Origin of the sequence: Sphingobium sp. B11D3B (genome assembly GCF_025961735.1) — a bacterium.
GTDB lineage: Bacteria > Pseudomonadota > Alphaproteobacteria > Sphingomonadales > Sphingomonadaceae > Sphingobium.
The window spans coordinates 3,297,501-3,354,603 of record NZ_JAOQOF010000001.1 but is presented as its reverse complement, the minus strand read 5'-3'; the positions used below and the strand labels follow the sequence as shown (position 1 = coordinate 3,354,603).

The window sequence follows — 57,103 nt, the reverse complement described above, 5'->3', positions numbered from 1 at the left end:
CGCTGGGCGCCAGCCTTTATGCGTGGATCTATGGCGCGAGCGGCCTTGCCTGGCTGATGGCCATCCTGATCGCGATGACGGTGCTGAGCTGCGTCACCTTCGCCATGCTGCGCATCGGTGAAGTGGCTGACACGCCCGCCTCCAATGAGGACGACCTCATCCCGGTGATCAACTAACCGCCCACGGGCGTGCCGGCCAGATCGTCAGCCCGCCTCGTAAAATGTCCGGTAAGTATGCAGCACATGCACGCCGGTAACGATGCCAAAGCGGTTCATATACTCCTCCGCCTCGCGCGCCGCCTCGCGGAAATCATAGGTCGCGCCGATGGGCTTGGTGTGACGGAGCGCCGTGCCATCGACGACCCCGGTCTTCCAGCCTTCCTTCTCGGCAAGCACCGGCCACACCGGGTCCAACCCCCAGCCGTACTTCAGGGAGGGGAAGGGAAAGACGATGTCGAACACCTCCCGGCGAAAGGCGACCAAAGGGCCGACCTCCGTAAAGTTCGTCTCGCGCACCAGCACGCCCTTGCGCCGCCGCATGATGTCCCAGCCCCAATAAGAGTAGGCGCGTTGCGCGGGGCCACAGATCTTCAGCTCGGCATATTCGGCGAGCGCAAGGAAGGTGTCCATGAACTGGTCGGGCAGTTCGACATCATCGTCGGTCATCACCACCCAGTCGAATTCGCTAAGGTCATGCCGCGCCAGAAGGACGTTGGTGTTGTCCAGCTTGCCGAGATTATCGACGCCCTTGCTGTCGAAGGTGATGCGGTGACGGTCGCTCTGCATCCGGCCATAGATTTCGCCCAGCGATTGCGGCGAGCGGTTCGATTGAACGCCAACCACGAGAACCCGCAAGCTCGGCATCGACTGGAAGTGCTGGGAAGCCCGAAAGCGGGCAATTTTGGGATCGATGGAGCGATCGTGGAAAACGTCCACAACCCGGCCTGAGAGATTCCTCGCGGTTCGACTCGCCCGACCCTTGATCCTCTTCAAAATTGCCATGAACGCACTCCCGCAAACCGTCACTCGCCCTACGACATGGGAGTTGACGTTTTATTCACGGCAAAACGCACAGGACCGTCAGCCCGCCTCGTAAAATGTCCGGTAGGTATGCAGCACATGCACGCCGGTGACGATGCCGAAGCGGTTCATATACTCCTCCGCCTCCCGCGCCGCTTCGCGGAAATCATAGGTCGCGCCGATGGGCTTGGTGTGTCGGAGCGCGGTGCCGTCGACAACCCCGGTCTTCCAGCCTTCCTTCTCCGCAAGCACCGGCCAGACGGTGTTGACGCCCCAACCATATTTCAGCGAGGGGAAGGGAAAGACGATGTCGAACACTTCGCGGCGAAAGGCGACCAGCGGGCCGACCTCTGCAAAGTTCGTTTCGCGCACCAGCACGCCTTGGCGGCGCCGCATGATCTCCCGGCTCCAATAGGAATAGCCGCGCTGCGCGGGGCCGCAGATCTTCAGCTCGGCATATTCGGCAAGCGCCAGGAAGGTGTCCATGAACTGGTCTGGCAGTTCGACATCGTCATCGGTCATCACCACCCAGTCGAACGCGTTGAGGTCATGCCGCGCGAGGAGAACATTGGTGTTGTCCAGCTTGCCGAGATTATCGACGCCCTTGCTGTCAAAGGTGATGCGGTGGCGGTCGCTTTGCATCCGGCCATAGATTTCGCCGAGCGATTGCGGCGAGCGGTTCGATTGAACGCCGACCACGAGAACCCGCAGGCTCGGCATGGACTGGAAGTGCTCGGAGGCCCGAAAGCGGGCGATTTTGGGATCGATCGCCCGATCATGGAAAACATCCACCACCCGACCTGAAAGGTTCATTGCGATTCGATTCGCCCGACCCTTGATCCTTTTCAAAATTGCCATGGACGCACTCCGCAAGCCGCCACTCACCTCTAAGCCATGGGAGTTGACGTTTTGTTTCACGGTAGGGCCCGCGGCCCTTACGCGATGGCCATCTCCGCGCCTTCCGTTTCCGCGATCCAGCCGCCGCCGAGCACCCGGTCTCCATCGTAGAGCACTGCCGCCTGACCCGGCGCCACGCCAAATTCTTCGCTCTCGAAGATCAGCCGGTCGCCATTCAGCCGGGCGGGAACGGGACGGGCCATGGACCGCACCTTGGCGCTCAAGCTTCCACGGAACGTCCCGCCGAGCCAGTTGATCTCGTCAAGGCGCGCGGCGCGCACGGCCAGTGCCGCCTTCGGCCCGACGATCACCCGGCGCTGCGCTGCATCAAGCCGCACGACATAGAGCGGTTCTGCGAGGCCGCCGATCTCCAGCCCACGCCGCTGGCCGACTGTATAATGGATCAGGCCCTTGTGCGGCCCCAGCACGCGGCCATCGATATGGACGATCTCCCCCGCATCATCGGCTTCGGGCCGGATTTTCCGCACCACGCCGGCATAGTCGCCATCCGGCACGAAGCAGATGTCCTGACTGTCCGGTTTGAGCGCAACCCCAAGCCCCAGTTCTGCCGCGATCTGCCGGACGACCGGCTTTTCCATGCCGCCGAGCGGAAAGCGCAGATAATCGAGCTGATCCTGCGTCGTTGCGAACAGAAAATAGCTCTGGTCCCGCGCGGGATCGACAGCGCGATGCAGCTCGGCGCCGGCCGGGCCTGCCACGCGCCGGACATAATGGCCGGTGGCCAGGCAATCGGCACCCAGATCGCGGGCCAGCGCGAACAGGTCGGTGAACTTGACGCCCATATTGCAGCGGACACACGGAATCGGCGTGCGGCCGGCCAGATACTCATCGGCGAAGCGGTCCATCACGCTTTCGCGGAAGCGGCTTTCATAATCGAAGACATAATGCGCGATGCCGAGCTTGTCTGCGACCGCCCGCGCATCGCGAATATCCTGCCCGGCGCAGCAGCTTCCCGTCCGCCCCACGGCGGCGCCATGATCGTAAAGCTGCAGCGTGACGCCGATCGTTTCCGCGCCCGACCGTGCGGCCAGCGCCGCGACCACGCTGGAATCCACGCCGCCGGACATGGCAACGACGATGCGCTTGCCCTGCAAAGGGGTTGGAAGCTGAAAAAGTCCGTCCATTGGCGCCATATAAGCGCATTGGGGCGCAGCGACCAGCACCCGCAACCGATGACCAGCGAGTAAAGACCGTCCGTCGCGGTCTATGCACCGGTAATCTCACCTAACAACCTGTCACCACGGCCTTTACGAGCGCTTATCTTTTGGCTGCTAGCAGGGTGGCCATGGACATAAGTGCCAACCTCGATGATCAGGCCCTGCCTGTCGCCCTGGCAAGCGGACGCAGCCCCCGTATTCCGGATCTGCGCCTGCTGCTCACGGTTCACGCCGCGCGCCAGGATACGACACCGACGGCCCGGGCCATTCGTGAAGCCGATCTTCCGGTCGTGCTTGCGGATGAGCCGTCACGGCTGAGCCTGATCTTTGCATCGGACACACCGAGCCCCGCAACGCTGCGACGCGCGGCGGGATCGTTCAATGCATCCGTGGCGGCATTCATGGCGGTGGGGACCAATGGTGAAGGCGCCGTTCACTCTGGCGGTTAGCCGGAGTGAAAAGCTTTGGGGTCAACATCATGAGCAAGAAGACCGTGTCAGACCGATCCCCGTCGGTGAATGAGGAAAGAATGATCGAGAACCAGAAGATTCGCCCTGCTCAAGTCGTCGGCCCTCTCGGTGAGCCGCTGACGCTTGACTCGCTGCCGCCGCCATCGACCACGCGTTGGGTCGTTCGGCGCAAGGCGGAAGTCGTGGCGGCCGTCAATGGCGGCCTGCTGACAGTGGACGAAGCCTGTGCGCGTTACGATCTGACGCTCGAGGAATTCGCCAGCTGGCAGCGCGCGGTGGACCGGTCCGGCATGCCGGGGCTGCGGGTCACGCGGATCCAGCATTACAAGTCGCTTTACGAGCGCCAACAGCGCTTCTGAGGCGGCGCGGCGCCTAGCGCCCGCGCTCAAAGAAACAGGCCCGCCCGAGCCATCGGCGCGGGCCTTTCTTTATGGGCGTTTGATGGAGGCCCCAACTTCCTGTCTCCGCCAGCGGCGCCAAAGCCACGCGGCGGTCATCATAGCCAGCCCGGGCAGCCAGATCAGCAGCAGTTCGGAGTAGACCGTCTCCAGCCCGCGCGCCGAGAAGAAGCGCGCGCCGATCGGGGAGACGCGGATCGGCTGCCAGTCGAGGAACAGCCGCTGATGGTCGAACGGCCATAACAGCATCACGCCCTGCCCGCCGTCGGTCAGCATATCGAGCAGAGGATGGGACACTACGCAGGCGAACAGAAAGGCAAAGGCCGCTGGATGCCGCGCGCGCGGCCAGACCAGCGCGACCAGGCCGACCACGCCGAGCGCAAACGCCAGCGAATGGGTAAAGCCTCGATGCCCCCATTGGCTGGCATAGCCGATGCCGAGGGGAAAGCCGATCACATCGAGGTCCGGCAGGGCAGCGAGCGCACCACCGATAATGACAAGGGCTGGCGCAATCCGGCGCCGGCCCAGCGCACCGCCGGCGAACAGGGAAATGGCGGCATGGCTGAAGATGGTCGGCATGTCGTCTCTCTGCGCGACTTTCGGCTGTCAGCCAACCGCCATCGTCGACGCTCAGTAGCCGACCGTCAGCCCCACGGACACATAACGGTCCCCGACATTGCCCTTCACGGCAACGCGGGGCAGCAGGGGCATGGCGACGGTGCCATAGACGCGCGGCTCTTCGCCGCTGATCCGCGCGCCGATGCCGATGCGCAGGGACATAGGGATCTGATAAGCCGCTTCCACCCGGCCATAGGCTGCCGTGCCGCCATCGCGCAGATACACCCCGGCGCCCGGCGTGAGGCTGAAGCCTGCAAAGTCCACCGCATAACCAGCGCCCAGTTCGGCACCCCAGCGCCCATTGGCACGGGCATAATTGCCCTCCGCCCCCAGCCCTTCTGCCTGCGCGGGGACAGCAAGACCCGCCAGCGCAAGCGCTGTGCAGGATATCAGGACGGTGCGAACGGTCATCATCTTGAAAACTCCGGAAACTGGGCTCGCGTTGGCTAGGCGTGCGGTTCCGCAGCAGCAACGTTGCGGGGACGAACCGAGTCGCCGGCGCGACGGACAGACTCCTGCGCCCCGCGAGCCATCGCGCATAGAACCGCGCGAAAAGTGGGAAGGCTCCGGGCACGCTTTTGCGTTGCAACCGTAATGATAGCCGTTACGCCTCAGGGTTCCGATGGCGATTGAAACGGGGAAAGCATGATCGAAGCAGGCCGCCTACAGCCCCACCCTCGCGGACACGTCGAGGCGGGGGTCGCGGGGAGCGCGTCGGCATGAAGGGCAATTATTGGCGGGCTGCCAAGGCCGCGAAAGCCTGCGTGATCGTCGACGCGGAGGATTATTTCCGGTTCGCGCGGCAGGCCATGATCCGCGCCCGCAAGCGCATCATGCTGGTCGGCTGGGACTTCGACGCGCGGATCGAACTCGCACACCAGGAAGAGGGGCAACCCGATGGACCGGAACCGACCACCATCGGGGATCTCATCTACTGGCTGGTCGAGACCAATCCCGAGCTCGAAGTCTATCTGCTGCGCTGGGATCTCGGGGCCATTGGGTCGCTGTTCCGGGGCAAGACCATCTTCACCGTGGCCAAATGGGCCATCCATCCGCGCATCCATGTGAAGCTGGACGCTCATCACCCCACCGGCGGGTCGCATCATCAGAAGATCGTCGTGATCGACGATTGCTTCGCCTTTTGCGGCGGGATCGACATGACCGGGGACCGGTGGGACACGCGCGCGCATCGCGATGAGGAACCCGAGCGGCATCGCCCCGGCAAAGGGCCGGCCTACATGCCCTGGCACGATGCGACGACCGCTCTGCAGGGGCCGGCAGCGGCGGCGCTGGGCGAGCATTCGCGCGACCGCTGGAAGCGGGCGACCGGGCAGACCATTGCCGGCATCCGCAGCAAGCATGACGTCTGGCCGGAAGCGCTGCCGGTGCAATTCGAGGATGTTGAGGTTCTCATCGCCCGCACGGCACCCAAAATGCCGGACCAGCGCGAGGTGACCGAGATTGAGCAGCTCTATATCGAGCAGATCGGGCGGGCGAAGCGGTGGATCTATGCCGAAAGCCAGTATTTCGCCTCCCGGCGGATCGCCGAAGCCATGGCCCGGCGACTGGACGAGCCGGACGGGCCAGAGATCGTGATCGTCAATCCCGAGGCCGCGCAGGGCTGGCTCGAACCGCTGGCGATGGATACCGCGCGCGCCCGACTAGTGGCCGCCCTGCGGCGGCGGGACAAGCATGGCCGGTTCCGGCTCTACCACCCCGTCACCCGCGATCAGGAGCCGATCTACGTCCACGCCAAGGTGATGATCGTGGATGATATGATCCTGCGCGTCGGCTCATCCAACATGAATGCCCGCTCCTTGCGGCTCGATACGGAATGCGACGTGGCCGTGGACTGCTCGCGGCCGAGCAATTCTGGATGCAGCGCCGCCATCGCGGAGGTTCGCAACGATCTGCTGGCCGAGCATCTCGATGCCAGCATCGCACAGGTCGAGAAAAAGCTAGCCGCCAGCGGATCGCTGATCGAGACGATCGAGGCGCTCCGCTTCAAGGGCCGGAAAAATGCAAAGAGCCGCCGGCGCACGCTGGTGCCCTATGAGATTCCCGACCTCACAGGCGTCGAGGCTTGGCTGGCGGACAACCAGATCCTCGACCCCGAAGGGCCGGACGACATGTTCGAAGCCCTCAGCAACCGCGGCCTGCTGCGCCGCCTCTCCGGCTGGCGCCGTAGCAGGGGTTGATCCTCCCCAACGATCAAGCGGGTAGCGCGGCACAGCCCGATTGTGGGCCTCACCCGGCTTGCTTCCGCGCGCGAAGGGCCTAAACCTGTAATCGATTGCGAAGACCTTAGGGCAAGGAGAGGAACATGACAGGTTCGCGTGGAGAGGGCGCAAGTCGTCGGGCGCTTCTGCAAGGGCTTGTCGCCACCGGTGCCTTAGCCAGCGGGGCGCGACCGGCGCAGGCGAGTCCCGGAGCCATCGGCGGGCGAGGTCCCATTCTTACCGGCACAGGCATGGCGGATGTCGAGACCGCCAGCGGCCGGGTGCGCGGCTTCATGCGGGGCGGGATCACCATGTTTCGCGGTATCCCCTATGCCGACACGACCGGCGGCGCCAATCGCTTCCTCCCGCCCAAGCCAGCCAAGCCCTGGACCGGCGTGCGCAGCAGCCTCGCCTATGGGCCGATCTGCCCGCAGGACAAGGGCACAGGCCGCCAGAATGACGAAGAGGCCTTCATTTTCCAGTGGAATGACAGCTTCGACGGCGAGGATTGTCTGCGCATCAATATCTGGACGCCCGGCACGGACAATGCCCGACGACCGGTGATGGTCTGGCTCCACGGCGGCGGGTTTGTCGCCGGCTCGGGGCACGACGTCCCCGCCTTTGAGGGCTATAATCTCGCCCAGCGGGGCGACGTGGTGGTCGTCACGCTCAATCAACGTCTCAACCTGCTCGGTTTTCTCGACCTCTCCTCCGTGGACCCGGCCTATGCGCAGTCCGGCAATGTCGGCATGCTGGATATCGTCGCGGCGCTGCAATGGGTGAAGCGCAATATCGAGGTCTTTGGCGGCGATCCTGGTCGGGTCACGATCTTCGGCCAGTCCGGGGGCGGCGCCAAGGTTTCGACGTTGATGGCCATGCCCGCCGCGCGCGGCCTGTTTCACCGTGCGATTGTTCAGAGCGGGTCCTTTGCAAAGGCCACGCCCCACGCCCAGGCCCGTAAGCTGGGGGAACTCATGCTGGCGGAGTTGGGCATCGGCAAAACCGATCTGCGCGCCTTGCACTCCTTACCCTATGATCGCTTGCTGGCGGCGAGCTCGGCCATCTTCCGCCGGGAGAATCCGCCACTGCCCGAAGGCGGCTCCATGGAGGCTCGGACCCGCGGCCGCTACGGCTTTACCCCGGTAGTGGATGGCGCGGTGCTGCCCGCCAATCCCGACGCCCCGCAGTCCCTTGCGCTGTCGGCTGATGTGCCGCTGATCGTCGGCACGACCCTCAACGAGTTCACCGCCGGGATCAACCAGCCCGACTTTTTCACGATGAGCGAGGCGGAGCTGCTGAACCGGGCTGATCGATACACGGGAGGGCGCGGCGCGGCGGTGGTGGCCGCGTTCCGCCGGACGACGCCGGAGGCCCTGCCCTGCGACATCTGGTCACGCATCGCCACCGCACCGATCCGCCAGACCGCCATCGATCAGGCGAGCGGGAAGGCCGCGCTGCGTCGCGCCCCGGCATGGCTTTACAGCTTTGATCGGAGCACGCCCGTGCTGGACGGGCGTCCGCGCGCATTCCACTGCGCGGAAATCCCCTATGTCTTCGCCAATGCCGAACGATGCGCCACCATGACCGGTGGCGATGCCGGGGCCCTCAAGCTGGAGGCCGAGATGGCCGATGCCTGGATTGCTTTCGCGCGGACGGGCGATCCCAATCATGGCGGGCTGGCGCAATGGGACGCTGTGGAGGGCCATGGCGCGCAAACCATGCGGTTTGACACCGTCTCGGCCATGCGAACTGGTTGGGACGAAGCCGAGCTCGGCGCGATGAAAGGCTGAAGATCCGCGTCCCAGCCATCGGATAGCAAAAGGGGGCGATCCTGTGATCGCCCCCTCTGTGCTCTCCGGCCCGTGAGGGCCGGAAGACGTAGATCAAGCTATGGCTTATTTCTCTGGCGTCGCCAGAGCGCGGCGCAGGGCTTCGATGCGGGCCTTGTTGAATTGCTTGGCCTGCGGCGAGTCCGGGGCCATCGCGTCGAAGCCGTGATAGGCGGAGGGGACGACGAGCAACTCGGTCGGCACCCCTGCCTCGGTCAGGCGGCGCGCATAATCGATATCCTCGCTCACGAAGAGGTCGACCCCGCCGACGGCGATGAAGGCAGGCGGTAGACCCTTGAGAGAGGCGGCGCGGGCCGGCACGGCGGCGGCGGGCACCTTGTTCGTGCCCGGCTGCTGGCCAAGGAACGACTTCCAGCCGAGCTGGTTCTGCTGCGCATCCCAGCCGACCGTGGCGATGTGCGGGGGCACCTTCACTACGCCACCGGTGCGATCATCCAGCATCGGGTAAATGAGCACCTGGAAGGCGACCGGAATTTCGCCGCGGTCGCGCGCGGTCAGCGCCAGCAGCGCCGCATGGCCACCACCGGCGCTCTCGCCCATCACGGCGATCCGCTTGGGATCGAGGCCGAGCTTGGCGGCATTGTCATGCATCCAGCGCAGGCCGGCATAATTGTCTTCGATGGACCCGGCATAGGTCGTTTCCGGCGCGAGGCGATATTCGACGGAGACGATGACCACGTTCAGTTCCTTGGCCATCTCCTGCAGGCGACGCACGTCCGTGGCGGCCGTGCCCAGGATGTAGCCGCCGCCATGCGTGTGCAGGATGCCGCCGCGCCAGGCGCCTTCCTGCGCATTGATCACATACAGCTTCACCTGCGGCGCGCCGGCGGCACCGGGAATCATCTGCTCGACGACCGGAACGTCGCGGTGATGCGGCGGCGGGGGCGGCCCCATGCGGCCCGACGTGCGCGAGGCGCGCACGCTTTCCTCGTTCATCGGCCCCATCAGGGTCGAATAATAGAGCGCCATGCGGGCGGCGCCGTGCAGTTCCGGCGCGATGGGGGCGAGCTTGGCAGCGTCCTCTGCGCTCAGCGGCGCTGCCGCGACGGCAGCGGGATCGGGCAGCGGCTGGGCGCTGGCCATGTGGGCCGGGCCGGTCGTGGCGAGCAGCGTCGCCACCAGCCAGGCCGAGGATCGGTTCAGAAACTTCATGAATGCGTCTCCTGTCGCATGAGTCAGATCAATGATCGCTGGCGCCGGCGGCGCCGATGCCGGTCTCGGACCGGATGCGCTGGGCAGTGTAGCCCGCGCGGTCCACCTGCGCCCGCGCGCTGCGGTCGAGCGTCGAGATCAGCCAGATGGTGAAGAACGCCAGCGGCATCGACACCAAAGTGGGCGAGGCGAGCGGGAAGATGGGGTGCGCGGCGCCAAGCTGGCCGACCCAGATCACCGGCGATAGGATGGTCAGTGCCAGCGCAGTCAGCGTGCCGATGGCCGAGCCCCAGGCAACGCCGCGCGTTGTGCAATCCTTCCACAGGATGGAGAGCAAGAGGGCGGGGAAGTTGCCCGAAGCAGCCACGGCGAAGGCCAGGCTCACCATGAACGCCACATTCTGCTTTTCAAACGCGATCCCCAACCCCACCGCGATCAGGGCCAGCACCAGCACGGTGATCCGCGACAGGCGCAGCTCGGTCGCCTGGTCGACATTGCCCTTGCGGATGACCGAGGCGTAGAGATCATGCGCGATCGTCGAGGCGCCGGAAAGGGTGAGCCCGGCCACCACTGCCAATATGGTGGCGAAGGCGACCGCCGAGACGAAGCCCATGAACACCTCGCCGCCCACCGCGTCCGCGAGATGGACGGCAGCCATGTTGCTGCCGCCACGTAGCCCGCCGCTCAAGGCATCGAGATAGGCCGGGTTGCTGCCGACGAACACGATCGCGCCAAAGCCGATGATGAAGGTGAGCACATAGAAATAGCCGATCCAGCCCGTCGCCCACAGCACGGAGGCGCGCGCGGTGCGGGCATCGCGCACCGTGAAGAAGCGCATGAGGATATGCGGCAGGCCAGCGGTGCCGAACATCAGCGCCATGCCGAGCGAAATCGCGGACAGCGGGTCCTTGATGAAGCCGCCGGGTGCGAGAATGCCCCGCGCGCTCGCCGCCGCTGCATCGGCGCTGGCGCCTGCGGCCAGCGCAATCGCCTGCTTGGCGGCGACGGCCTGCTCGAACAGCGTGTCCAGCGAAAAGCCGACGCGATACAGCACGGCGAGCGACATGAAGGTGGCGCAACCGAGCAGCATGACCGCCTTGATGATCTGCACCCAGGTCGTCGCGATCATCCCGCCAAACAGCACATAAGCAGTGATCGCGAGGCCGATGATCCCGACCGCATAAGGATAGGGAATGCCGAACAGCAGCTGGATGAGCTGCCCCGCACCGACCATCTGCGCGATCAGATAGAACAGCACCACAGTCAGCGAACTGAAGGCGGAAGAAATCCGCACCGGCGTCTGCGCGAAGCGGAACGCGACGGCATCGACAAAAGTGTAGCGCCCCAGATTGCGCAACCGCTCGGCGAGCAGGAACAGGATGATCGGCCAGCCGACCAGAAAACCTGTGGAGTAGATCAGCCCATCATAGCCATCAGCATAAATCTGCGCGGAAATCCCGAGGAACGAGGCGGCGGACATATAGTCACCGGCGATGGCCAGACCGTTCTGCCGACCGCTGATGCCGCCACCAGCCGTATAGAAATCGCTCGTCGTGCGCGTCCGCCGTGCAGCCCAGGCCGTGACGCCCAATGTGACGATGATGAACAGGCCGAAGGTGACCACGGCCGGCATGTTGGGGCCGGCATTGCCCGGCGTGGCCGCGCGGGCGATGCCGGGCATCAACGCGCCGATGGTCACCATGAGGGCGAGCGCCGCCCAGCGCGAACCGCTCACAGGCGATGCTCCGCCCGCAACGCATCCAGCTCGGCATCGAACCGGCGGTTGGCAATCCACACATATAGGCCGGTCAGCGCGATGCCCGAGAGGATCACCGCCATGCCCAAAGGCACGCCAATGGTCGTCGTCATGCCCGGCAGCGGTTGGCCAAGGATGGTCCGCCCGAACGCCACCAGCAGGATGAAGCCGAAGAAGATCGCCATCATCACGCCGCTCAGAATCCAGCCGAGGCGGCCACGGGCCTTGACGAGAGCCTGATAGTGCGGATCGCGACTGATGGCCGCAAGTTCATGATCGCCATCCAGATCCATCAGCCACTCCCCTCGCCCGCCACATTTATGTGTGACAGGCTATTGTCCATCGATTGCAAGTCAATCCCTCATCCGGCGGCTGGGGACTTTATCCACATCGGTCGCCCAACTCTGCCCGGCCAGGTGTGCAGGATGGCCGGGCAGAGGGTTCGGGCGGCCCGAACTCGTAGGCCCGAAAGCAATTTTGCAATCGATTGCCATTCAATACACGGGAGGTTCGGCTGTGACAAGCGTGGGTTGAAATCGGCGATGGGGCGAATTTTTATAGGAAGGTTGGCGATACGTTCGCCGGGCGATATGAGCCTCCGCTTCATCAACCGCCCTCTTTCAGGCTGATGAACCCATCTGCCCCAGAATTTCGACGGTGCGTTCGTCAGGGCTGTCAAACCAGCGCTCGATCGCGGCACGGAAAATCGGCCTGTCCTCAGCGCTGTTAAACAGCGTCAGCGATGACCTGAGCTTGATCGCGTCGATGGCTCCGAAGACTTGCTCAGCGCTGGAGCCATCCAGCTCCTGTAATGCGATGACGCATTCCTCATAGCGCGGGCCGAGGACCGGGTGCGCCAGATAGGCTTTGGCTTCGGCGCGCGAGCGGATCGCGAAGTGCTGCACCGTGGGGCTGGTCCCCAGGCCCGCAATCTGCGGAAAGATGAACCACATCCAGTGCGTTCGTTTTGCACCGCTGCGGATTTCCGCCAGGGCCTGCGCGTAGCGTCCCTGCTGGGCGTCGACAAATCGGTTCAGATCGAATGGATCACTGGTCATCCCGCAACATTGGCAGTGGGAGCCTGTAAAGCCAACCTGTCCCGAGCGGTGCTGAACAGGCCGGGCAGTGCCGCGCCTGTCCGCCACTCACGATAATTTGGAAGCCAATTCGCAGCTGCTGCGTTCGGCCAGCATGGGATTATCCAATCAGCAGGTGCGAAGGACGACGATGCCATGGATCGATCGGAGGAGTGGCACGTCTCTCGACGCGGCGTGCTGGTTGGCGGCTCGGCCACGGCGGCGACCATGAGCCTCAACAACGCCGATGCTCGGCAGCCCTTGCCGCAGCCCGCCCACGCGATGGTCGAGGTTACCCTGAGCGTAAATGGTCAGCCGCACAGGTTCAAAACCGATACGCGTACCACCTTGCTCGATGCGCTGCGCGAAGCGCTCAAACTCACCGGCACGAAGAAAGGCTGCGACCATGGCCAGTGCGGCGCCTGCACGGTGCTGGTCGACGGTGTCCGGATCAACAGCTGCCTGACGCTCGCGGTGATGCATGATGGCGACAAGGTCACCACCATCGAAGGGCTGGGCACGCCGGATCAGCTGCACTCCATGCAGCGCGCCTTCGTCAAGCATGATGGCTATCAATGCGGCTATTGCACGCCGGGCCAGATCTGCTCTGCGGTGGCCATGCTGGATGAGATTGCCGCGGGCGTGCCGAGCCATGTCACCGATGATCTGTCGGCCCAACCGCAACTCAGCAACGCGGAACTGCGCGAGCGGATGAGCGGCAATATCTGCCGCTGCGGCGCCTATTCCAACATTGCCGAGGCGATTACCGAAGTCGCGGAGGCCAAGGCATGAGGCCGTTCACTTATGAGCGCGCGACCTCGCCCGCTCAGGCCGCGACGGCCGTCTTGAGCCAGCAGGGCGCCCGCTTCATTGCCGGCGGCACGAACCTGCTGGACCTCATGAAGCTGCAGATCGAAACGCCGACCCATCTGGTCGATGTCCAGGATCTGAAGCTCGATCAGATCACGCAAGAGCCCGATGGCGGCCTGCGAATCGGCGCGCTCGTCACCAATACGGCGCTGGCGGCGGATCGGCGCGTGCGCAGCGATTATGCTGTCCTGAGCCGGGCCATTCTCGCCGGCGCATCCGGGCAACTGCGCAACAAGGCCACTACCGGCGGCAATCTGTTGCAGCGAACCCGCTGTCCCTATTTCTACGATACCAACCAGCCTTGCAACAAACGTCAGCCCGGAACCGGTTGCGCGGCCATCGAGGGGGCCTCCCGCCAGTTGGCGGTGATTGGTGGCAGCGCTGCCTGTATTGCGACAAACCCGAGCGACATGGCGGTCGCGATGCGGCTGCTGGATGCGCGCGTGGAGACGGTCGATGCACAAGGCAATGTCCGGTCGATCGACATTGCCGACTTTCACAAATTGCCCGGTGAGACGCCGCATGTGGAAACCGCGCTGGCGCCTGGCGAACTGATCACGGCCGTACTGCTGCCCAAGCCTATTGGCGGCCAGCATGTCTACCACAAGGTGCGTGACCGGGCCTCCTATGCCTTTGCGCTCGTGTCGGTGGCAGCGATCCTCCAGCCGGATGGCTCTGGCCGCGTTGCGGTGGGCGGGATCGCGCCCAAGCCCTGGCGCACAGACGCCGCGGATGCCGCGCTCCCGCAAGGGGCGGAGGCAGTGGCCCGGCACCTCCTCGCCGGCGCCGCGCCGACCAGAGACAATGCATTCAAGATCGAGCTGGTCGAGCGGACGCTCACCGGCATCTTGCACGACGCGAAGGGTTGATGCCGTGAAGTTCGATGCCCCCGCTACCCCGAACCCGATCGACCAGCTCAAGGTCGTCGGCAAGTCCACCGATCGCATCGACGGGCCGCTCAAGACAACGGGGCGCGCACCCTATGCCTATGAGCGGCATGATGTCGCCGCGAACCAGGCCTATGGTTTCGTCGTCGGCGCGGCCATCGCCAAGGGAACCATCCGGTCGTTCGATCTGGTCGACGCCAAGGCCGCGCCTGGCGTGCTCTCGATCATCACCACTTTGGACCATAAGCCGCTGCCGCTCGGCGGCCAGAACACCGCCAATCTGTTCGGCGGAGCCGAAATCCAGCATTATCATCAGGCGATTGCGCTCGTGGTCGCCGAGACCTTTGAGCAGGCCCGCGCGGCCGCGTCGCTGATCCGGGTCGATTATGTCCGGCAGGCCGGCAAATTCGATCTCGAGCGTGAGGCGTCCCGGGCCGAGCCCGTTCCGGACGAGGACGAGACCAACAAAGCCGGCGATTTTGCGGCCAGCTACGCCAAGGCTGAGGTCAAGCTCGACCAGCGCTACAGCACGCCGGACGAAAGCCATGCGATGATGGAGCCGCACGCCACCATCGCCGCGTGGGAGGGCGAGAAGCTCACGGTCTGGACGTCGAACCAGATGATTGCCTGGGGCAAGCGCGATCTTGCCAAGGCCCTATCGCTCAAGCCCGAGCAGGTGCGGCTCGATTCCCCCTATGTCGGGGGCGGCTTTGGCGGAAAATTGTTTCTGCGCTCCGATGTCGTCCTTGCGGCGCTGGGGGCCAAGACGGTCGGGCGGCCGGTGAAAGTCGCGCTCACGCGTCCGCTCATCATCAATAACACGACCCATCGGCCCGCGACGCTGCAGCATATCCGGATCGGCGCGAACAAGGATGGGCGCATTCTCGCGATCTCGCATGAGAGCATTTCGGGAAACCTGCCGGACGGCGAGCCGGAGACCGCCGTCCAGCAAACCAAGCTTTTCTACGCGGGGGAAAGCCGGGAAGTCGCCATGAAACTGGCGCAGCTCGATCTCCCGGAAGGCAATGCGATGCGCGCGCCTGGCGAAGCGCCGGGGCTGATGGCGCTGGAGATCGCCATGGATGAAATGGCCGAGACGCTGGGAATGGACCCGGTGGAATTTCGCATCCTGAACGATACGCAGGTCGACCCGATGAAGCCCGAGCGTCCCTTTTCAGCGCGTCATTTCGTCGAATGCCTCAGGACCGGCGCGGAGCGCTTCGGATGGCACAAGCGCAAGGCGACCCCCGGCTCCGTGCGTGAGGGCCGCTGGCTCATCGGCATGGGCGTGGCAGGGGGCTTTCGGAACAACCAGCTGACCAAATCCGCGGCACGGGTCCGGCTCTCGGGCGACGGCAAAGTCACCGTCGAGACCGACATGACCGATATCGGCACCGGCACCTACACGATCATCGCCCAAACCGCCGCCGAGATGATGGGCGTGGACCTGGGCGACGTCATCGTGAAATTGGGCGACTCTGATTTCCCCGCCGCGGCGGGCTCCGGCGGCCAATGGGGCGCTGCCAACTCGACGGCTGGCGTCTATGCCGCGTGCATCAAGATGCGCGACCAAGTGGCGGCGCGCCTGGGGCTGAACAATGCGGATGTGACGTTCGCCGATGGCGAAGTCCGCTCGGGCGATCGCGCCGTGCCCTTGCGCGACGCCGCGCGCGATGGGGAGCTCGTCGCCGAGGATGGCATCGACTATGCCGACGACTTCGCCGACCGGGCGCAGCAATCCACCTTCGCTGGTCATTTCGTTGAGGTCGGGGTCGACGCCTTTACGGGCGAAACCCGCATCCGGCGGATGCTCGCCGTGTGTGACGCCGGGCGCATCCTCAACCCCAAGTCAGCGCGAAGCCAGGTGATCGGCGCCATGACCATGGGCGCAGGCGCGGCCCTGATGGAAGAACTCGTCGTCGACAAGCGGTTCGGCTTCTTCGTCAATCATGACCTCGCGGGTTACGAAGTTCCGGTCCATGCCGATATTCCGCATCAGGATGTCATCTTCCTCGATACCACCGATCCCTGGTCCACGCCGATGAAGGCGAAAGGCGTTGGGGAACTTGGGATTTGTGGCGTGGGAGCCGCAGTCGCCAACGCCATCTACAATGCCACCGGCGTGCGGCTGCGCGATTATCCGATGACCTTGGACAAGCATCTCTCGCGCTTACCGAAGGCGGTTTAGGCGGACGCGAATGAGGTTTAGTGGAGCAGCGCTGGACGGCCTGAGTTGAGCGCGACGAAGAAATGTCGCGGCGGCCAAGTCATGGTTGCGAGGCGTGCTATCCCCTGTTTTCATCGAGGTCCTGCTCTGCTCCCTCTGATGTTGGACGAAGGGGCTCAATCGTCGCCCGAGATGACTATTCGGCGTTCTTACGAAGAAACATGCGCGTGGCTCCTGAGGTTGGGTCCGCTAATGACGCATGTTGGTGGTTTCTCCGGCCGGCTGACTATGGGATTTAGCAAAACCGTTGAAATAGGCTTTCAAATTTGCGTCGGTGACAGGTTCAAGCAAGCTTGCCACCTGCTCTTCAAGGGTCGAGCCCTCGTTGACGTCGCCACCCCGCTGAAATCCCATCTCCCAACGCGCGAACGACCGTGCCGCGATCGTCTTGTTATTCAGTTGGACCACGGCATAGTGACGCTGATCCTTTGAAATGCGCGCGAACGTCGAGTTGACGGCATCTTCCGGGCCTTCGAGAACCTGGAGGAAGCGCCGATTCCCTACCACGAGCAAGCCCGTTATATCAGCGAGCCGGTTATTCCGTCGGGACGCAACCAAAATTTCCTCGAGCTCCGCATCCGAAAGCGTTCGACGGACAGTGCTGATATATAAAATGCGATGCATGGCAGGCTCCTTAGCGACCGGGCTACGGATGCGATGTTAATCAAATACTTCCAGCGCGGTGAGCCGACTGCGCGAGCCGAAATCGACGAGGATTTGACTTTAAGTCATCAAATCCGCGCTCCGTTGCACCGGGGCGGATTTCCCTGTGCGCCCCTCATTTCACAGCCATCCATAGCGCAGGCGGACTTCTCAGGACGTACCCGGCCGCTTTCGGCCTGGAGCGGATCAACCGCTTCGAACGAAGAGGGATCGGGCTCTCTCGACTTCTGACCAGCAGCGTCGCCGACATGGCGACTGGCCCAGTAACACCAAACAAGCGCTGCTTGACCGATAAAACATGTAAACATATGTTTATAGTGGTGAGTGCGCGCAGGTCGAATTGGCCTATGTGTGAAATGTGAGCCGCGAGAAGACTTCTGGCCTGACGGCAAGAGAGGATGCAGATATGAAGATGCGGTTGCTGGTTGGCCTTGGTCTTGTCACTGCCTCGGTGGCTGCCGGTTCCGCTCCCGCCGCTCCATCGATCGCAAGCCAGGCCGAAGCCCCCAACACCCAGGTTCGGGTGGAGCGACGGTTGGTGCACTCACAAGCCATTGCCGGCAATCTTCTGGGGACCTCCGCCGAGCGCGAGGTCTTTGTCGTTCTTCCCCCGAGTTATGGCCGCGACATCAAGCGGCGATACCCCGTGGTTTACGCCCTGCACGGCTTCTCCATCGATGCGGCAAGCTGGATGCAGAAACTCGATGCGGCCAGGCGGATCGCTGCAGCTTTTGCTGCGGGGGTGCCGGAGGTCATTGTCGTGTTCCCCGATGGAAGCAATGAGTATGGCGGATCTTTCTATGGCAGTTCTACTGTCACCGGCAACTTCGAGACATTCATAGCGGATGAACTGCCTGCCTATATCGACCGGGAGTTCCGCTCGATTCCAGAGGCGGCCGCGCGTGGCTTGATGGGGCATTCCATGGGCGGCTACGGCGTCGCGCGCATTGGCATGAAGCGCCCAGGGCGGTTTGGCGTTCTCTACATGATGTCGCCCTGTTGCCTGAGCGCTCTCGGAACGCAGGGATTGACCGCAAAAGAAGTGAGGGAGATCAACGATCTTGCATCCCCTCAGGCTGCCCGGGGGCTTCCGTTCAAATATGCAGGGCCACTTGCGACCGCAGCCGCCTTCTCGCCCAATCCGGCGAAGCCGCCGCTCTTTGTCGATCTGCCGATTACGGAACAGGGCGAGTCGCGCGAGGCGATCATGGCCAAGCGCGCAGCCAATGCCCCGCTCAGTTTCATCGACCAGTATGTCGCTGCTCTCAGGACCTATCGCGCCATTGGCATCGACGTCGGCGATCAGGACACGATCGTCACCGCAGCAACCGAGCTCCATAAAAACCTAGATAACTATGCTATAAGCAATCAACTGGACATTTATCCGGGCGATCACAGCAGTAAAGTTCCGGAAAGACTGCAAAAAGAAGTCCTTCCATTCTTCGGAAAACATCTGAAAATTGTCGTAGATCGATAAACATATACATGAACTCTCTTAGCGAGATCATACATGTATACAAGACATATCTATAGTTGATCACTTATTTTATCGCCAGACTCATCACACTCCTGTCTCATTTTTACAAAATAGATACATCGCACCTCCGCCAAATTCCTCTGGAGTTCGCCGATTATTAGGATTGCAGCTGCCGAAAATGCGCGCTAGATCGCTAACCGGAAAAATATCCGGAAATATGGCGAGCATCGCGAGGGGCGACGAGAGGGTCTCCATCTCGCTAGAATTCGCCCGAGGGAGACTGAGATGAAAAACCTGGAATTGGCAACCATAAGCTCGGCAGCGCTGGTTCTCGCTTTGTTAGCAGGGCCGGCAAGCGCACAGGTTGGATCGGCATCGGCGGCCCCGCAAGCGACGCCACAGGACAGCCGGGCAGGCGGCCTTGAGGACATCGTGGTTACCGCCACGCGCCAGTCGACGAATTTGCAGGATACGCCGATCGCCATCACCGCGGTCACGGCCGAGGCGATCGAGCAGAAGGGCATCACCAGTGTCGGCGAACTGACCGCTGTGGTTCCCAACACGCAATTCCGGAAGTCACAAGGTGCATTCGGGCCCGGTATCGACGCGACAATCCGGGGGATCGGCAATCGGGACACGAGCCTCGCCAGCGAGCCTGTCGTCGCTTTCTATCTCGACGACGTCTATTTCCCGACGCTGCTCGGGTCGAACTTCGATCTTCTGGATATCGAGCATATCGAGGTGCTCCGGGGTCCGCAGGGCACCCTGTTTGGGCGGAATTCGCTCGCCGGCGCCGTCAACATCATCAGCAAGCAGCCCTCCACCAGCGATGTTTATGGGCGTATTCAGATCACAGCCGGCTCCTATGACCGCATGGACTTCCGCGGCTCGCTAAATCTGCCGTTGAACGAGCAGCTCGCCCTCTCCGTTTCCGCGCTCTCGAAGAAGCGGACGGGCTATCAGAAGATCCTCGATTTCACCTGCGAGATGCGCGCGCGCGGCACGCCTGCGCTATCGGGCTCCTTGCCTTATGCCTCGACCCTCAACATGCCGACCGCCGGGTTCACGCCCAAGGATTGCGTCGTCGGCCATCAGGGCGGCGAAGATGTGCAGGCCTACCGGGGGTCCTTGCTCTGGAAGCCGTCCGAGGATCTGCGGTTCACGGTGACGGGCGACTATATCCGCGATACGAGCGAGAATAACGCCGATAGCATCGTCGGGATCATCAACAACCGGGTGTCCGGGACGGTCGTGTCCGCCGCCAACACCTTGGGTCTGGCCTATGACACCCGCTTCCTGACGGGCGATCCCTACAGCACCTATGCCAGCTTCAGCGATCCCATCGCCGCAGGCACGGTCATCCCGGGCAACACATTCTATAATGGCTTGCGGATCAATGGTGTGGCCGTACGCGGCGGCGCCAGCTTTTCGCCGTTCATCGACCTCAAGAACTGGGGCGTCTCAGCCAAGATGAGCTGGGACATCAATCCCGACATTAATTTCCTCGCGGTGGTCGCCCATCGTGAGATGGTCGAGACCCATTCCTATGACGATGATGGCTCGCCGCTCAATGTGGTGTTGCGGTCCAATACCTTCTCGGAGGAATATTGGACGGCCGAAGCGCGCCTGTCCGGCAAGTCATCGTTCATCGACTGGGTCGTGGGCGGCTTCTACTTCACGGCCGATGGCTCGCAGCACGCCGCCTTCATCTCGCCCCAGAGCTCGTTCCAGCGGCTCATCGATTCTGAGTTCAACCCAACCAGCAAGGCGGTCTTCGCCAACGCCACGATCCGGCCATTTGGTGAAGCGCTCAGCTTCGTGGGCGGCCTGCGCTATTCAGACGACAAGAAGGTCGTCGACTTTTATAACGTCCTCGACACCTCGCCCAGCGCCAGCGACACGGTCTTTTACGTCGTTCCGCAGCAGACGCGGTTCGACTGGAAGGCCGGCGTCAATTATCAGCTGGCATCGAACGCGCTCATCTATGTGTCCGCTGCGACCGGCAACTCGCTTCCCGGCTTCGATCCGCGCCCGCAACAGCCCTCGCAGATCGCGCAATATGATGGCAATGACGACATCGCCTACGAAATCGGCGCCAAGCTCGATCTCTTCGATCGTCGGGTGCGCCTGAATCTCGCGGCCTTCTATACCGACTTCAAGAACCGCCCGACTTCGATTTCAGGATCCGAGGCCCTGCTGGACGCAAATGGTCAGCCCGTGCCCGGAAATCGCACGCTCGTCCCACTCGCGGGAGGCCCTGCGGGGTCGACCACCTGCGGTGCGGTCGTGGCGGCAGGCACCGGGATTACCTGCCTCGGACGGACCTACTATCGCAATCAGGCTGCAAAAATCCGCGGCTTTGAAGCCGAGTATACCATCAATCCTGTCGATGGCCTGCTCATCAATGGCTCGGTGGGGTACACCAAGCTGACGGCGCCGGACATTCGGGAGCGCGCAGTCAACCGGCGGCAGAATTCGCCGTTCTGGACGGCGAATGCGGGCGTGCAGTACACGGCGGAGCTTCCGTCACTGGCCGGATCGATCACGCCCCGGGTGGACTGGATCTATGAATCGAGCCAGGTGGTGTCCGGCACGTCGACCACCTTTGATAACCTTATGCCGGCGCGTTCGGTCTTCAATGCCCGCCTGACCTACGACAACGACGAATATGACTTCTCGATCGCCGTTGGAGCCACGAACCTGTTCGACAAGGTTTATTATTATAACGTGTTCGACTCCCAGGCGTTGGGCGCGGCCTACACCAACGCGCAGCCGGCGGCGCCACGCCAGTTCTACCTGACTGTGGAGAAGAGCTTCTAATAATGCGCTGAGCCGAGCATTCGGCTTGCCCCAAAGCAACACAGGGCTGTCGGCTGGCGCCGGCGGCCCTGTCTGCTTCCGGCTCTGTCCGCCATGCAGGATCGGCTAAGGGCGTCAGCTTGATTCTGACCGCCAGCCGTGGAAAGCAGAGCAGCATCATTCCCCGCGAAAAAGTCGGAATATTGAACATGGCCAAATCGAAAACGCAGACTGGGGAGCAGGAGGGCGTGCGCGCGGTGGATGACGACTTCATTCCCTCGCTGGAAAAAGGGCTAGCCGTCCTGGAGTTGTTCGGATCGGACAATCCTGACTGGACCTTGAGTCAGATTGCACGGGAGCTCAAGCTCACGCCGGGAACCACCCGCCGTATTCTGCGGACCCTGGAGAAGCTGGGCTATGCCGTTGCCGACGAGGGGCGTTTCTGCCTTACCCCCCGGGTTCTCAAACTCGGCTTTTCCTATCTCTCGTCGCAGCCATTCGCCGCCATCGCGAAACCGCTTCTAACCCAGCTTGCGCGCAGGCTGAATGCGACGTGCTGCATCACGGTGCTGGACGAGCGGGATGTGGTCTACATCGCGCGGGGCACGCATAAGCCGATCGAGCCCTTTTACGTGCATGTCGGCGCGCGACTACCGGCCTATGCGACGGCGCCCGGCAAGGTCCTGCTCGCCGGATTGGCGCCGGACGTCTTGGACGAGCGCCTGATAGGCTGGGACTTCCAATCCTTCACGCCTAACACCCTTTCGAGTGCCGCAGCGCTGAAGGCCGATGTGAAAGAGGCGCGGAGCAAAGGCTATGCCTTGAACGATCAGGAGATCTTCCTCGGCCAACGCTCCATTGCCGTCCCCCTGTCGCTGGGCGGGGTTCAGGCGGCTTCGATTGTCGCAGCCGCCTCGGTCAGCAGTGCGTCCCTGGATCGGCTGGTGGCCGATCTGCTTGGCCCATTGCAGGAGGCTGCGATCGAGATCGAACAGGCGGCGTCTTCGCTGCTCTGAGGGCAGCTGCACCGGCGCAACTAATCCTTCCAGGAAGCTTTCCAGGTCGCGCAGACTTTGTTGCCGTCAGGATCACGCAGATAGGCGATATATGGCTGGCCGTAACTGCCCGGCCGCGTGCCAGGCGCGCCATCGTCTACCCCTCCATTGGCCAACCCGGCACGATGAAACGCATCGACATGTTCCGGGCTTGGCGCCCGAAAGCCGATCGTGCCGCCGTTCGCGAAGGTTGCCGGATCGCCATTGCGGGGCGCCCTGACGGCGAAGCCCTGCTCGCCGCAGCGATAAGAAAGCAGGGGCGCGTCCGGGGCGGCGGCATTGGCATGCCCCAGTGCCCCCATCACGGCATCGTAAAACTGCCGCGCTCTCTCCAGGTCGTTCGTTCCGACAAAGATGTGATTGAACATCATGGCTGGGACACGCAGGCCGCTGCTGTGCACCCCGCCCGATCGAGGCGAATGCCCGAAACGGAGACCCGCTGCATGACCCGCCGCTCGCCGTGATAATCATTGACGGCATAGTGCAGGACTTGGAGATTGTCCCAGAACGCTACCGTTCCCGGGCGCCACTTGAGACGGACCTGATATTCCGGTCGTTCGCACTTCTGGAACAGATATTGGAGCAAGGGCGCGCTCTCTTCCTGTGTCCATCCCTCAAAGTGGGTCGTGTAGCCGCGGTTGACGAACAGGGATTTACGGCCGGTGATCGGATGCCGGATAACCACGGGATGGGTCGCCTTCACGATCTTCGCCTTGGCGCCTGCATATTGGGGCAGCAGGGACATCGACGTGATGACCCGCTCGTTATTATGCTCTGCGAGCATCGTTTCGAGCTGGGTCTTCATGCCCTCTGAGAGATCATCATAAGCGGCAGCGAGGCTCGCAAACACCGTGTCGCCGCCGGCTGACGGCAGCACCTTCGCCGCGAGGATAGAGCCCCAGGACGGAACCTCGTTGAATGTCTGGTCGGCATGCCAGCCGCCGCCCACATTCTTGAGTTGCTGCTCTTCCTTCTCGATCATGGTGATCTGCGCATCCGCCACCGGCGCGCGCTTTGCGCCCGGCAAGGTAAAGCGGCCTGCAAATGCGCGTTGCCGGTCGGCGCTGAGATCCTGATCGCGGAAAAAGATGACGCCATTCTCGGCGAGAGCTTTTGTGATCTGCTCGATCGTCCGGTCATCAAGATCCTTGGAAATATCTACATTGCCAATTTCGGCGCCGATAAGACCGTTGATCCGCGTGACTGAAATGTCGTCCAAATTTCCTCTCCGAACCCCGCGATGCATCGCTCTTGTCTGGGCGGATGCCTGTTCAAGACGCCGCTGGGACGCTCCTGAAACCTGCCCGCGCCGCAATAAGCCGGAAAATATTCCGGATTCACAAATTGCATGGCTTTGGCTGCGGCGCAAGCCATCCTCCGGCCTTGAGAAGCGGAAATTTCTCCGGTAGCATCTGCGGATCAATGGATGATGCAAGACCGGCGGTGGGAAACTGCCTCCGCGCCCTGCGAGCCTCCTGACATTCTTCATCTGCCTTTCTGGGGAAGACCGAATCCATGAGAAGATCACTGCGCCGATTGCTAACGTTGGCGAGCATCGGCAGCTTGTGCGTCGCCGCGAGTCCGTTCAAGGCAACTCCGGCATTCGCTGCGCCCATCGTCCTTGAGCGGCAAGGTTCGTTTTCGGTCGGAGGTGCGCTGCTGGGTGACGCCGCATCGGGACATCTGTCGTGCGATCACGGTTTCGTGGAATATCAGATCCCCCGGCGGGCGCGGAAGACAGCGCTGCTGCTGTGGCACAGTTCCAGCGTGGCCGTGTGGCAAAACCGGTGGGATGGCGGCGAAGGCTTCCAGAGCATCTTTCTGCGCCGCGGTTTCCCGGTCTACCTCTGGGATGGCCCGCGCGTTGGCCGCGCGAACTGGGGCTGCGAGAACTATACCTACAAGGCAGTGCCCGGCCGAGATGAGGGGAATTTCAAGGCCTGGCGCCTGGGGGAAGCCTACCCCAACTGGTTCCCGGGCATCCAGTTCCCCAAGGACGACCCGCAAGCCTGGGATCAGGCAATGCGCGCGCGGTACGATGAGTTCGACACTGTGCCGAACGCCCAATTGCAGAGCGCGGCAGCGGCAAAGGCGGTCGACCGAATTGGCCCGACGGTGCTTGTCACCAATTCCGGCGGCGGGTTCAGAGCCTTTATGACCGCGCTCGAGAGTGACAATGTCAAAGGCATCGTCGCTTACGAGCCGCCCGGGTTCGTGTTTCCTGAAGGGGAAGGCCCGCCGGCCGGAAAGGGACCGTTCGGCCCGGTCAAGGTGTCCGCCGAGCAATTCAAACGGCTCACGCGCATTCCGATCCAGATCGTGTTCGGCGACCACATTGCGCAGTCGACGAACTGGAGTGCGGCCTATCGCGCGGCGACGACCTTTGTAGCGATCGTCAACGCCCATGGCGGCAAGGCGGAAATCCTGTCCTTGCCGGCCGCCGGCCTCTCGGGGAACACCCACCTCCCCTTTGCGGACCTCAATAATGTGGCCGTGGCCGACCTCCTCTCGGCCTTCCTTCACCGGCACGGGCTGGACGAGCGCTGACCACCGCCGTCGCCGGAAAGCCAGACTTAGGACGGGCGCGGCGGCATGGTCAGCCCGCGCTGAACTGCCGGCCGCGCCAGTCCTTGTTCGAGCCATCGCGCGACGTGGGGCGTTGATCCGAAGTCAACCAACTCTGCCGCGTCGAACAGGCCGACAATATTGCGGATCCATCCGAGCAGCGAGATGTCGACGATCGAATAGTCCTTGCCAAGAAACCACTCCCGATCTTTGAGCCGCGTGTTCATGACGCTGAGTAGCCGAGCCGTTTCCGCCGCGTACCGGTCTCTGGGTCGCTTGTCCTGCCAGTCCTTGCCCGCGAATTTGTGGAAAAAACCCAGCTGGCCGACCATCGGACCAACGCCCCCGACCTGGAACATCAGCCACTGCAGCGCTTCCCAGCGACCGGATGCATCGGTAGGCATGAACTGCCCGGTCTTCTCCGCAAGGTAGAGCAGAATGGCACCGGACTCGAACAGAGCGATCGGGGCTCCTCCCGGGCCGGAGGGATCGACGATGGCCGGAATCTTCCCGTTCGGGCTGATCGAGAGAAACTCCGGGCTCTTTTGCTCGTCCGTCGAAAAGGCGACGAGATGCGCTTCGTAAGGCAGCCCCGTCTCTTCAAGCATGATAGAGACCTTCACGCCATTGGGCGTGGGGACGGAGTAGAACTGAATCCGATCGGGATGCTCGGCCGGCCACCGCCGGGTGATTTCCATCTCAGACAGGCTGGGCATCGCAATTCTCCGCTATGTTGGGGCATGGGAAGCTTCAACGCTCGAAAAGTAGGTTCTTGCCGCGTCCATCAGGTGATCGATGACCGCCTGCCGCGCTTCGAATGTGAAGCTTGCGGCGTGCGGCGTCAGGATCACATTCTCGAGCCGAGCCAGGCGCGGATCGAAGTCCGGCTCCTTGTCGAACACATCGAGCGCCGCGCCGGCGATGGTGCGATCTTGCAGGGCGTCGATCAATGCCTCCTCATCGATCACAGCACCGCGCGCGATGTTGACGACGATGCCTTGGGGGCCAAGCGCGTCCAGGACCTCGCGGGTGACCATGCGCCGCGTCTGATCCGTCACCGCGCAGGCCAGCACCAGAATGTCGCAAGCGGCAGCGAGCGCGGTTACGTCGGAATGATAAGTGTAGGCGCAATCCGCGACCGGGGCGCGCGCATGGTAATCGACAGACATGCCCAGGCTGGCACATTTCTCGGCGAGCCTCCGTCCGATCCGACCCAGCCCGACAATGCCGACCCGCCGGGCGCTCACGCGACGGCCATTCATGAAGCGGTTCTCCGCCCAACGTCCGCTACGCATGAACCGGTCCGCCGCGACGATGTTGCGCTCGGCGGCGTAGATGAGCCCGAGTGCAAAATCGGCGACATCCTCCGTGAACTGGTCTGGCGTGTGCGCGAGGACGATCTGGCGCGCGGCCAGCGCCTCGACGTCGATATTGTCCAGACCAGCGCCGAGGGAGAGCACCAATCCTAAATCCGGCAGCGCTTCCAGAAGGCCCGAGGGAATGCCAAGGACCGCCCGCGTGGCCACAGCGCGCACAGTCGATGGAATTGCCGTGACGGGCTGCGAATTCGCGCCTTCGAGCGGGACGGGGATCAACCGAAAATCGCGTTCGAGCGCGGTTCGCAGGTCTGCGGGCAGCTCGGCGATGACAGCAATTTCGGGCAGGTCGTTCACGTTCGCTCCTTCTGGCTGACTTGCATGACCTAAAGAATTAGGTCAATAGCGCTAACCCGGCCGTCGTCCGACGGTAAAAAGTACGTCAGGAGGCAGAAGCGTGACCAGCAACTCCGGAATGTCCGGCGACGGTCGTCCTCCGCACATCCTGCCGGCCGGCGCCTGGGATTGCCACACCCATGTTTTCGGGCCGCGTCCGCACTTTCCGCTCGCACCAGGCGGCGCTTACGAGCCTCCGTCCGCCGACCGCGACCTGCATCTTGCGACGCTCGACCGGCTGGGGTTCGATCACGCGCTTCTCATCCAGCCCTCCCTCTATGGCGACGATCATAGCGCCCTGTTGGATGCTTTGCGCCACGGCCAGGGCCGGCTGCTGGGAGTCGGTTCCGTCAGCGCGACGATCGACCGAGATAGACTTGCGGCATTAAGAGACGCAGGCCTCGTCGCCCTTCGCTTTGTCGGCGTGCCGGGGCCGGACGGCGGCCCTTATCCGGGGACGCAAGGCTTTGATCAGCTTGAGGATCTGCGCAGCAATATGCGCACTCTCGGGCTTCATGCCCATGTGTGGGGAAGTCTGGAGCAATGCGCTGATCTGGCGCTTGGCGACGCTGGGAGCGATATGCCGCTGGTGTTCGATCACCTCGCCGGTCTGTCCCCGGATGACCGTCCGGGCACCTATCGCTTCGACCGGCTGCTGGAGGCCATCGCCACCGGCTTGGCCTGGGTCAAGCTGACCTATTTTCGGCGGTCGGCACTGCCGGGCGCCTATAGCGACATGCAGCCGGTCGTATCCGCACTTGTAGACGCGGCACCCCACCGGGTGATCTGGGGGTCGGACTGGCCCTTTGTACGGACCGCTCAGGTGCCCGACCCCTCCGCCCTGCTCAATCAGCTCCGGTCCTGGGTGGGAGAAGAGGCTTTCCGTCGCTGCCTTTCAGACAATCCTGCCGCCCTTCTCGGCATGAAAATGCCTTGACCGTGCCGATCGCGACTCCTAGAACTAAAACCTAGTTATATGGGTATTCTCTTGTCATGATTACCGAGGATCTGGTGCAGGAGATATCGGAATCCCTCTACTCCGCCGCATTGCGGAGGGTTCCGCCGGATACGATCCAGGCGCTGGAAGCAGCACGGGAAAATGAAGCGCAGGACAGCGCCAGGGCAACGCTCGATCTCATGGTGCGGAGCGCGCGCTTGGCAGAGGCGAGAGACACATTCGTCTGCTCGGACAGTGGTGTGCCGACCTATTTCGTCGAAATCGGCGGGGCGGCACAGTGGCAGGGCGACCTCAAGGCCGCCATTTCCCGCGGCTTCGACCATCTTGTCGAGACCATTTCACCGCCCCTTCTCAAACACGTCAATAATCCCCTCACGAACGAGCGCGGCGGGCCCGGCAAGGACATGCCCGCCATTACCGTCGATCTGCTCGGCAATGCCGATTATATCGACATCACCTGTGTGCCCAAGGCGCTCGGGTCCGGACGCTGGGCATCCTTGCGCACGATGATCTCGCCTTCGCTGGAGGACATCGAAGCCTGCGTGCTGGATGCCATCATCGAAGCGGGGTCTCAGCATTGCCCCCCCGTCGTTGTTGGCGTGGGAATTGGCGGAAATTTCGACCTGACGGCCAAGCTCGCCAATCGCGCGACCTATCGTGAGATCGGCTCTCTCAACCCCAATCCAACGCTCGCGGCCATGGAAGAGCGGCTGACTGAGGCGGCCAATGCAACGGGTTTCGGCCCGATGGGGGTTGGCGGCAGCACCACCGCTCTTGCCGTCCACATCGATTACGCTTTCGGTCATGGCTACACGCCGGTCGCGGTCTGCTTCAATTGCTGGATCAACCGGCGGGCGAAGGCGCGGCTCCATAGCGATGGCCGCGTGGAACGACTGCTCTGATGGCGGTCGTCTCGATCACATGCCCGCCTTCCCGGGAAGCGGTGGCCGCGCTCAATGTTGGCGATCTGGTCTTTTTGAGCGGCGACATCGTCGTCACCGGCGGCCTGCCGGCCCACAAGCGGATGATCGACTGTCTTGATCGCGGCTTGCCACTGCCGCTCGCGATAGAAGGTGTTTTCATCCATCTCCCGCACATGATCGAGGCGCGGCCCGACGGCGGTTATGATGTGCAGTACGTCAATCCCACGACCAGCCGCCGCTTCGATGCCTTTATGCCGCAGCTTATCCGGGATCTGGACCTGCGCATTGTTGGCGGCAAGGGCGGCCTGGGCGCCGATGTCGCCAAGGTCATGGCGGAGACAGGCTGCGTCTACCTGTCGCTGCTTGGCGGCGGGAGCCCGATCCTGTCCGAAGCGATCAAAGCGGTTCTCGCCGTCGAATGGCGCGATTTTCCATCGCATTTCAGGCTGAGCAAGATGAGGGTCGAAAATCTCGGCCCTCTCACCGTCGGCATCGATGCCCGGGGCCGCTCCATTTACCAGTCTCTTGAAGATCAGGCGCGCAGTCGCCTGCCCGCAATCATGCAGACGCTCAAGCAGCGTCGCGTAGCAGCCGAAAGATCGTAATAACATGGCCAACATCCAGCCCCTCTTTTTCGATCCGAAGGACAGCGCGTCGTTCAAACGCGGTATCTTCAATGCCATCGTGGCCCCCAGGCCCATCGGCTGGCTGAGCACGGTCGACGAGCACGGCAAGTCCAATCTGGCGCCCTTCTCCTATTTCAATATCGTCTCGAACCTGCCGCCCATCCTCATGTTCTCCTGCAACACGCCGGAAGATCGGCCGGCCAAGGACACGTTGGCGAACGTTAGGAAAACCGGCGAGTTCGTCTTCAATCTCGTTGCTGCCAGTCAGCTCGAAGCGATGAACGATACCTCCTCGCCGGTGCCTTACGGCGTCGACGAATTCGAGCATTTCGGGATCGAAAAAGCGCCCTGCCGGGTCGTCGCCGCGCCCCGCGTTGCCGCCTCGCCCTGCAGCTTGGAATGCCGGGTCATCAAGGTGATCTCGTTCGGCGGCGGCGATCTGGGCCCGGAGACGAATGTCACGTTCGGCGAGGTGGTGGGGATGCATATTGCGCCCGGCTATCTGCACGAAGACGGGCATTTCGACACGCTCGCCGCCCGTCCGGTGTCGCGACTGGGCGGCGCCGAATATGCGGTGACGCAGGAGAGCTTCGAACTGACGCGCAAATTCAAGCGCGCCAATGAAGCAACCTATTGAGGGCCGAACACATGAACAAGCCAGTGCGAACGCCCATGCTCGTGGACCTGATGCCCGCTCCTGCCGATGAGCTTGGCCGCACCGCTGCCAGAGCGCAGAATTTCTCCATCGAGCGGGTCCAAAGCGGGCCCGCCGCATCGCATCGCTTCGCTTCGGAGCGGGAGATCATCCTGCTTCTTCCGCATGCCGGGGGAACGCTGAGCGGAGATCGGGCCATCGCGCTGCCCGGCCATAGCGTGGTCATCATCCCGGCCGGCGCCTATGCCTTCGCGTTGGACCGGCCCGCGGCCTTCTATCTTCTCGCGACCCATCGTGAGCAGGCCGACATGGCGATGCCCCGCAATGCCGACGCCTATGCTTCGCATGACGCGCGGGTGCGTCCCGTGGGCAAGGCTTATGAGCGCATCGCGCATGGGGGGGATGTCCGCATTCACCGGATCGAGGATGTGACCATTCCGCCCGACAATGGCAGGCTGCGTTTCCTTCAAAGCGAAACCATGAGCATCAACTGGGTCGAATATGACGGGCTGCGGGACAATAGCGCGCTAAGCCCCCATGCCCATGCCGATCTGGAGCAGGCAAGCCTGGCCATCGAAGGCCAGTTCACCCACCATCTGCGGACCCCTTGGGGCCGCGATGCGCGGCTCTGGCAGGAGGATCAGCATCTGCATGCCGGCCCTGCCAGCGTGGTCGTCATTCCGCCCGAGATCATCCACACCACGGAGGGCGTGGGGGATGGCAAGCATGTGCTGGTCGACGTGTTCGCACCCCCTCGCGCCGACTTCATTGCGAAGGGCTGGGTGTTCAACGCGCACGAATATCAGGCCCAGGCGGAGCCTGCGGCATGAGCCGGGAAGCGCCTCGCGGGCTGTTCATCAAGACTCCGGCGCCCCAGATTGTCGAAATCCTGGCACTGGAGAAGCCGGATTTCGCGGTGATCGATGCGGAGCATGGCCCTTTTGACCGGGGCATGCTCGATCTCATGATGCTGGCAGGACGGGCGGCGCAGTTGCCCTTATTGGTCCGGGTTGCCGACGCCCAGAGCAGCTCGATCTGCAGCGCTCTGGATCTTGGGGCCGCCGGGATCATGGTTCCCCATGTCGCATCGGTGGAGATGGCACGCGCCGTGGTCGCGAGCGCCCGCTACAAGGGCGGCAAAAGAGGCTATTCGAGCGCGCCGCGCCACGCAAATTACGGCTCGGGCTCGATGCGCGACGTCATCGATGCCGCGGACGATGTCCTTGTTCTGGTGCAAATCGAACATCCGGACGCGGCACATGAGGCGAAAGCGATTCTGGAGCTTGAGGGCGTCGACGGGATCGTAATCGGTCGGGCGGACCTCGCCGTCGCCTTGGGCGAAAGCGACGCCTCCTCCCCTGCTGTCGAAGCGATCGTGACCTCGATTTTTCAGGCCGTGGCAGACAGCGAAAAGATCAAGGGCGTCGTCGTCTCCAGCGAGGCGGAGCGCCGTTACTTCTCGGACATGGGTGCCAATTGGTATATCATGGGGAGCGATCAAAGCCTTTTACGGAAGGCAGCCCGGCAGCTAATGGCGGACTCTTTGTAACGGAGACAGGCTGTGAGCACGCATTCAACCCGGTCCAATCCGAAAGGCCCCGGTGGCCGGCCCGCAGGAGCCGCCGATCTCGGCAGCCGGGGCATCGCGCGCTATCATCAACTCGCGGCCGTCTTCCGCCGCCATATCGAGACGGGCGTGTGGGAAGTCGGCAGCCAGATACCGACCGTCGTTGAGCTGGCCCTGTCCTATGATGTGGCGCGGGAGACGGTCCGGCAGGCCCTCGGCATGCTGGCAGATGAAGGTCTGATCCGCCGATACCGCGCCAAAGGCACGTTCGTCACCGGCGCACCGCGCGATCAGATCTGGTGCCAGTTGGAGACGAACTTCCTCGGCCTGCTCCAGGCGCGCGAAGGCGCACAGATCGAATTGATCGGTGAAGAACGCAAGGTCGGCATCACGGGAACAATCGAGTTTGGCGTTGCCGATGGGGCCTATCGCAAGCTGAGCCGCCGGCACTGGCGCGATGACCAGCCCTATATGATCGCCGAGGTCTTCATTTCCGAGCGCTGGGCAAACAAGATTCCGCGCGCGGCGTTTACAAGCAAAACGGCGTTGAAGTTGGTCGCCGACATCGATGGCCTCGCCATTGCCGATGTGGAGCAGATCATGACCATCGGCGTGGCGGATCTCGACGCGTCGGTTTCCCTCCAGATCCCGCTCAACGCCCCTGTCGCGCAGATCGAGCGCTATGTGGTCGATGCGGACGGCATTCTCGTTCTGTTTGCGCGGAACACCTATCGAGGGGACGTCGTTCGCCTCAACATCAAGTCCAAATAGGCTTGAAACGGTCATTTCGTGGCCATTTCCTCCCAATCTCCGCTTTACTAGGCCGTTAATCTGGATATATAGGTTTTATGTGAGGGGCAGCGTGCGCTGATGAGGGCGCGCTGTCGAGCCGGAGGGATGCAATGAACTGGCCACAGTTGATCGGCATAGGTTGCGCAGTGACATCGTCATGCGTCGGCGCCTTCGGGCTCTTCACGCTCAAGCCATTACCGCCATCGGCCCGGCTGGGCGCACTCGCGACGCTGGATAGCGACGGGAACGGCCAGCTTTCGCGGGCGGAATGGGCATCCGGCGGTCGAAAGGCTGCCGCCTTCGATACCCAGGATACCAACCGCAACGGCATACTTGAACCCGCCGAGGTCCGGTCTCGGCGCGGCGCTGCTCGGAAGGATTGATTATGGATGCTCGGCCGGGCCTTGCCGGTGGCGCTCTCAAGCCAGCCGCCACCAAATTCTCCAGTCAGCAGCTCTGGGCACTGACGATCCTGGGGATATTCAGCGGCTTCAACATGGTCGATCGCGGCTTGCTGGCGCTCAATCTGGAGCCGATCAAACTCGAGCTCGGTGCGACCGATACCCAGATGAGCCTGGCCGCGGGCATCGGCTTCTTCCTGCTGAATGCCGTCGCCGGCGTGCCCCTGGCGCGCCTGGCCGATCGCTACAGCCGTCGCGACATCATCGCCATCGGTTTCGGCTTTTACAGCCTGATCATCGGCTTGATGGGGATGGTCACCAGCTTTGTCGGCCTGCTGTTCACGCGCATGCTGCTGGGGATCGGCGAGGCATCGGGTAACGCCCCTTCCAGCGCGATGGTCAACGATCTGGTGCCGCCGCAAAACCGCCGGATGGCCCTTGCGAGCCTGCGGATTTTCGGCGCGGTCATCGTTCTCGTGATGATGAGCAGCCTCGGCTACGTCACGGATCGCTACGGCTGGCGTGCGTCTTTCTACGTTCTGGCTTTGCCGGCGATCATCCTCGTGCCGTTGGCCATCTTCACCGTGCGCGAGCCGGAGCGCGAGAAGGACGCCCAGGGCAAGGCCATTGCACCGGTCAGCCTGAAAGCGGCCTGGGCTCAGTGGCGCCGCTCACCGGCTTTCCTGCTCGTGATCACCGGGTTCGCGCTGGCTGGCGTTACCTTGCAGGCCAACAGCGTTTGGGCGCCGGCCTTCCTCGTTCGCGTTCGGGAACTGTCTCCCACGGAAATTGGCGTGCTTTCGGGAATTTCGCGCGGCCCGGCCTTGCTGATCGGCGCACTGGTCGGCGCATGGGTCACCGACCGACTTGCCCGGCGGGACCATCGCTGGCGCTTCTGGGTGCCGGGGATCATGCTGATGCTGGGGGCGCCCGCCGAAATGACCTATCTGATGGCAGACGAATATTGGGTGTGGATGCCCGCCTATCTGCTCACCGGAATGCTGATCATGGGGTCGCAAGCCTCGACGGTTGCCATCTGCATGGACGTATCGGGCGCCGGTCTGCGCGCGACAGGGTTGGCCTTCGCGCTCCTCGCCAGCAATTTTCTGGCCGATCTCATCGGGCCCACCAGCATCGGCCTGATGAACGATACGATCTTCGCCGATCTTGGCGTCCACGCGTTGCGCTATTCGATGGGAATCGTGGCGTGCTCGGCGGCCGTTGGCGGCTTTCTGATCTTTGTCGCCTCCCGGTTTGAGACGGAGCAAACCCGATCCGGCTAGCCGATGGCGGCGGGACATGGGCGCCTTGGGCGGATCGGCGTTCGCCCCCTGACCTACCCCGCGTGATCCGTTCGGTTTTGGCCTCCTGGATTTAACATCATGATCGACAAGACCTTTGAATCCCTGATCGAGGCGACAGCGGATATTCCTGATGGCGCCTCGGTGATGATCGGCGGGTTTGGAACCGCTGGCATGCCGGACGAACTCGTCGACGCGCTGATTGCGCGGGGCGTGGGCAACCTCACCATCATCAGCAACAATGCGGGCAATGGCGAAACCGGCCTCGCGGCATTGATCCGGGCCGGCTGCGTCGCGAAGATCATCTGCTCCTTCCCGCGCCAGGTCGATTCCCACCATTTCGACGCGCGCTATCGGGCCGGAGAGATCGAGCTCGAACTCGTGCCGCAAGGCAATCTGGCAGCACGGATACAGGCCGCCGGTGCGGGCCTTGGCGCAATCTTCACGCCCACCGGCTTTGGCACGCAACTCGCAGAGGGCAAGGAAACCCGCCGCATCGGCGAGCGCGATTATGTGCTGGAATATCCGATCTCGGCGGACTTCGCGCTGATCAGGGCGCATCGCGGCGACCGCTGGGGCAATCTCGTCTACAACAAGACGGCCCGCAACTTCGGCCCGATCATGGCGATGGCGTCCAGAACATGCATTGCTCAGCTGTCCGAAATCGTCCCGCTGGGCGCCCTCGATCCTGAAGCGATCGTGACGCCCGGCATCTTTGTCCAGCGAGTGGTGCAGGTCGATCGCCGGAACGTGGCCGCCGCATGAGGAGAAGCCTGCCATGAACCGACGCGACCACAATCAGCTTGCCCAGCGCGTGGCGCAGGACATCCCGGAGGGCGCCTACGTCAATCTCGGCATCGGACTGCCAACCAAGATCGCGGACTATCTGCCCGCAGACCGCGACATTTTCCTGCAAAGCGAAAATGGACTGCTCGCCATGGGGCCTGCGCCAGCGCCGGGCGAGGAGGATTGGGAACTGATCAACGCGGGCAAGCAGCCGGTCACCCTGCTGCCCGGCGGCGCCTATTTTCACCATGCAGACAGCTTCGCGATGATGAGGGGCGGCCATATCGATATATGCGTGATGGGCGCCTATCAGGTGTCCGTGACCGGCGATCTTGCCAACTGGCACACCGGCGAGGAAGGCGCGATCCCGGCTGTCGGAGGCGCGATGGATCTCGCGATCGGCGCCCGGCAGACCTTTGTGATGATGGACCTGCTAACCCGGCAGGGTAAAAGCAAGCTGGTGGCCGAGTGCAGCTATCCACTGACAGGGCTGGCCTGCGTGTCCCGGGTGTACACCGATCTTGCCACCTTCGAGGTCGGGCAGGCAGGCGCCCGCGTCATCGACATGGTGGATGGCCTCGGCCTTGACGATCTCCGTGCGCTCACCGGGGTTCCATTGGAACTCGCAGCCGGAGCGCGAGGCCTCTCCGGATCGGGGCAAGAGGCATGAGAGAGGCCTTCATCTGCGATGCCATCCGTACCCCGATCGGGCGCTATGGCGGGAGCCTCTCCGGCATAAGGGCGGACGATCTGGGCGCGTTGCCCATCAAGGCGCTGCTCGAACGCAATCCGCAACTCGACCCAGCCGCAGTCGAGGAGGTATTCTACGGATGCGCCAATCAGGCGGGCGAGGACAATCGCAATGTCGCGCGGATGAGCCTCTTGCTTGCCGGGCTACCTGTCACGGTGCCGGGCGTAACCCACAACCGCCTGTGCGCTTCGGGCCTGGAGGCCGTCAGCGCGGCCGCGCGCGCGATCGGCACAGGCGAGATGCAGCTTGCGCTGGCCGGCGGTGTGGAGAGCATGAGCCGCGCGCCGCTCGTCATAGGCAAGGCCACAGGCGCTTTCGACCGCGATCAGCAGTTGATGGATACCACAATGGGCTGGCGCTTCGTCAATCCAGCGCTCGATGCCGCCTATGGCACGGAGACGATGCCGCGAACGGCCGAGAATGTCGCATCGGCATACCAGATCAGCCGCGCGGATCAGGACGAATTTGCGCTCCGCAGCCAGCAGCGTGCCGCCGCGGCCAAGAGCAGCGGCTTTCACGATGGGGAAATTCTGCCCGTCGCGGTGCCGGGAAAGGTGCGTGGAGAGACGGATCTCATGTCCTTCGACGAGCACCCGCGCCATACCACCTCCCTTGAAACGCTCTCGCGGCTGAAGCCCTTGTTCGGTGCCGAAGGCACCGTCACCGCCGGCAATGCGTCCGGCATCAATGACGGCGCGGCGGCGATGATCATCGCGACCGAGCAGGCCGCGAAGACCTTCGGGCTGACGCCGCGTGCGCGCATCCTCGGCGCGGCGGCGGCGGGCGTAGAGCCCGGGCTAATGGGAATCGGCCCGGTGCCGGCCACGCAAAAGCTGATGCAGCGTCTCGATCTCACCATCCGCGACTTCGACGCGATCGAGCTGAACGAAGCTTTTGCCAGCCAGAGCCTGGCGGTCCTCCGGTCGCTCGGGCTGGAGGACGATGCGGCGCACGTCAATGCGCATGGCGGCGCCATCGCGCTGGGGCATCCGCTCGGCATGTCGGGCGCGCGCCTCGCGCTGACATTGGTGCGTCAATTGGAACAGACCGGTGGCAAACGCGGGCTCGCCACCCTTTGCGTGGGTGTGGGCATGGGCTTGGCGCTGGCGGTGGAGCGCGTCTGAACAGGCGCTTTCAGAGCTTATACGAAGCACTACGGGTGGGCGCCCCCCTTAACGGGAGGGCCGAAAACCGGCCCTCCCTCAGCCTCAGTATCTCACCCGCACACCGGTCTGGAAGCGAGCGCCCAGCGTGTCGAAGAACACAGGGTTCGTGGGGTAAGGCGAGCCGCCGCTCCCGCCGGTAGCAACCGCAATCGGCGGAGATTTATCGAACAGATTTTCGATCTTTCCGAAAATCTCGAAGTTCTGATCGCCCGAGCCGAAGGGGATGCGATAGGTCATCGCCAGATCCACATAGGTCGCACCATCGAAACGATTGACGCTGATGCTGTTGGGAAGAGAAGGATCATAGCCCTCGTCCTCAGGACCGACCTTGGTCACGTCGCCAATGCCGGAGCCGATCCGCCGCACCTGCAACACACTCGTGAAGCCACCCTGATTGTAAGTGACCGATGCATTCCACCGCCATGCGGGTGCCGGATTGAAGTCGGCTCGGCCCACGAGAGGCCCGGTCATGCCGGCATAATCGAGGGCACGGACATTGGGGTCGGGTTGGACCTTGAGATCATATTGATGCGCCGCAAGTACCCGCAGGGTCAGCGCGCCGTCCCAATTGCTTGCCACGTCGGACAGCGGGAGATTGTACTCCAGTTCGAAATCAAGGCCGCGATAAGTGATCAGGCCCAGATTGACCTGACGGGCATCAATGAAGCTGATGTCGGCTAGATTGCCGCCGCTGAATGTTATGCGGTCGCAGAAGGTGTCGAACTGATCGCACAGATCGACAATCGACTGCCCGGACAGCGTGGTGACCGCATCCTTGAGCTTGATCTCGAACCAGTCCGCCGAAAAGCGCAGGCCCGGGACGAAGGCAGGTTGCAGCACGATCCCCGCTGTCGTCGTGTCCGCCTTCTCAGCGCCCAACTGGAAGCTGCCGCCGCTCAGGATCGGCGTGGCATCATTAGCGTTGCCGCCGGGCCCATTGGGATTGCGGACGGTGCCCTGCGAGGTGCCAGGGTCGGTCGGCACCTGCTGCAGGAACAGCTCCCGGAAGCCCGCCGCGCGGATATCGCGCGACCGCGATCCACGAAACCGCACGCCCCTTAGTGGCTCGTAAATGGCGCTGAGCTTCCAGCTGGTGGCTGTCGTCGACTTCGCTTCGTCGGTGATGCGGTTCTTGGCGCTGTTGCGCGTGTACCGGATTGCGCCGTTCAGATCGAGCCGCTCGGCTCCTGGCAGCCCGGCCAGCAAAGGCGCGTTGAGTTCCGTGAAGCCCTCAAGCACCTTGATGCTTCCGCCGTAATCCAGGCCGAACGTGAAGGCGTAATCAAGATAGTTGGGAATGTCGCCATGGGTGACATTGCCGCTTTCCGTCCGGTACTCGCCGCCCGCCGCAAAGCCGATCGGCCCCGCGCCAATGCCGCCAAACAGATCGCCGGTGATGCTGGCGGCCAGGACGTGCTGATCATAGACGAAGTCTTCGAACACCGGCCGATAGACATAATCGATCGCGGCTTGCGTTAGATTGTCGAGGCCGAAGAAGTTTGCCGGAGAGCAACCGACCGCAATGGGGTTGGGGTTCGGTTTCAACAACTCGGCGCATACGATCGTGCCAGGAGCCACCCCCAGCACATTGCCGGCCGGCGCGCGAACGGCATCGAGAGCGAAGGTGAAGGGCGTGTTGACGCGCGAGCGATTGCGCATCTGATTACGCTCATTGTGCCCATATTGATAATAGGCGTCCCATTTCCAACTGCCGCCGAGATCGCCTGAGAGGGCAATCACGCCCCGGTACACTTCCACCTCCGCGCGGCTGTAGGACGGGATTTGACCGTCAAGATCCTTGCCGAAACTGAATGAGGCACCGCCCAGCAGAGCGGCAAGCTCCTGCGGAACATAGGGGTTGGTGGCTTTTACGAAGAAGGTGGATCGCGGACCTGCCGTCAGCGTGGCGGCTCGGGCGATCCGCTTGCCATAGTTGAACTCTCCGGAAAGCGTCAGGCTATCGCTGAGCGCAAATTCGGCGGCCGTATAAGCGACAATGCGCTCCAGCCCGGCCTGAAGGCTGGCATCGTCATAGTTCGAAATGCCATCGCTGCCTTGGACCTGGCCGATGGTGCTGTTGTTGACGAACTCGCCCTGATCGAAGGGCACGATTCCCCTGCCATCCGCCGTGAACCGATAGTTGCGTGCCGCGAGCGGGGCGGGCGCGCGATTGCGCACGACGCCATAAGGTGTGTTGAATGCCAGCGCGGAATCCCGGCCCAAAACATAGTTGGGCAGCCCGAAGCCCGGCGAGCCCGGAACATTGTATCCCGACGGTTGGCCATTGGGCAGGATATTATTGGCGTTCTCGAAGATATCCCAGCCGGCCTGACACCAGCGACGGGCATTGAAACAGCTCTCGATCTCGTCCTGATCCTGATATTCGACCCCGACGATGATGTGACCGCGATCCCCCGCGAAAGAGGTGCCATAGGCCAGCGACCCATGGATCTTGCGCCCGTCGCCACGAAAGGTGAGGCCGGAATCAACCTGCGCGCGCAGGCCCGTCATCTTATTGTCGAGGATGATGTTCACGACCCCCGCGACAGCATCCGAGCCATAGGCGGCCGAGGCGCCACCCGTCACGGTCTCCACCCGCGCAATCAGGGCGCTGGGAATGAGGTTGAGGTCAACGGCCCCGCCGTCCCCGGTCGGCACGAAGCGGCGGGTGTTCACCAGCGTGAGCGTGCGGGTTCCGTAAAAAGGGTTCAGGCCACGGAGGTTCGCCGTCGCCGACCCCACCTCCGCGCCAGACGCATTGCCCGGGTTGGTGTCCGAAATGGCACTGGTGATCTGAGGGATGCTGTCGAGAACATCCTGCGAATTGGTCTGCACGAGGTTCCTGATCTGCTCGGCGCCAATCACCGTAAGCGGCTGAGGGGAGTTGAAACCGCTGGTACGGATGCGTGATCCGGTGACGACGATCGACTCCTGCTCCGCGGCGGCCCGCGCTTCAGAGGACCCGGCCCCCTCCCCATCTTGCGCATGCACAGGTGCTGCTGAGCAAATGCATCCCAGGGCGACCGCCCCAACAGATGCCATCAAGTGATCCCGCGATATGTTGTGCCGCACCGTCTATCTCTCCCCATCGCCCGATTACATTACCGGTAACTTTTCCGGTAAATCCTAGGATGGAGATTGGGCCTTGGCAAACCAACTATCGGCAATTGGGTCAGTATGCCTTTTTAGGCAAGCAACTGAGCCGTTCGGATCAAAGCAGGTAACCGCGTCGGGAGCGCCACCTATCGCGGCCTTGTCAGAACCCGCACTCTCCTGGAGTGCCAGCTCCACCGTGGCAACCTCGTGACGTCCCACATGGTCGAGCGCTTAAAGCGGCCCGTCTGCGGCAATAATTCACCGCTTCGATGAAGCCATGTGCGCATATTGATCAATGAAGTGATCGTCGGCGAGAGTAGCGAATCCCACGTCATCGGGCATGGCGCACACGCTGCCATCGAAACGGCAGCGATTTCCGCCGCCGCCTCAAAGAAGGCCTAAATGCTCATCTTTGACTGGGAATGGTGCGGTCGAGAAGACTCGAACTTCCACGGGCTTTCGCCCACAACGACCTCAACGTTGCGCGTCTACCAGTTCCGCCACGACCGCACATCAGGGAGGTGGGAGCCGATGGCCCCCGGGTAGGCGGCGGCCTTTAGCAAAGGGATTCGGGGCATGCAACCATCCTTCGCACTTCATCGTGATATAGCGTGAAACGCGCCGCGGGATCGGGCTGTTGGCTTGACTTGCGCGGCCCTGCAGGCGATCCAGCAGGGCGCTGACGTGCCCAATGCACGCGCTTTTATCACGATTTTTGCAGTCCTTGTGTCGCGGGCGCCAAAAGCCCGGTCATGGCTGCGCCGGAAGGACCGATCCGATGCCACGCGGCTGTGCTGACTATGCGTTCCGTCACTTCGATGCTCCACAGCCTGCGCCGCGCGAATCAGTATGGCCGATGCGTGCGCGGAATGCATAACTTCCGGTCCCGCTCCCTCTTTCCCCTCCTCTCCTGATCAAGCAGCTTCATGTCCGACACTGACACCATCTTGCCACCCCGCCACACCGGCCTGCTGAGCGAGGCCCGCCGCATCGCGTGGCTAGCCTGGCCGATCGTCCTCACCAATCTCAACTGGACGATCATGCACCTCGTCGATGTGACGGTGGTTGGCTATGCGGGCACGAGCGAACTCGGGGCATTGGCGGCCGGCCGGGTGGTGATGTTCGTCATCCTGATGCTGCTGCTGGCCGGCATGTCCGGCGTAATCGTCTTCACCAGCCGCGCGGATGGCGGCGGAGACCTGCACCGCACCGGGGCGCTATGGCGGGAAGCGGTGCTGACCGGCCTGCTGCTCGGCGTGCCCAGCGCCGTCGTCATCGCGCTGTTCGCCCGCCCCCTGCTGGCGCTGACCGGCGTCGCCGATGCGCTGGTCGATCCCGGCGCGCATGTGCTCGCCGCGATGATGCTGGGCCTGCCGGGGCAGATGCTCTCGATTGGCTGCGCTTATTTTCTGGAAGGGGTGAGCGCGCCACGCCGGGTGTTGATCGTCAACCTCGCCACCTTGCCGGTCAATGCCGTGCTGACGTGGGCCATGGCGCTCGGGCATCTCGGTTTTCCGGCGATGGGCGCGTTCGGCGCCGCGCTGGCGACATCACTGACCTCGCTGGGCGGCGGCCTGGCCATGGCCTATATGGCGTGGACGCTGCCAAGCGCGCGCGAGCGCGGATTGCGCCGGCTCGACCTGGCGGCCTGGCGCAGCGCGTTGAGCGGCATCGGTGCCATCGTCCGCTTCGGCGCGATGCCCGGCATCGGGGCGGCGATGGAAGTGCTCGGCTTCTCCTATCTCATGATCCTCTCCACGCAGATGGGCGAGATCGTGGCCGGCGGCTTTCAGGTGATGCTCTCGCTGCATAATCTCGGCTTTGCGCTAGCGCTGGGGCTCGGCTCCGCGGCAGGCGTGCGGGTCGGCAATGCGGTAGGCGCAGGCGAGCCATGGGAGGCGCGCAGCCGCACCATGATCGCGTGCGGCCTCTCCATCCTGTTCATGGGCGCGGTGGTAATCGCCTATCTGCTGTTCGGCCGGCCGATCGTCGCCGGGCTCACCGCGCAACCCGCCGTGGCGCGGGAAGCGCTGATCATGCTGCTCATTCTGGCCCCGTTCATCCTGTGCGACGGCATCCAGGCGATCTTCGTCGCAGCGCTGCGCTCACTGGGGGATCAGGTGGTCGCCAGCGTGAATGGCATCATCGCCTTCTTTGGCGTGATGGGCGTCATGGGCTGGTACGGCCATGCGCAGGGCTGGGGATCGGCGGGTCTGGCGTTCGCCGCGGCGCTCGGCATGGCGGCGGCGATGGTGCTGCAGGCAGCGCGCTTCTGGCAGGTCAGCCTGCGTTATCGGCGAACCTGAGCTCAAGGTTGCGCGCGTTCTTGGGGATGTCCAGCCGGCTCTCGGACACGCGCGCTTCCTCATTGGGCTTGAGCGTCGACTTGTCCGCCTTGGTCATCCAGCTGAACACCAGCCGGCCCTGATCGTCGCGCAGTTCGACCACCACCGGCGGAACGGTCTGTTCCTGGTCGCTATCGTTGAGGATGCGGGCGCTGAACGCGAAATATTCCTCGCCGGTCGGCAGGTTGCGGCGCTCGGGAGGCTTGGGCAGGTAGAAATTGAGGCCGGAGGTCGCAGGCGCTCCGCCAAAGCCGAGCGCAACGGCCCAGTTGGGCGGGCCGAAATAAGCGAGCGCACCGCCGGCAAGGCTCACCGCGACGAAGAAGGCGAGCGCCGCTGCCGTCCAGAGCCTGGCGGGATTGCGTCGCGGACGCGTCGGCGCCTCGGCTGGCTCGTCGGGATAATGGACGAACTCCTGCGACGGCGCGGCAGCAGGCGGCGGATCGATCGGGTCGTGACGCGGTTCAGCCGGGGGCGCTGCGGCGGCGGTTTCCTCAGTGCCGACCGAGACCGGCGCCACAGGCGCCTGCGCTTCTCCACTCTCGACGGGTGCGAATGCGGGGACCTCATTGGGCGCAAGGCCGGCGTCCGCCGCAGCATCGGCCATCGCCGGCTCGGGGCGCTCCACCGGCGCGCCCTCCTGAAACCAGCTGTGGCGGCAAGACGCGCACCGGACCTGACGGCCCGCAGCACCAATCGCGCTATCAGGCACAACATAGCGTGTGGCGCATTGAGGGCAGACGAGGATCATCGCGCTCCATAAACACCGGTTTCCCGCAGAGGGCAAGCGGGCGTTTGAACGTGGCCGGGGATATCCCCACAGCGACGGACGGCAGGGCCTGTGGGACGCGCGCGAGGCCGGCGCACCATCCGCCACCTTGCCCGCAATGGGGGCCTGTGCCATGCACGGCGCGGCAGATCATCGGCGGGCGTGGCCGCGCGCCATTAATGGGGACATGCAATCGCGGCGATGGCTAGAATAGTCCAGTTCGAGAATGTCGGGCTGCGGTATGGGCCCGGCCCGGAAACGCTGTCCGACCTCAGCTTTTCGCTCGACGAAGGGGCCTTCTATTTCCTCACCGGCGCGTCCGGCGCGGGCAAGACCTCGCTGCTCAAGCTGCTCTATCTCGCCCAGCGCCCCAGCCGCGGCGCGATCCGCCTGTTCGATGCCGATATCGTCACCTTGCCCCGCGCCCGTCTGCCGAGCTTCCGCCGCCGCATTGGCGTGGTGTTTCAGGATTTCCGGCTGGTTTCGCACCTCTCGGCGTTCGATAATGTCGCGCTGCCATTGCGCATCGCCGGCGTCAACGAAGACCAGATCCGCCCGCCCGTGGAGGAGATGCTGCACTGGGTCGGCCTGTCCGACCGTGCCCATGCCTTGCCTGCCACCCTCTCGGGCGGGGAGCAGCAGCGCGTCGCCATCGCGCGCGCCGTGATCGGCCGGCCGGAACTGCTGGTGGCCGACGAGCCGACCGGCAATGTGGACCGGGACATGGCGACCCGGCTCATCACCCTGTTTGAGGCGCTCAACAAGCTCGGCACGACAATCGTCGTCGCCACGCACGACACTGCCCTGCTGGGCAAGGTCTCCGGCGCGCGGACCATGCGGCTGGAAGGTGGACGCATGGCGCCGATCGAGGGGCAGGATGGCGTCAGCGCGCTCTCCTCACCCCATCGCCCCGCGCCCCACCAGCCGGGACAAGCCTGAGCCATGGCGCGCAATCCGCTCGAAGGCATGAGCCGCCCTTATCGCCCTGGCCCGCTGCTGCCGCAGGGCCGGCTGACCGGGCCGATGCCTTGGGTGATCGCGATCATGATGTTCCTGACCGTGCTGGCAACCGCCGCCGGCCTCGCCCTCAATCAGGGCGCGCGGGCGCTGGTGGATGAGGTCTCCGGCCGCGTGACCGTGCAGGTGGCCGAGGCAGATCCGCAGGCGCGCGGACAGGCGGTGCGCCGCATCGTCAGCCTGCTCGATCAGGCTGAGGACGTGGGCACAGTGCATGTCGTGCCGGAAAGCGAACTGGCGGCGCAACTTGCGCCCTGGCTCGGCAATGATCTCAAGCTGGCCGATGTGCCGCTGCCGGCGCTAATCGATGCCGAACTGCTGACCCCGGAGAGCGCCCGGACCGAGCGCCTGGCTGTGCTCGACAAGGCAGTGAAAGAGATCAACGCCCATGCCCGCGTCGAGCCGCATGGCGATTATCTCTCGTCCCTCGCCCAGCTTGTCTGGTCCATCGGCCTCGTCGCCTTCGCCGTCGTCGCGCTGATGGCCTTTGCGACCGGCGCCGTGGTCGTGCTGGCCGCGCGAGGCGCGCACGCCACCCATCGCGGCACCATCGACATCATGCACATGCTGGGCGCCACCGATGCGCAGGTGGTGCGCCTGTTCCAGCGGCGGATGATGCTTGATGCGCTGTTCGGGGGCGTGGTGGGCTATGCGGCGGCGACGCTCGTCATCATCCTTGTCGGCCGCTCGATGGCGGCAGTGGCGTCCGATCTCATGAGCAGCGCCTCGCTGCCCGGCATCGCGTGGATCATCTTCCCGCTGCTGCCGGTGGCGGGTGTGGGCGTCGCGTCGCTGTCGGCACGCCTCACCTTGCGGCGGGCGCTGGAGCGCTCCTTGTGATACGGCGGTTTCTCTCGATCATCCTGCTGGTCTGGGCGTTCGGCTTTATCTGGTTCGCGCTGCTGCTGCCCCAGTCGCAGGACGATGAAAAGACCGACGCCATCGTCGTGCTGACCGGTTCGGCAGGCCGCATCGAGCGGGGGCTGGCGCTGCTGCGTCGCGACCAGAGCCGTCATCTGCTGGTCTCCGGTGTGGATCGGGACGTGCGGCGCGGCGAATTTGCCGCGCTCTACAGGGTTTCACCGGCACTGATGAGCTGCTGCATCACCTTGGGTCGTGAGGCGATCGACACGCGCTCCAATGCCATCGAGACGGCGCAATGGCTGCGCCGCAACCGCTACGCCTCCGTGCGGATTATCACCACCGACTGGCACATGCGCCGCGCGCAATATGAACTCTCGCGCCAGATCGATCCTTCGGTTCGCATCGTGCCTGACGCCGTGCGGTCTCATCCGAGCCTGACGGTGCTGTTCCGCGAATATCACAAATTCGCCCTGCGGCGAATTGCCGGTCTGCTCGGCATTTGAGCGGGAACGGAAAGCCCATGCCTCCCCTGTCCCCGCTCGGCACGCTGGTCACGGCGCTGCGCTCGGCGCTGTTCTCGGTGCTGTTCTACGGCATGACCGTCTTCCTGCTGCTCGCCTGCCTGAGCGTGATGCCGTTCGGCGCGCGCAAGGTCGTGCCGCTCGCGGCGGTGTGGTCGCGCATTCACCGGTTTCTGGCGCGCTGGGTGCTGGGCCAGAAGATCGTCGTGGAGGGCGCCTTCCCTGACGAACCGGTGTTCATCGTCTCCAAGCATGAATCGATGTTCGAGACGCTGGACGCCGTGATCCTCTTCCATCGCCCGGTGATCGCCGCCAAGCGCGAGTTGGGGGACATCCCGGTCTGGGGCGCGGTGGCGCGGGCTTATGGGCTGATGATCGTCGACCGGGCAGGCGGTGCCAGCGCGCTGCGCGGCATCCGTGCCGAAGCGCGCGCCGCGTTCGCAGAAGGGCGCCCCGTGCTGCTCTACCCGGAAGGGACGCGCGTGCCGCATGGCGAGCGCGCGCCGCTCAAGGCTGGCTTTGCCGGGCTGTATTCCATGCTCGGCGTGCCCGTGCTGCCGGTGGCGCTGGATACGGGCCGGCTTTCCCCTCGCAACAGTTTCCTGAAGCGCTCCGGCGTCATCACCTACCGGCTGGCGCCGCTCATTCCGCCCGGCCTGCCTCGTGCAGAAGCGGAACGCCAAGTGTTCGAGGCGATCAACAGCCTCAATGGACCAGCGGCCGAGCGGGAAATCGATTCGGTTTGACGCGAAATCGATTCGACTCACCGTTCGTTCATTGTCGTTTCATCCGGGCGAACGGATAGCTAAGCTCGAGCGGGGGTCTGATCGTGCCAGCGATATTGCGGCACGACCGCTGGCCGATCTGCGATTGCGGGAGACATTTGAATGAACCGGACGAGAGCACCGATCCAGCCTCTCATCACTTGGGCGATCGGGCTGGTGGCCAGCGCGGCAATGGTGGCGGCGCCTGCCGCGGCCCAGATCAACACGGTCGATCCCAACACGCAGATCGACGCAGATCTCGCGCCCGGCGCACCGGCGAACCAGACGCCCCCGCCATCCGAGCCTGCGCCCTCCTACCCGCCAGCCGATCCGGTCTATAACGATCCGGCAACCAGCCCGCCGCCCGCGCCCCCAGCGAGCACCACGGCCCAGACCGCAACCACACCGACCGAGGCCGCCGGCGTGCCGGAGAATGCCGCCGCGAACACCTACAAGAAGGACGATCTGATCGGCGCGGCCGAGGGCGTCTTCGGCAAGGGCGCTGAAGGGCTCGCCGGCATCATCGAGAACATCCTCAAGGATCAGGGCGAGCCGATCGCCTACATCGCCGGGCGCGAGGCCTCGGGCGCCATCGGCATCGGCCTGCGCTACGGATCGGGGACGTTGTTCCACAAGATCGAGGGCCAGCGCGACGTCTACTGGACCGGCCCGTCCATCGGCTTCGACCTCGGCGGCAATGCCGCGAAGACCTTCGTGCTCGTCTACAATCTCTATGACAGCCAGGAGCTCTATAAGCGCTTCCCGGCCGGTGAGGGCGCCGCTTATCTCGTCGGCGGTTTCAACGCGAGCTACATGCGCTGGGGGGATATCGTGCTCATCCCCATCCGCCTTGGCGTCGGCTATCGGCTCGGCGTCAATGCCGGCTACATGAAGTTCACCGAAAAGCGCAACTGGCTGCCCTTCTGAGCCTTCGCGCGAGCGGCGCTCGACCAATCGGGTAAAGCGCCGCTTCGCGCGGGCAGAGACAAACTCATCCCACGCAGCGCTGGTCTGTGCGCGCGCAGGCGCTAGATTGGCGGCATAACACCGCGCACAGGAGACAAGACCATGGCCGACAGCGACCCCGCCAACAATCTGCCCGCCGGATATGTTCCGCCCAAGGTGTGGCGCAACGAGACGGAGAATGGCGGGCAGTTCGCCAGCATCAATGCGCCGACGGCGGGCGCGCGGCAGGACATCACCCTGCCCATCGGCGAACATCCGCTCCAGCTCTATTCGCTGGGCACACCCAATGGCCAGAAGGTCACGGTGATGCTCGAGGAGCTGCTGGCCGCGGGCTATGACGCGGAATATGATGCCTGGCTGATCAAGATCTACACCGGCGAGCAGTTCGGCAGCGATTTCGTGAAGATCAACCCGAACAGCAAGATTCCGGCGATGATGGATTACAGCCAGAACCCGCCGCTGCGCCTGTTCGAGAGCGGATCGATGCTGGTCTATCTGGCCGAGAAGTTCGGCGCCTTCCTGCCGACCGACGTGCGCAAGCGCACCGAGACGTTCAACTGGCTGATGTGGCAGATGGGATCCGCGCCGTTCGTCGGCGGCGGCTTCGGGCACTTCTATGCCTATGCGCCGATCAAGATCGAATATGCCATCGACCGCTACGCCATGGAAACCAAGCGCCAGCTCGACGTGCTCGACAAGCAGCTGGCCGACAAGGAATTCATCATCGGCGACGAGATCACCATCGCCGATTTCGCGATCCTACCCTGGTATGGATCGATGATGCGCAGTGCCTATGATGCGCAGGAGTTCCTCTCGGTCCATGAGTATCGCAATGTCGACCGCTGGGTGACGCAGCTCCATGCCCGCAAGGGTGTGAGCCGCGGCCTGCTCGTCAATGCTGCAGGACGCCCCGGCGGCGGCATCGCCGAGCGACACAGCGCCAAGGATCTCGACGACGCCATCGCCGCAGCGGCGGAAAACGCGCCCGCATGAGGCGGCTTTAAACGCACAACGCGCATGGCCGGGTCAGCCAGGCCCGGCCATGCGCATCATCCTGCCTGTCCGGATTCCCCGGTTATCGGGCGCCGAACAGCCCCGCCGAGAAATTTCTTCACGCATTTAAACGGTGCGGGAACCAAAATGCCTGATTGGCGTTCCCCTCGGGGGTCTGAGCTATCTGCCCTTTTGGCATCTGAAAGGGCGGGCATTAAGTGCTTCATAATAATCGCGAAGTGTTTCTCTATGCCGCCATCGCCTTCCTTCTGGCGATCCCGTTTGCCGGAGACCTGATCTTTCCGCTCGGCACCGCTGTCTGGGTCATCTACCTCCTCCCCACCGTTCTCGCCTTCCTGGCGTCCGCTCCCCTCGCGCCGCTCGTGACCGCGTCGCTGGCAACGCTGTTGACGATCATGGGCTTCTTCTTCGCGCGCGATGGGGTCGATCCGAACATCGCCATCGTCAACCGCGTCATCGGCGCCTCCGTGAACTGGCTGCTGGCCGCTGTTGGCGTCATGTTCATCCGCAGCAAGCTGGAAATCGCCCGGCAGGATTGGCTGCAGGCCGGGCAGGTCGGGCTTGGAAACGCCGTTGCTGGCGACCTGTCGATTGAAGAGGTCTCCCAGCGTGCCTTGCGCTACCTGGCCGAATATCTCGGCGCGCAAGCGGCTGCCCTGTTCGTGCGCGAGCAAGCGACCTTTCAGCGCCGTGCCGTCTATGGCGTTCCGCAGGACGCCCCCATCCCGCAGGAGATCACGCCAGACGATGGGTTGCTCGGTCAGGCCGTACGCGACAAGCGTAGCTTTCTGCTGACCGAGGTGCCGGAAAATTATCTCTATTACGGCTCGGCGTTCGGCCGGGCGGTCCCGCAGCAGATTCTGGTCGCGCCTGCGCGCGCCGACGGCGAAGTCAACGCCGTGATTGAACTGGGATTGACCGGCAAGGCCGCCCATGATGCCGAAGCTTTCATGACGCGGATCGCCGCGCAGCTTGGCGTCTCGATCCGCTCGGCAGCCTATCGGTCGCAGCTTCAGGCGCTGCTGGAGGAAACTCAGCATCAGGCCGAGGAACTGCAGGCGCAGGGCGAAGAGCTGCAAGCCAATAATGAGGAACTGGAAGCGCAGAGCCAGCGGCTGCTGGAATCGCAGGCGCGGCTGGAAGCGCAGCAGGCCGAGCTGGAGGAAAGCAACGCCTCACTGGAAAATCAGGCCCATGAGCTTGAGGCCCAACGCGACGAGCTGGAACAGGCCCAGGCCTCGCTTGAGGAGCAGACCGCCGAGCTTGAGAAGGCCAGCCGCTACAAATCCGAATTCCTCGCCAACATGTCTCACGAGCTGCGCACGCCGCTCAATTCGCTGCTCATCATGGCGCGGCTGCTCGGGGAGAACCGCGCCGGCAATCTTTCGGCCGATCAGGTCAAGCACGCCCGCACGATCGAATCCTCCGGCAATGATCTGCTGACGCTGATCAACGACATTCTCGACATCTCGAAGATCGAGGCGGGCAAGGTGGAGCTGGACATCCGCCCGGCCAAGCTCTCGACCATGTTCGAGCGCCTGAGCGCGACCTTTTCCGCAGGCGCGACCTCGAAGGGGCTGGCGCTGCGGACGGAAATCGACCCCGGCCTGCCAGCCGACATCCGCACCGACGCCCAGCGCGTCGAGCAGGTGCTCAAGAACTTCCTCTCCAACGCGATCAAGTTCACGGCCGCCGGTGAGATAACGTTGCGCGCATCGGCCGCGCCGGGCGGCGGCATCGCGCTGAGCGTGCGGGATACCGGCATCGGCATTCCGGCCGAGAAGCTGGGCATCATCTTCGATGCCTTCCGGCAGGCGGACGGGACGGTCAGCCGCAAATATGGCGGCACCGGCCTTGGCCTGTCGATTTCCCGCGAACTGGCCGGGCTGCTGGGCGGTTCGGTCGGCGTCGAGAGCGCTGCCGGCGAAGGCAGCGTGTTCACGCTGACGCTGCCGCTCGAGCTGGAGCCATCCGCGCTCGATCAGGGCCGCTCGCAATCCCGCCCTGCCCTGCCGGAACCCGCGCGTGGGCCGGCGATGCCAGCCTTGCCGCGCCAGTCGCCGGTGGCGGATGATCGCGAGGTGCTTTCCGGCGATTCCCGCTTGATCCTGGTGGTTGAGGATGATGCGCGTTTTGCGGAAATCCTCGCCGACCTCTCGCACGAACTCGGTTTCCAGTGCCTCGTCGCGGGAACGGCGGACGAAGGCGTCTTGCTGGCCCGGCAATATCTGCCCCACGCCATCATCCTCGACATGAACCTGCCCGACCACACTGGCCTCTCCGTGCTCGACCGGTTGAAGCGCGACGTGCGCACGCGGCACATCCCGGTGCATATCGTTTCGGTGAGCGAGGATGCACAGGCGGCGCTGGCCAATGGCGCCGTGGGCTATCTGCTCAAGCCGGTGCGGCGCGAGCAACTGGTCGACATGCTCGAAGCGCTGGAGACGCGCATTTCGCAGCGCGTGCGCCGGGTGCTGGTGGTGGAGGACGATGCCCGCCAGGCCGAGAGCATCGGCCTGCTCTTGGGCTCGCGCGATGTCGAGACGGTGGCCGCACACAGCGCGGCCGAATGCCTCGACCAGCTGGGCACGACCAGCTTCGACTGCATGGTGCTGGACCTCAATCTCCCCGATACGCCGGGCCTCGATCTGCTCGAACGGCTGAGCGAGGATGAGACGATCGGCTTCCCGCCGGTGATTGTCTATACGGGCCGCGACATCTCCCCCGAGGAAGAGCTGCGCCTGCGCCGCTACTCCAAGTCGATCATCGTCAAGGGCGCAAAGTCACCCGAGCGGCTGCTCGATGAGGTGACCTTATTCCTGCACCAGGTCGTTTCCGAACTGCCCGAGGCGCAGAAGGAGATGGTCGTCCGCTCGCTCAACCGGGATGTCGCGCTGGATGGCAAAACCATCCTCGTGGTCGAGGACGACATTCGCAATGTTTACGCGCTGACCAGCATTTTCGAGCCGCATGGCACCACCATCCGCATCGCCCGCAACGGCCGGGAAGCGCTCGACGCGCTGGACCAGTCCGCAAAGGGCAAGGCGCCGATGGTCGATCTGGTGCTGATGGACGTGATGATGCCGGAGATGGATGGCCTGACCGCCACCCGCCACATCCGCGGGCAGAGCCAGTGGCGCAACCTGCCGATCATCGCCCTGACCGCCAAGGCCATGGACCGCGACCAGCAGGAATGTCTGGCAGCCGGCGCCAATGATTATCTCTCCAAGCCGCTCGACGTGGACAAGCTATTGTCGCTGGTGCGCGTGTGGATGCCGCGATGACCCCTGAAGCCGAGCTTGCCCCGCTGGACGTGCTGGAAGCCGATCTGCTGATCGAGGCGATCTGGCGGCATTATCATTATGACTTCCGCGGATACTCGCGCAATTCGCTCCACCGCCGCCTGCTGCGTGCCCAGCCGCATCTTGGCTGCGAGAGCTTCTCCCAGATGCAGCATATCGTGCTGCGCAGCCCCGCCGCCTTTGGCGAGCTGATGCGCTATCTGACCATCCAGGTCAGCGAGATGTTCCGCGACCCCGATTATTTTCGGGCGCTGCGCGAGCAGGTGATCCCGCACCTGCGGACCTACCCCTCGATCAAGGTCTGGATCGCCGGCTGCGCCAATGGCGAGGAATTCTATTCCATGGCCATCCTGTTTCGGGAAGAAGGGCTGGAGGAGCGCACGATCTTCTACTGCACGGACATCAGCCCCGGCGCGCTCAACAACGCGCAGAGCGGCGTCTACGAGCAGAGCCGCATTGCGAAGTTCACCGAGAACCACCGGCTGTCCGGCGGACACACATCCCTCTCCGATTATTATACTGCAGCTTATGGCGGCGTGGTGTTCGACAAGTCGCTGCGGTCGCGCGCGGTCTTCGCCGAGCACAGCCTTGCGACGGATCAGGTGTTCGCCGAGGCGCACCTGATTTCCAGCCGCAACGTGCTCATCTATTTCGACCGCGATCTGCAGGACCGCGCGATCGATCTCTTCGCCAATTCGCTGGTGCGCGGCGGGTATCTCGGCCTAGGCTCGCGTGAGACGCTGCGCTTCTCGAGGACGTCAGGCTGCTTTGATGACTTCGTGCCTCAGGAAAAAATCTATCGCCGCAACCTCGTCCCGTCACAGGAGCCCGGCCATGTCGCCTGATCCGGTCCGCATCCTCATCGTCGATGACGTGGTGGAAAATCTCGAAGCGCTCGAAGCGCTGCTGGCTCATGACGGCGTGGAAACGGCCCGCGCCGGTTCGGGCGCCGAGGCGCTGGAGCTGTTGCTGGTGAACGAGTTCGCCCTTGCCCTGCTCGATGTGCAGATGCCGGGGATGGACGGGTTCGAACTGGCCGAGCTGATGCGCGGCACCGAGCGGACCCGCCGGATCCCGATCATCTTCCTCACCGCCGTCGCAACCGACGAGACCCGGCGGTTCCGCGGCTATGAAGCCGGCGCCGTCGACTATCTGCTCAAGCCGATCGATTCGCTCGTGCTGCGCAGCAAGGTGGAGGTGTTCGTCGAGCTGCACCGGCATCGGCAGGCCCTGGCGCGCCATGGCGATGAATTGAGCCGCGCTCTCGGCCGACTGCAGGCGCACCGGGACAACAGCCCGCTTGCCATCGTGGAGTTCGATGACAGCGAGCGGATCGTCGGCTGGTCGAAGGGCGCCGAGCGCATGTTCGGCTGGAGCGAGCGGGAAATGCTGGGCGGCGACCTCGCCACGACAGCCTGGAGCGATGCCGATGGCACTGCCCCCCTGCACAGCCTGTTCGCGGACTTCCGCGCCGGCGTGAAACAGCGCGATATGCTGAGTCTCGTGCTGCACAGCCGCCAGGGGACAGACATCGACACGGAATGCTATTGTTCCGCGGTCCATGGCGCCGGTGGCAGGCTGCTTTCGGTTGAAGTACAGATTCTCGACGTGACCGAGCGCCGGCGGGCCGAAAAAACTCAGCGGCTTCTGGTGGGCGAGCTCAACCACCGGGTGAAGAACACCATGGCCTCCGTGCAGGCCATCGCCTCGCAGACGCTCCGCCACTCGGCCGATCCCGCCGATTTCGCACCGACCTTCATCGGCCGCATCCATGCGCTGAGCAAGGCGCATTCGCTGCTGAGCGAAGCGACATGGAAAGCCGCGAGCCTACGCGAGCTGATCCACGGCCAGTTCGATATGGGCGTGGTCGGTCCCGACCGCCTCTCCGCGTCCGGGCCCGACGTGGACCTGGAGCCCGAGCCGTCCCTGCATCTCTCCATGGTCCTGCACGAACTGGTGACCAACGCCCTCAAATATGGCGCGCTATCCACTGCAGAAGGCCACGTCGCGCTGAACTGGACGCTGGAGGATGAGCAACTGCATCTGGAATGGGTGGAGCGTGGCGGGCCGCCCGTCTCGCCGCCATCGCGCACCGGTTTCGGCAGCATGTTGATCGAGCGCAGCCTGCGCAGCGAGGGCGGGGCTTCCACCGCCACGTACGAGCCGGAAGGCCTGCGCTGGACCCTGACCCTGCCCTGTGCCGTCGTGAGGAAGTCCGCCCCCGCCGCGATCCCACGGACGGCGCCCCAGCCCGTCCTCCAGGTTACCACCGAAGGCTCGCTGGACGGCAAGTCCGTGCTCGTCGTGGAGGACGAGCCTCTGGTTGCGCTGGATATCCTGACCGTGCTGGGCGAGAGCGGCGCGCAGGTCATCGGGCCGGTCACCACGCATGACCAGGCACTGGAGCAGGCCCGGACCGGCCAGTTCGACCTCGTGCTGCTGGATGGCAATCTGCAGGGCGAGACGGTCGAGGACATCGCAGCGCTGCTGCAGGCCCGCGCCATCCCGTTCCTGATGGTCAGCGGCTATGGTGCGGCGCAATTGCCGGACCTGCTCGCGCGCCAGCCGATCGTGACCAAACCGTTCAGCGCGGAGGAATTGCTCCGGGCTGCACGATCCCTGCTCGCGCCCAGCCCCGCCATGGATATCGCGGTCTAGCGCCGCGATCAAAGGAATGTCCTCGGGACGTGGGCAAGGTTAGTGAAATCTCCCACACGTCGGGAAAATTTTCATACCTTTCTGCCATGTCCGTTCCGCTGACGTTCAGCGAAATGGCGTAAAAGCAGCCCCAGCCACAAATTGGCACGACACATGCTTTGGAGAGGACAGCGGGTCGAACGGATCGGCCCGCCTTCAAGGAGCCAACCGATGTCCGCCTCACACCCCTCGATGCTCGCACGCCCCGATACGCTGCTGGGAATCTGCCAGGCCATTGGCGAGGATCTCGGCATCAACCCGACCTGGGTGCGCGCGGCGCTTGCCTGTGGTGTCTTCTTCAATCTCGCTGCGACGGTGGCCATCTATCTTGGCCTCGGGCTTGTCGTGGCCGTCAGCCGCTGGCTGTTCCCTGCGCGCTCGCGCCCAATCGCGGATGTCGTGGTGGTCGACGCAGAAGCCGCCCACGCCGAGCTGGCTGCAGAGCCCATCGATCAGGGCACTCACGCGCCACAGCCCCTTCCACTGGCCGCCTGAGCCTATTCGGCTCCCGCGCCTGCCTGACGATCAGTGCAGGCGCTGGCTGCCCTGCCCGTCGCCCCGCCGCGCGAATTGCATGAGCTGGATGATCAGTTCGTTGCGGTCGCGCAGCGCATCGGCTTCGAGCAGGGCCTGTTTGGCCGCCGGATCGAAGGGCGCGATCTGCGCGATGGCATTGACCAGCATCTCGTCGTCCAGCGTCTCGACCGCATCCCACTCGACCTCATAGCCAAGCGACGCGGCGAACGCCCGGGCCTCATCCTCCAGCGCGGCCCGCTCGCTGGGCGCCAGCACGCCGGGTTCATCCTCGACGCCTTCGATCATCTCGACTTCAACCTGACGGAAGGCGGTGCGGACATCCAGTTCGCGCTGCACGCGAAAGCGCGCCTCCCCGGCCAGAATGATGTTGAAGCGCCCATCATCCAGCGCCTCGATCTCGGTGATCCGCCCCATGCAGCCGATAGAGAAGAGCGGCGCCGGCTCGCCCGGTCCGCTCGGCTGGATCATCCCGATGCGCTGGTCCTTGGCCATCGCCTCCGAGACCATCGCTCGATAGCGCGGCTCAAAGATGTGCAGGGGCAGGTGCATGCGGGGGAACAGCAGCGCCCCGCCCAGCGGGAAGATGGCCAGCCTGCGCTGCATCACAGCCTCAGGCGAAGAGAATTTGCGAGAGGCGACGGCGCTGGCCGGCAACCCAGGGATCTTCCAGCCCGACCACCTCGAAGAGCTGGAGCAGCTGCGTCCGCGCCTTGCCATCCTCCCAGCTGCGGTCGCGCGCGATGCTGGTCAGCAGCGCCTCGGCGGCGGCATCCCGGTCGCCATTGGCCATATGAGCGGCCGACAGCTCGAACAGCGCGTCATGATCGTCTGGATTGGCCTGAATGCGGGCCTGCAGCGGCGCCACGTCCACGCCCGGCGTGGCGGACCGCGCCAGCGCGATGGCCGAGCGTCCGCGCTCGATGGCCTTGTCGTGCGCCAGCGCCTCGGGCAGGCTCGCCACGAGCCCATCCGCCTCATCGAGATGACCGGCCGCCACCAGGGCGCGGATCTGCCCGCCCAGCGCCTCGGCATTGTCCGGCGCCATCTCGCTGATCTGCGCGAAGATGGCGATCGCCCGCTCCGCATCGCCGCCCGCAAGCACGTCTTCAGCCATGGCCAGCAATGGCGCGATGTCCTGCGCACGCTGGCCGGCCTCACTCTCGATCGGCAATTGCGCGAGGATCTGGTCGAGCATCTGGCGATACTGGCTCTCGGTGCGTGCCTGGGTCAGGTCCGCGACCGGCTGGCCCTGGAATACCGCATAAACGGTGGGGATGGATTGCACGCGGAACTGGCTGGCGATGAACCGGTTCTCATCGACGTTGATCTTGACGAGCAGCACGCCCCGGTCGGCATATTCGGCCGCGATCTTCTCGATGATGGGCGAAAGCTGCTTGCAAGGCCCGCACCATTCTGCCCAGAAGTCGACCATGACGAGCTTCGTTTGCGAAGGCTCGACAACGTCGCGACGGAACGCCTCGACGGCCTGCTTGTCCTGCTCGCTCAACCCGAGGGTGGCCACGTCATATCTCCTGCTGCCTGTCCGTCCGATCAGACCATATGGGGTGGAACGCCGATGCTCTGCAAGGGTGACAGGGAATCTTTGGAGAAAGCGCAAAAGGGGCTTGCCGCCTTCCAAAGGCGATGCTAGTTGCCCGCCTCACCCGACCGGAAGGCACTGCCCCGGTCCGCCAGAGCGGGCGTAGCTCAGGGGTAGAGCACAACCTTGCCAAGGTTGGGGTCGAGGGTTCGAATCCCTTCGCCCGCTCCAGTTTCTTCAAGAATTCCATGATCCAACGGCCTTCGGGCCGGTCCGTCGTCGCGGCGGGACGATCCTGTGGCGCAGCGCTCGGGAGCGCTTTGTCTAGGGCGATCGGACATCGAGATTTGAAAAGGCACTCGGTCCATGCGGAGAGCGTGGCGGCCACGGGCGGCCCCCGATGGCGGGGGACCGCCCAGGTAAATGGCCATGGCCGACCCTGCGCGCGTTCAACTCATTTGAGTTCGTTGCGTAGACCTATGCGGTCCCAGCCATTTCGCGAAGCGTGGCGCTATAAAGCCCAACAGGGCACCGTCGACCGTCCGACATTGTCTTCGGCTATCAGATAGCCTCCTGCCCTCTCACGCTGCGTTTCTGGGCGGAAGTTCGGTCTGGTGACAGTCACGGTCCTCGCGGTCGAAAGCGCCTCTCTCTGGGTTCATAGGCGCGACGGGAGTGCCAAGCCGATTGGCGAGTTGCAGTTGCAGTCGCCGGCGAGGCGTCCAAAGGACGGCATGCCAGTTCGACGGACGAGCCTTACCGACGTGGGGAGCAAGAACTGCTCGGCTGCCTTAGAGGTCCGTGGAACGCTAGATGACTGTTAGATACACGGCGCCCAAGACAATGCAGATTGCCTT

The 57,103-nt window shown here is 63.8% G+C and carries 53 protein-coding genes and 2 tRNA genes (1 of these 55 running past the window's edge); 36 read left to right on the top strand and 19 right to left on the bottom strand.

Features of this window, described 5'->3' with window-relative positions; translation table 11 throughout:
- Positions 1 to 176, top strand: partial view of an MFS transporter gene (locus tag M2333_RS15600; protein ID WP_264612355.1) — the 3' end only. The gene continues 1,126 nt to the left of window position 1, outside the view; only the last 176 of its 1,302 coding nucleotides appear in the window; its start codon lies off the left edge, out of view; it ends in the stop codon at positions 174 to 176.
- Positions 177 to 203: 27 nt separating this feature from the next.
- Here the strand turns inward: M2333_RS15600 and M2333_RS15595 are convergent, their stop codons facing one another.
- From M2333_RS15595 to mnmA, 3 genes are all read right to left on the bottom strand, one after another.
- Positions 204 to 935, bottom strand: a complete 732-nt coding sequence (locus tag M2333_RS15595) for a hypothetical protein (RefSeq protein WP_264612354.1) — start codon at positions 933 to 935, stop codon at positions 204 to 206.
- Between the two features lie 144 nt (positions 936 to 1,079).
- The gene (locus M2333_RS15590; protein WP_264612353.1) at positions 1,080 to 1,832 is read right to left on the bottom strand and encodes a hypothetical protein; all 753 of its coding nucleotides are present in this window, start codon (positions 1,830 to 1,832) and stop codon (positions 1,080 to 1,082) included.
- 122 nt (positions 1,833 to 1,954) lie between these two features.
- Complete coding sequence (mnmA, locus tag M2333_RS15585) at positions 1,955 to 3,061, bottom strand: tRNA 2-thiouridine(34) synthase MnmA (RefSeq protein WP_264612352.1); 1,107 nt, start codon at positions 3,059 to 3,061, stop codon at positions 1,955 to 1,957.
- A 161-nt stretch (positions 3,062 to 3,222) separates the two neighbouring features.
- Here mnmA and M2333_RS15580 point away from each other — a divergent pair, with 161 nt between their 5' ends.
- Positions 3,223 to 3,543: a hypothetical protein gene (locus M2333_RS15580; protein ID WP_264612351.1), complete on the top strand. Its 321-nt coding sequence runs from the start codon at positions 3,223 to 3,225 to the stop codon at positions 3,541 to 3,543.
- A gap of 80 nt (positions 3,544 to 3,623) precedes the next feature.
- Positions 3,624 to 3,923, top strand: a complete 300-nt coding sequence (locus M2333_RS15575; protein WP_181561284.1) for a DUF1153 domain-containing protein — start codon at positions 3,624 to 3,626, stop codon at positions 3,921 to 3,923.
- Positions 3,924 to 3,992: 69 nt separating this feature from the next.
- On the opposite strand, the gene M2333_RS15570 is transcribed toward M2333_RS15575, so the two are convergent.
- Positions 3,993 to 4,541 carry a metal-dependent hydrolase gene (locus M2333_RS15570; RefSeq protein ID WP_264612350.1) on the bottom strand — a complete coding sequence of 183 codons (549 nt, stop codon included), beginning with the start codon at positions 4,539 to 4,541 and terminating at the stop codon, positions 3,993 to 3,995.
- A 51-nt stretch (positions 4,542 to 4,592) separates the two neighbouring features.
- Positions 4,593 to 4,991 (bottom strand): hypothetical protein, encoded by a 399-nt coding sequence (locus M2333_RS15565; RefSeq protein WP_264572354.1) that lies wholly within the window; start codon positions 4,989 to 4,991, stop codon positions 4,593 to 4,595.
- Between the two features lie 308 nt (positions 4,992 to 5,299).
- Here M2333_RS15565 and M2333_RS15560 point away from each other — a divergent pair, with 308 nt between their 5' ends.
- Both M2333_RS15560 and M2333_RS15555 read left to right on the top strand, forming a co-directional pair.
- Positions 5,300 to 6,778 (top strand): phospholipase D-like domain-containing protein, encoded by a 1,479-nt coding sequence (locus tag M2333_RS15560; RefSeq protein WP_264612349.1) that lies wholly within the window; start codon positions 5,300 to 5,302, stop codon positions 6,776 to 6,778.
- A gap of 272 nt (positions 6,779 to 7,050) precedes the next feature.
- Positions 7,051 to 8,589, top strand: coding sequence for a carboxylesterase/lipase family protein (locus M2333_RS15555; protein WP_264612348.1), 1,539 nt, complete (start codon positions 7,051 to 7,053; stop codon positions 8,587 to 8,589).
- A gap of 105 nt (positions 8,590 to 8,694) precedes the next feature.
- Here the strand turns inward: M2333_RS15555 and M2333_RS15550 are convergent, their stop codons facing one another.
- The 4 genes from M2333_RS15550 to M2333_RS15535 form a co-directional block, all read right to left on the bottom strand.
- Entirely contained in the window at positions 8,695 to 9,801 is a 1,107-nt protein-coding gene (locus M2333_RS15550) for an alpha/beta hydrolase (protein ID WP_264612347.1), read from the bottom strand.
- 28 nt (positions 9,802 to 9,829) lie between these two features.
- A complete protein-coding gene (locus tag M2333_RS15545) occupies positions 9,830 to 11,503 on the bottom strand; it encodes a cation acetate symporter (protein ID WP_413715173.1) in 1,674 nt (557 codons plus the stop codon).
- A gap of 29 nt (positions 11,504 to 11,532) precedes the next feature.
- On the bottom strand, positions 11,533 to 11,850 hold the full coding sequence (locus M2333_RS15540; protein WP_264577257.1) for a DUF485 domain-containing protein: 318 nt from the start codon (positions 11,848 to 11,850) through the stop codon (positions 11,533 to 11,535).
- A 327-nt stretch (positions 11,851 to 12,177) separates the two neighbouring features.
- Positions 12,178 to 12,615, bottom strand: coding sequence for a DUF1810 domain-containing protein (locus M2333_RS15535; protein WP_264612346.1), 438 nt, complete (start codon positions 12,613 to 12,615; stop codon positions 12,178 to 12,180).
- 174 nt (positions 12,616 to 12,789) lie between these two features.
- On the opposite strand from M2333_RS15535, the gene paoA reads away from it, so the two are divergent.
- The 3 genes from paoA to paoC are packed head-to-tail and all read left to right on the top strand — an operon-like array spanning position 12,790 to position 16,578.
- The gene (paoA, locus tag M2333_RS15530) at positions 12,790 to 13,425 is read left to right on the top strand and encodes an aldehyde dehydrogenase iron-sulfur subunit PaoA (protein ID WP_264612345.1); all 636 of its coding nucleotides are present in this window, start codon (positions 12,790 to 12,792) and stop codon (positions 13,423 to 13,425) included.
- The gene (locus M2333_RS15525; RefSeq protein WP_264612344.1) at positions 13,422 to 14,372 is read left to right on the top strand and encodes an FAD binding domain-containing protein; all 951 of its coding nucleotides are present in this window, start codon (positions 13,422 to 13,424) and stop codon (positions 14,370 to 14,372) included. The genes paoA and M2333_RS15525 overlap by 4 nt, the downstream gene beginning before the upstream one ends.
- A 4-nt stretch (positions 14,373 to 14,376) precedes the next feature.
- Positions 14,377 to 16,578, top strand: coding sequence for an aldehyde oxidoreductase molybdenum-binding subunit PaoC (gene paoC, locus M2333_RS15520; protein WP_264612343.1), 2,202 nt, complete (start codon positions 14,377 to 14,379; stop codon positions 16,576 to 16,578).
- A 228-nt stretch (positions 16,579 to 16,806) separates the two neighbouring features.
- Here paoC and M2333_RS15515 read toward each other — a convergent pair whose 3' ends face one another.
- Positions 16,807 to 17,241: a BLUF domain-containing protein gene (locus tag M2333_RS15515; protein ID WP_264571876.1), complete on the bottom strand. Its 435-nt coding sequence runs from the start codon at positions 17,239 to 17,241 to the stop codon at positions 16,807 to 16,809.
- A 445-nt stretch (positions 17,242 to 17,686) separates the two neighbouring features.
- Here M2333_RS15515 and M2333_RS15510 point away from each other — a divergent pair, with 445 nt between their 5' ends.
- The 3 genes from M2333_RS15510 (at position 17,687) to M2333_RS15500 (ending at position 22,572) form a co-directional block, all read left to right on the top strand.
- Positions 17,687 to 18,757, top strand: a complete 1,071-nt coding sequence (locus M2333_RS15510) for an alpha/beta hydrolase (protein WP_264612342.1) — start codon at positions 17,687 to 17,689, stop codon at positions 18,755 to 18,757.
- Positions 18,758 to 19,042: 285 nt separating this feature from the next.
- A complete protein-coding gene (locus M2333_RS15505) occupies positions 19,043 to 21,577 on the top strand; it encodes a TonB-dependent receptor (RefSeq protein ID WP_264573772.1) in 2,535 nt (844 codons plus the stop codon).
- 188 nt (positions 21,578 to 21,765) lie between these two features.
- Entirely contained in the window at positions 21,766 to 22,572 is an 807-nt protein-coding gene (locus tag M2333_RS15500) for an IclR family transcriptional regulator C-terminal domain-containing protein (RefSeq protein WP_264593774.1), read from the top strand.
- 20 nt (positions 22,573 to 22,592) lie between these two features.
- Here the strand turns inward: M2333_RS15500 and M2333_RS15495 are convergent, their stop codons facing one another.
- Together M2333_RS15495 and M2333_RS15490 are read right to left on the bottom strand one after the other, a co-directional pair.
- Positions 22,593 to 22,979, bottom strand: a complete 387-nt coding sequence (locus tag M2333_RS15495; protein WP_264580007.1) for a VOC family protein — start codon at positions 22,977 to 22,979, stop codon at positions 22,593 to 22,595.
- Complete coding sequence (locus M2333_RS15490; protein WP_264612341.1) at positions 22,979 to 23,830, bottom strand: TauD/TfdA dioxygenase family protein; 852 nt, start codon at positions 23,828 to 23,830, stop codon at positions 22,979 to 22,981. Before M2333_RS15490 ends, M2333_RS15495 begins: the two co-directional genes overlap by 1 nt.
- Positions 23,831 to 24,156: 326 nt before the next feature.
- Here M2333_RS15490 and M2333_RS15485 point away from each other — a divergent pair, with 326 nt between their 5' ends.
- Complete coding sequence (locus tag M2333_RS15485) at positions 24,157 to 25,158, top strand: alpha/beta hydrolase (RefSeq protein ID WP_264612340.1); 1,002 nt, start codon at positions 24,157 to 24,159, stop codon at positions 25,156 to 25,158.
- Between the two features lie 26 nt (positions 25,159 to 25,184).
- Here the strand turns inward: M2333_RS15485 and M2333_RS15480 are convergent, their stop codons facing one another.
- Together M2333_RS15480 and M2333_RS15475 are read right to left on the bottom strand one after the other, a co-directional pair.
- Complete coding sequence (locus tag M2333_RS15480; protein ID WP_264612339.1) at positions 25,185 to 25,892, bottom strand: glutathione S-transferase N-terminal domain-containing protein; 708 nt, start codon at positions 25,890 to 25,892, stop codon at positions 25,185 to 25,187.
- Between the two features lie 12 nt (positions 25,893 to 25,904).
- Positions 25,905 to 26,849, bottom strand: a complete 945-nt coding sequence (locus M2333_RS15475) for a 2-hydroxyacid dehydrogenase (protein ID WP_264612338.1) — start codon at positions 26,847 to 26,849, stop codon at positions 25,905 to 25,907.
- Positions 26,850 to 26,949: 100 nt separating this feature from the next.
- Here M2333_RS15475 and M2333_RS15470 point away from each other — a divergent pair, with 100 nt between their 5' ends.
- From M2333_RS15470 to pcaF, 12 genes are all read left to right on the top strand, one after another.
- The gene (locus M2333_RS15470; RefSeq protein WP_264612337.1) at positions 26,950 to 27,825 is read left to right on the top strand and encodes an amidohydrolase family protein; all 876 of its coding nucleotides are present in this window, start codon (positions 26,950 to 26,952) and stop codon (positions 27,823 to 27,825) included.
- Positions 27,826 to 27,881: 56 nt separating this feature from the next.
- The gene (locus M2333_RS15465; RefSeq protein ID WP_264612336.1) at positions 27,882 to 28,748 is read left to right on the top strand and encodes a fumarate hydratase; all 867 of its coding nucleotides are present in this window, start codon (positions 27,882 to 27,884) and stop codon (positions 28,746 to 28,748) included.
- Positions 28,748 to 29,374, top strand: a complete 627-nt coding sequence (locus M2333_RS15460) for a fumarate hydratase C-terminal domain-containing protein (protein ID WP_264612335.1) — start codon at positions 28,748 to 28,750, stop codon at positions 29,372 to 29,374. The genes M2333_RS15465 and M2333_RS15460 overlap by 1 nt, the downstream gene beginning before the upstream one ends.
- Positions 29,375 to 29,378: 4 nt before the next feature.
- Positions 29,379 to 30,032, top strand: a complete 654-nt coding sequence (locus tag M2333_RS15455) for a flavin reductase family protein (RefSeq protein WP_264585857.1) — start codon at positions 29,379 to 29,381, stop codon at positions 30,030 to 30,032.
- Positions 30,033 to 30,043: 11 nt separating this feature from the next.
- Entirely contained in the window at positions 30,044 to 30,880 is an 837-nt protein-coding gene (locus tag M2333_RS15450; RefSeq protein WP_264612334.1) for a hypothetical protein, read from the top strand.
- A complete protein-coding gene (locus tag M2333_RS15445; RefSeq protein ID WP_264573783.1) occupies positions 30,877 to 31,599 on the top strand; it encodes an HpcH/HpaI aldolase family protein in 723 nt (240 codons plus the stop codon). Before M2333_RS15450 ends, M2333_RS15445 begins: the two co-directional genes overlap by 4 nt.
- 12 nt (positions 31,600 to 31,611) lie before the next feature.
- Entirely contained in the window at positions 31,612 to 32,388 is a 777-nt protein-coding gene (locus M2333_RS15440; RefSeq protein ID WP_264612333.1) for a GntR family transcriptional regulator, read from the top strand.
- A gap of 167 nt (positions 32,389 to 32,555) precedes the next feature.
- Positions 32,556 to 32,792 (top strand): hypothetical protein, encoded by a 237-nt coding sequence (locus M2333_RS15435; protein WP_264612332.1) that lies wholly within the window; start codon positions 32,556 to 32,558, stop codon positions 32,790 to 32,792.
- Positions 32,793 to 32,794: 2 nt separating this feature from the next.
- A complete protein-coding gene (locus tag M2333_RS15430) occupies positions 32,795 to 34,093 on the top strand; it encodes an MFS transporter (protein ID WP_264612331.1) in 1,299 nt (432 codons plus the stop codon).
- Positions 34,094 to 34,192: 99 nt separating this feature from the next.
- The gene (locus M2333_RS15425) at positions 34,193 to 34,876 is read left to right on the top strand and encodes a 3-oxoacid CoA-transferase subunit A (RefSeq protein ID WP_264612330.1); all 684 of its coding nucleotides are present in this window, start codon (positions 34,193 to 34,195) and stop codon (positions 34,874 to 34,876) included.
- Between the two features lie 13 nt (positions 34,877 to 34,889).
- A complete protein-coding gene (locus tag M2333_RS15420) occupies positions 34,890 to 35,567 on the top strand; it encodes a 3-oxoacid CoA-transferase subunit B (protein WP_264612329.1) in 678 nt (225 codons plus the stop codon).
- Positions 35,564 to 36,772, top strand: a complete 1,209-nt coding sequence (pcaF, locus tag M2333_RS15415; RefSeq protein ID WP_264612328.1) for a 3-oxoadipyl-CoA thiolase — start codon at positions 35,564 to 35,566, stop codon at positions 36,770 to 36,772. The genes M2333_RS15420 and pcaF overlap by 4 nt, the downstream gene beginning before the upstream one ends.
- Positions 36,773 to 36,856: 84 nt before the next feature.
- Here the strand turns inward: pcaF and M2333_RS15410 are convergent, their stop codons facing one another.
- On the bottom strand, positions 36,857 to 39,805 hold the full coding sequence (locus M2333_RS15410) for a TonB-dependent receptor domain-containing protein (RefSeq protein WP_264612327.1): 2,949 nt from the start codon (positions 39,803 to 39,805) through the stop codon (positions 36,857 to 36,859).
- Positions 39,806 to 40,333: 528 nt separating this feature from the next.
- Positions 40,334 to 40,420 (bottom strand) — tRNA-Leu (locus tag M2333_RS15405).
- Positions 40,421 to 40,836: 416 nt separating this feature from the next.
- Between M2333_RS15405 and M2333_RS15400 the strand changes: the two genes are divergently transcribed.
- Positions 40,837 to 42,216 (top strand): MATE family efflux transporter, encoded by a 1,380-nt coding sequence (locus M2333_RS15400; RefSeq protein WP_264612326.1) that lies wholly within the window; start codon positions 40,837 to 40,839, stop codon positions 42,214 to 42,216.
- On the opposite strand, the gene M2333_RS15395 is transcribed toward M2333_RS15400, so the two are convergent.
- Positions 42,191 to 43,006, bottom strand: coding sequence for a zinc-ribbon domain-containing protein (locus tag M2333_RS15395; protein ID WP_264612325.1), 816 nt, complete (start codon positions 43,004 to 43,006; stop codon positions 42,191 to 42,193). The two genes, M2333_RS15400 and M2333_RS15395, sit on opposite strands and share 26 nt — an antisense overlap.
- A 219-nt stretch (positions 43,007 to 43,225) precedes the next feature.
- Here M2333_RS15395 and ftsE point away from each other — a divergent pair, with 219 nt between their 5' ends.
- The 10 genes from ftsE (at position 43,226) to M2333_RS15345 (ending at position 54,664) form a co-directional block, all read left to right on the top strand.
- Positions 43,226 to 43,963: a cell division ATP-binding protein FtsE gene (gene ftsE / locus M2333_RS15390; RefSeq protein ID WP_264587985.1), complete on the top strand. Its 738-nt coding sequence runs from the start codon at positions 43,226 to 43,228 to the stop codon at positions 43,961 to 43,963.
- A gap of 3 nt (positions 43,964 to 43,966) precedes the next feature.
- Positions 43,967 to 44,881: a cell division protein FtsX gene (locus M2333_RS15385; RefSeq protein WP_264612324.1), complete on the top strand. Its 915-nt coding sequence runs from the start codon at positions 43,967 to 43,969 to the stop codon at positions 44,879 to 44,881.
- On the top strand, positions 44,878 to 45,408 hold the full coding sequence (locus M2333_RS15380) for a YdcF family protein (protein ID WP_264612323.1): 531 nt from the start codon (positions 44,878 to 44,880) through the stop codon (positions 45,406 to 45,408). The genes M2333_RS15385 and M2333_RS15380 overlap by 4 nt, the downstream gene beginning before the upstream one ends.
- A 17-nt stretch (positions 45,409 to 45,425) precedes the next feature.
- Positions 45,426 to 46,172 carry a lysophospholipid acyltransferase family protein gene (locus M2333_RS15375; RefSeq protein ID WP_264571851.1) on the top strand — a complete coding sequence of 249 codons (747 nt, stop codon included), beginning with the start codon at positions 45,426 to 45,428 and terminating at the stop codon, positions 46,170 to 46,172.
- A 141-nt stretch (positions 46,173 to 46,313) separates the two neighbouring features.
- The gene (locus M2333_RS15370) at positions 46,314 to 47,117 is read left to right on the top strand and encodes a DUF1134 domain-containing protein (protein WP_413716507.1); all 804 of its coding nucleotides are present in this window, start codon (positions 46,314 to 46,316) and stop codon (positions 47,115 to 47,117) included.
- A gap of 141 nt (positions 47,118 to 47,258) precedes the next feature.
- A complete protein-coding gene (gene yghU / locus M2333_RS15365; RefSeq protein ID WP_181558444.1) occupies positions 47,259 to 48,149 on the top strand; it encodes a glutathione-dependent disulfide-bond oxidoreductase in 891 nt (296 codons plus the stop codon).
- 218 nt (positions 48,150 to 48,367) lie between these two features.
- Positions 48,368 to 51,454, top strand: a complete 3,087-nt coding sequence (locus tag M2333_RS15360; RefSeq protein ID WP_264612322.1) for a response regulator — start codon at positions 48,368 to 48,370, stop codon at positions 51,452 to 51,454.
- Positions 51,451 to 52,317, top strand: coding sequence for a CheR family methyltransferase (locus M2333_RS15355; RefSeq protein ID WP_264571847.1), 867 nt, complete (start codon positions 51,451 to 51,453; stop codon positions 52,315 to 52,317). The genes M2333_RS15360 and M2333_RS15355 overlap by 4 nt, the downstream gene beginning before the upstream one ends.
- The gene (locus M2333_RS15350) at positions 52,307 to 54,130 is read left to right on the top strand and encodes a response regulator (protein ID WP_264593688.1); all 1,824 of its coding nucleotides are present in this window, start codon (positions 52,307 to 52,309) and stop codon (positions 54,128 to 54,130) included. Before M2333_RS15355 ends, M2333_RS15350 begins: the two co-directional genes overlap by 11 nt.
- A gap of 210 nt (positions 54,131 to 54,340) precedes the next feature.
- The gene (locus M2333_RS15345; protein ID WP_264612321.1) at positions 54,341 to 54,664 is read left to right on the top strand and encodes a PspC domain-containing protein; all 324 of its coding nucleotides are present in this window, start codon (positions 54,341 to 54,343) and stop codon (positions 54,662 to 54,664) included.
- Between the two features lie 30 nt (positions 54,665 to 54,694).
- Here the strand turns inward: M2333_RS15345 and M2333_RS15340 are convergent, their stop codons facing one another.
- Together M2333_RS15340 and M2333_RS15335 are read right to left on the bottom strand one after the other, a co-directional pair.
- Entirely contained in the window at positions 54,695 to 55,309 is a 615-nt protein-coding gene (locus tag M2333_RS15340; protein WP_413716506.1) for an LON peptidase substrate-binding domain-containing protein, read from the bottom strand.
- A gap of 7 nt (positions 55,310 to 55,316) precedes the next feature.
- Entirely contained in the window at positions 55,317 to 56,228 is a 912-nt protein-coding gene (locus M2333_RS15335) for a tetratricopeptide repeat protein (RefSeq protein ID WP_264577225.1), read from the bottom strand.
- Between the two features lie 174 nt (positions 56,229 to 56,402).
- On the opposite strand from M2333_RS15335, the gene M2333_RS15330 reads away from it, so the two are divergent.
- Positions 56,403 to 56,477, top strand: a tRNA-Gly gene (locus M2333_RS15330).
- Positions 56,478 to 57,103 lie beyond the last annotated feature (626 nt).

Coding starts and splice junctions, on each gene's coding strand:
- M2333_RS15355 (WP_264571847.1), top strand. CDS start 51,451: ATGACCCCTGAAGCCGAGCTTGCCCCGCTGGACGTGCTGGAAGCCGAT.
- M2333_RS15460 (WP_264612335.1), top strand. CDS start 28,748: ATGGCGGTCGTCTCGATCACATGCCCGCCTTCCCGGGAAGCGGTGGCC.
- M2333_RS15420 (WP_264612329.1), top strand. CDS start 34,890: ATGAACCGACGCGACCACAATCAGCTTGCCCAGCGCGTGGCGCAGGAC.
- M2333_RS15465 (WP_264612336.1), top strand. CDS start 27,882: ATGATTACCGAGGATCTGGTGCAGGAGATATCGGAATCCCTCTACTCC.
- pcaF (WP_264612328.1), top strand. CDS start 35,564: ATGAGAGAGGCCTTCATCTGCGATGCCATCCGTACCCCGATCGGGCGC.
- M2333_RS15575 (WP_181561284.1), top strand. CDS start 3,624: ATGATCGAGAACCAGAAGATTCGCCCTGCTCAAGTCGTCGGCCCTCTC.
- M2333_RS15375 (WP_264571851.1), top strand. CDS start 45,426: ATGCCTCCCCTGTCCCCGCTCGGCACGCTGGTCACGGCGCTGCGCTCG.
- M2333_RS15455 (WP_264585857.1), top strand. CDS start 29,379: ATGGCCAACATCCAGCCCCTCTTTTTCGATCCGAAGGACAGCGCGTCG.
- M2333_RS15385 (WP_264612324.1), top strand. CDS start 43,967: ATGGCGCGCAATCCGCTCGAAGGCATGAGCCGCCCTTATCGCCCTGGC.
- M2333_RS15430 (WP_264612331.1), top strand. CDS start 32,795: ATGGATGCTCGGCCGGGCCTTGCCGGTGGCGCTCTCAAGCCAGCCGCC.
- M2333_RS15400 (WP_264612326.1), top strand. CDS start 40,837: ATGTCCGACACTGACACCATCTTGCCACCCCGCCACACCGGCCTGCTG.
- M2333_RS15345 (WP_264612321.1), top strand. CDS start 54,341: ATGTCCGCCTCACACCCCTCGATGCTCGCACGCCCCGATACGCTGCTG.
- M2333_RS15580 (WP_264612351.1), top strand. CDS start 3,223: ATGGACATAAGTGCCAACCTCGATGATCAGGCCCTGCCTGTCGCCCTG.
- M2333_RS15560 (WP_264612349.1), top strand. CDS start 5,300: ATGAAGGGCAATTATTGGCGGGCTGCCAAGGCCGCGAAAGCCTGCGTG.
- M2333_RS15505 (WP_264573772.1), top strand. CDS start 19,043: ATGAAAAACCTGGAATTGGCAACCATAAGCTCGGCAGCGCTGGTTCTC.
- M2333_RS15535 (WP_264612346.1), bottom strand. CDS start 12,615: ATGACCAGTGATCCATTCGATCTGAACCGATTTGTCGACGCCCAGCAG.
- M2333_RS15370 (WP_413716507.1), top strand. CDS start 46,314: ATGAACCGGACGAGAGCACCGATCCAGCCTCTCATCACTTGGGCGATC.
- M2333_RS15570 (WP_264612350.1), bottom strand. CDS start 4,541: ATGCCGACCATCTTCAGCCATGCCGCCATTTCCCTGTTCGCCGGCGGT.
- M2333_RS15510 (WP_264612342.1), top strand. CDS start 17,687: ATGAAGATGCGGTTGCTGGTTGGCCTTGGTCTTGTCACTGCCTCGGTG.
- M2333_RS15515 (WP_264571876.1), bottom strand. CDS start 17,241: ATGCATCGCATTTTATATATCAGCACTGTCCGTCGAACGCTTTCGGAT.
- M2333_RS15425 (WP_264612330.1), top strand. CDS start 34,193: ATGATCGACAAGACCTTTGAATCCCTGATCGAGGCGACAGCGGATATT.
- M2333_RS15480 (WP_264612339.1), bottom strand. CDS start 25,892: ATGCCCAGCCTGTCTGAGATGGAAATCACCCGGCGGTGGCCGGCCGAG.
- paoA (WP_264612345.1), top strand. CDS start 12,790: ATGGATCGATCGGAGGAGTGGCACGTCTCTCGACGCGGCGTGCTGGTT.
- mnmA (WP_264612352.1), bottom strand. CDS start 3,061: ATGGACGGACTTTTTCAGCTTCCAACCCCTTTGCAGGGCAAGCGCATC.
- M2333_RS15500 (WP_264593774.1), top strand. CDS start 21,766: ATGGCCAAATCGAAAACGCAGACTGGGGAGCAGGAGGGCGTGCGCGCG.
- M2333_RS15545 (WP_413715173.1), bottom strand. CDS start 11,503: ATGGTGACCATCGGCGCGTTGATGCCCGGCATCGCCCGCGCGGCCACG.
- M2333_RS15450 (WP_264612334.1), top strand. CDS start 30,044: ATGAACAAGCCAGTGCGAACGCCCATGCTCGTGGACCTGATGCCCGCT.
- M2333_RS15350 (WP_264593688.1), top strand. CDS start 52,307: ATGTCGCCTGATCCGGTCCGCATCCTCATCGTCGATGACGTGGTGGAA.
- M2333_RS15555 (WP_264612348.1), top strand. CDS start 7,051: ATGGCGGATGTCGAGACCGCCAGCGGCCGGGTGCGCGGCTTCATGCGG.
- M2333_RS15495 (WP_264580007.1), bottom strand. CDS start 22,979: ATGTTCAATCACATCTTTGTCGGAACGAACGACCTGGAGAGAGCGCGG.
- M2333_RS15550 (WP_264612347.1), bottom strand. CDS start 9,801: ATGAAGTTTCTGAACCGATCCTCGGCCTGGCTGGTGGCGACGCTGCTC.
- M2333_RS15340 (WP_413716506.1), bottom strand. CDS start 55,309: ATGCAGCGCAGGCTGGCCATCTTCCCGCTGGGCGGGGCGCTGCTGTTC.
- M2333_RS15445 (WP_264573783.1), top strand. CDS start 30,877: ATGAGCCGGGAAGCGCCTCGCGGGCTGTTCATCAAGACTCCGGCGCCC.
- ftsE (WP_264587985.1), top strand. CDS start 43,226: ATGGCTAGAATAGTCCAGTTCGAGAATGTCGGGCTGCGGTATGGGCCC.
- M2333_RS15565 (WP_264572354.1), bottom strand. CDS start 4,991: ATGACCGTTCGCACCGTCCTGATATCCTGCACAGCGCTTGCGCTGGCG.
- M2333_RS15540 (WP_264577257.1), bottom strand. CDS start 11,850: ATGGATCTGGATGGCGATCATGAACTTGCGGCCATCAGTCGCGATCCG.
- M2333_RS15525 (WP_264612344.1), top strand. CDS start 13,422: ATGAGGCCGTTCACTTATGAGCGCGCGACCTCGCCCGCTCAGGCCGCG.
- yghU (WP_181558444.1), top strand. CDS start 47,259: ATGGCCGACAGCGACCCCGCCAACAATCTGCCCGCCGGATATGTTCCG.
- M2333_RS15590 (WP_264612353.1), bottom strand. CDS start 1,832: ATGAACCTTTCAGGTCGGGTGGTGGATGTTTTCCATGATCGGGCGATC.
- M2333_RS15395 (WP_264612325.1), bottom strand. CDS start 43,006: ATGATCCTCGTCTGCCCTCAATGCGCCACACGCTATGTTGTGCCTGAT.